General features: G+C 35.6%; 51 protein-coding genes and 4 pseudogenes (1 of these 55 running past the window's edge). 35 read left to right on the top strand and 20 right to left on the bottom strand.

From position 1 onward, the window contains the following. Nucleotides 1-833 carry the 5' portion of an NAD-dependent epimerase/dehydratase family protein gene (locus tag BOQ62_RS18185; RefSeq protein WP_129041731.1) on the bottom strand. Its footprint begins 52 nt before the window's first position, so the window shows 833 of its 885 coding nt (coding positions 1-833); its start codon is at nt 831-833; its stop codon lies beyond the left edge, outside the window. Continuing rightward, on the bottom strand, nt 830-1,447 hold the full coding sequence (locus BOQ62_RS18180) for an NAD(P)H-dependent oxidoreductase (protein ID WP_129041730.1): 618 nt from the start codon (nt 1,445-1,447) through the stop codon (nt 830-832). The genes BOQ62_RS18185 and BOQ62_RS18180 overlap by 4 nt, the downstream gene beginning before the upstream one ends. A 280-nt stretch (nt 1,448-1,727) precedes the next feature. Here BOQ62_RS18180 and BOQ62_RS18175 point away from each other — a divergent pair, with 280 nt between their 5' ends. Both BOQ62_RS18175 and BOQ62_RS18170 read left to right on the top strand, forming a co-directional pair. Then, nucleotides 1,728-2,474, top strand: coding sequence for a metallophosphoesterase family protein (locus BOQ62_RS18175; RefSeq protein WP_129041728.1), 747 nt, complete (start codon nt 1,728-1,730; stop codon nt 2,472-2,474). Nucleotides 2,475-2,514: 40 nt separating this feature from the next. Then, nucleotides 2,515-3,410 (top strand): annotated as a pseudogene (locus BOQ62_RS18170) (LysR family transcriptional regulator). Here BOQ62_RS18170 and BOQ62_RS18165 read toward each other — a convergent pair. Next, complete coding sequence (locus BOQ62_RS18165) at nt 3,387-3,854, bottom strand: GNAT family N-acetyltransferase (protein WP_129041726.1); 468 nt, start codon at nt 3,852-3,854, stop codon at nt 3,387-3,389. The pseudogene BOQ62_RS18170 and the gene BOQ62_RS18165 sit on opposite strands and share 24 nt — an antisense overlap. After that, nucleotides 3,855-4,289 (bottom strand): GNAT family N-acetyltransferase, encoded by a 435-nt coding sequence (locus BOQ62_RS18160; RefSeq protein WP_129041724.1) that lies wholly within the window; start codon nt 4,287-4,289, stop codon nt 3,855-3,857. Between the two features lie 299 nt (nt 4,290-4,588). Between BOQ62_RS18160 and BOQ62_RS18155 the strand changes: the two genes are divergently transcribed. The 5 genes from BOQ62_RS18155 to BOQ62_RS18140 all read left to right on the top strand — a co-directional run bounded on the left by BOQ62_RS18155 (nt 4,589) and on the right by BOQ62_RS18140 (nt 8,179). Next, nucleotides 4,589-5,464 carry an aldo/keto reductase gene (locus tag BOQ62_RS18155; protein ID WP_129041722.1) on the top strand — a complete coding sequence of 292 codons (876 nt, stop codon included), beginning with the start codon at nt 4,589-4,591 and terminating at the stop codon, nt 5,462-5,464. A 100-nt stretch (nt 5,465-5,564) separates the two neighbouring features. Further along, on the top strand, nt 5,565-5,897 hold the full coding sequence (locus BOQ62_RS23960) for a DNA alkylation repair protein (RefSeq protein WP_262708359.1): 333 nt from the start codon (nt 5,565-5,567) through the stop codon (nt 5,895-5,897). Beyond that, nucleotides 5,819-6,268, top strand: coding sequence for a DNA alkylation repair protein (locus BOQ62_RS23955; protein ID WP_262708358.1), 450 nt, complete (start codon nt 5,819-5,821; stop codon nt 6,266-6,268). Before BOQ62_RS23960 ends, BOQ62_RS23955 begins: the two co-directional genes overlap by 79 nt. A 102-nt stretch (nt 6,269-6,370) precedes the next feature. Further along, entirely contained in the window at nt 6,371-7,429 is a 1,059-nt protein-coding gene (locus tag BOQ62_RS18145) for an NAD(P)H-dependent flavin oxidoreductase (RefSeq protein WP_129041720.1), read from the top strand. 141 nt (nt 7,430-7,570) lie between these two features. Then, entirely contained in the window at nt 7,571-8,179 is a 609-nt protein-coding gene (locus BOQ62_RS18140) for a hypothetical protein (protein ID WP_129041718.1), read from the top strand. Between the two features lie 90 nt (nt 8,180-8,269). Here the strand turns inward: BOQ62_RS18140 and BOQ62_RS18135 are convergent, their stop codons facing one another. Next, nucleotides 8,270-8,707, bottom strand: a complete 438-nt coding sequence (locus BOQ62_RS18135; protein ID WP_164976788.1) for a helix-turn-helix domain-containing protein — start codon at nt 8,705-8,707, stop codon at nt 8,270-8,272. 959 nt (nt 8,708-9,666) lie between these two features. Between BOQ62_RS18135 and BOQ62_RS18130 the strand changes: the two genes are divergently transcribed. After that, a complete protein-coding gene (locus BOQ62_RS18130; protein ID WP_129041714.1) occupies nt 9,667-9,924 on the top strand; it encodes a hypothetical protein in 258 nt (85 codons plus the stop codon). A 96-nt stretch (nt 9,925-10,020) separates the two neighbouring features. Here the strand turns inward: BOQ62_RS18130 and BOQ62_RS18125 are convergent, their stop codons facing one another. From BOQ62_RS18125 to BOQ62_RS18100, 6 genes are all read right to left on the bottom strand, one after another. Beyond that, entirely contained in the window at nt 10,021-10,830 is an 810-nt protein-coding gene (locus tag BOQ62_RS18125; protein WP_129041712.1) for a C-type lectin domain-containing protein, read from the bottom strand. After that, the gene (locus BOQ62_RS18120; RefSeq protein ID WP_129041710.1) at nt 10,823-11,611 is read right to left on the bottom strand and encodes a C-type lectin domain-containing protein; all 789 of its coding nucleotides are present in this window, start codon (nt 11,609-11,611) and stop codon (nt 10,823-10,825) included. Before BOQ62_RS18120 ends, BOQ62_RS18125 begins: the two co-directional genes overlap by 8 nt. Nucleotides 11,612-11,909: 298 nt before the next feature. Continuing rightward, nucleotides 11,910-13,247, bottom strand: a complete 1,338-nt coding sequence (locus BOQ62_RS18115) for a UDP-N-acetylmuramate--L-alanine ligase (RefSeq protein WP_129041708.1) — start codon at nt 13,245-13,247, stop codon at nt 11,910-11,912. 6 nt (nt 13,248-13,253) lie between these two features. Continuing rightward, entirely contained in the window at nt 13,254-13,691 is a 438-nt protein-coding gene (locus BOQ62_RS18110; protein ID WP_129041707.1) for a hypothetical protein, read from the bottom strand. Between the two features lie 16 nt (nt 13,692-13,707). Next, the gene (locus tag BOQ62_RS18105; RefSeq protein ID WP_129041705.1) at nt 13,708-14,520 is read right to left on the bottom strand and encodes a lysophospholipid acyltransferase family protein; all 813 of its coding nucleotides are present in this window, start codon (nt 14,518-14,520) and stop codon (nt 13,708-13,710) included. A gap of 20 nt (nt 14,521-14,540) precedes the next feature. Further along, nucleotides 14,541-15,170 carry an NUDIX hydrolase gene (locus BOQ62_RS18100; protein WP_129041703.1) on the bottom strand — a complete coding sequence of 210 codons (630 nt, stop codon included), beginning with the start codon at nt 15,168-15,170 and terminating at the stop codon, nt 14,541-14,543. Between the two features lie 517 nt (nt 15,171-15,687). On the opposite strand from BOQ62_RS18100, the gene BOQ62_RS18095 reads away from it, so the two are divergent. From BOQ62_RS18095 to BOQ62_RS18070, 7 genes are all read left to right on the top strand, one after another. Further along, the gene (locus tag BOQ62_RS18095; RefSeq protein ID WP_129041701.1) at nt 15,688-16,506 is read left to right on the top strand and encodes a hypothetical protein; all 819 of its coding nucleotides are present in this window, start codon (nt 15,688-15,690) and stop codon (nt 16,504-16,506) included. Between the two features lie 116 nt (nt 16,507-16,622). Beyond that, a complete protein-coding gene (locus BOQ62_RS18090) occupies nt 16,623-17,021 on the top strand; it encodes a hypothetical protein (protein ID WP_129041700.1) in 399 nt (132 codons plus the stop codon). A gap of 30 nt (nt 17,022-17,051) precedes the next feature. Then, the gene (locus BOQ62_RS18085) at nt 17,052-17,762 is read left to right on the top strand and encodes a curli production assembly/transport protein CsgE (protein WP_228414303.1); all 711 of its coding nucleotides are present in this window, start codon (nt 17,052-17,054) and stop codon (nt 17,760-17,762) included. An 11-nt stretch (nt 17,763-17,773) separates the two neighbouring features. Next, the gene (locus BOQ62_RS24125; RefSeq protein ID WP_317127396.1) at nt 17,774-17,965 is read left to right on the top strand and encodes a curli assembly protein CsgF; all 192 of its coding nucleotides are present in this window, start codon (nt 17,774-17,776) and stop codon (nt 17,963-17,965) included. Next, complete coding sequence (locus BOQ62_RS24120; RefSeq protein ID WP_317127395.1) at nt 17,950-18,183, top strand: curli assembly protein CsgF; 234 nt, start codon at nt 17,950-17,952, stop codon at nt 18,181-18,183. Before BOQ62_RS24125 ends, BOQ62_RS24120 begins: the two co-directional genes overlap by 16 nt. 25 nt (nt 18,184-18,208) lie before the next feature. Next, entirely contained in the window at nt 18,209-19,573 is a 1,365-nt protein-coding gene (locus tag BOQ62_RS18075) for a CsgG/HfaB family protein (RefSeq protein WP_129041698.1), read from the top strand. Between the two features lie 11 nt (nt 19,574-19,584). Continuing rightward, complete coding sequence (locus BOQ62_RS18070) at nt 19,585-21,096, top strand: carboxypeptidase-like regulatory domain-containing protein (protein ID WP_129041696.1); 1,512 nt, start codon at nt 19,585-19,587, stop codon at nt 21,094-21,096. 368 nt (nt 21,097-21,464) lie between these two features. On the opposite strand, the gene BOQ62_RS18065 is transcribed toward BOQ62_RS18070, so the two are convergent. From BOQ62_RS18065 to BOQ62_RS18045, 5 genes and pseudogenes are all read right to left on the bottom strand, one after another. Continuing rightward, nucleotides 21,465-22,115 (bottom strand): response regulator transcription factor, encoded by a 651-nt coding sequence (locus BOQ62_RS18065; protein ID WP_228414302.1) that lies wholly within the window; start codon nt 22,113-22,115, stop codon nt 21,465-21,467. 213 nt (nt 22,116-22,328) lie between these two features. After that, nucleotides 22,329-22,796, bottom strand: a complete 468-nt coding sequence (locus BOQ62_RS18060; protein WP_129041695.1) for an OsmC family protein — start codon at nt 22,794-22,796, stop codon at nt 22,329-22,331. A gap of 202 nt (nt 22,797-22,998) precedes the next feature. Beyond that, nucleotides 22,999-24,557: pseudogene (locus tag BOQ62_RS18055) on the bottom strand (Rne/Rng family ribonuclease). Nucleotides 24,558-24,924: 367 nt separating this feature from the next. After that, nucleotides 24,925-25,215: an HU family DNA-binding protein gene (locus tag BOQ62_RS18050; protein WP_002984212.1), complete on the bottom strand. Its 291-nt coding sequence runs from the start codon at nt 25,213-25,215 to the stop codon at nt 24,925-24,927. A gap of 318 nt (nt 25,216-25,533) precedes the next feature. Then, nucleotides 25,534-26,205 carry a response regulator transcription factor gene (locus tag BOQ62_RS18045; protein WP_129041693.1) on the bottom strand — a complete coding sequence of 224 codons (672 nt, stop codon included), beginning with the start codon at nt 26,203-26,205 and terminating at the stop codon, nt 25,534-25,536. Between the two features lie 178 nt (nt 26,206-26,383). Here BOQ62_RS18045 and tssO point away from each other — a divergent pair, with 178 nt between their 5' ends. The 16 genes from tssO to polA all read left to right on the top strand — a co-directional run bounded on the left by tssO (nt 26,384) and on the right by polA (nt 46,524). Beyond that, nucleotides 26,384-26,920 carry a type VI secretion system TssO gene (tssO, locus tag BOQ62_RS18040; protein ID WP_129041691.1) on the top strand — a complete coding sequence of 179 codons (537 nt, stop codon included), beginning with the start codon at nt 26,384-26,386 and terminating at the stop codon, nt 26,918-26,920. A 74-nt stretch (nt 26,921-26,994) separates the two neighbouring features. Then, a complete protein-coding gene (locus tag BOQ62_RS18035) occupies nt 26,995-27,456 on the top strand; it encodes a type VI secretion system transmembrane protein TssO (RefSeq protein ID WP_262708357.1) in 462 nt (153 codons plus the stop codon). Between the two features lie 48 nt (nt 27,457-27,504). Continuing rightward, a complete protein-coding gene (locus BOQ62_RS18030) occupies nt 27,505-28,416 on the top strand; it encodes a PKD domain-containing protein (RefSeq protein ID WP_129041689.1) in 912 nt (303 codons plus the stop codon). Nucleotides 28,417-28,461: 45 nt separating this feature from the next. Next, the gene (gene tssR, locus BOQ62_RS18025; RefSeq protein ID WP_129041687.1) at nt 28,462-30,867 is read left to right on the top strand and encodes a type VI secretion system protein TssR domain-containing protein; all 2,406 of its coding nucleotides are present in this window, start codon (nt 28,462-28,464) and stop codon (nt 30,865-30,867) included. A gap of 365 nt (nt 30,868-31,232) precedes the next feature. Further along, entirely contained in the window at nt 31,233-31,640 is a 408-nt protein-coding gene (gene tssD / locus BOQ62_RS18020; protein WP_123945643.1) for a type VI secretion system tube protein TssD, read from the top strand. Nucleotides 31,641-31,813: 173 nt separating this feature from the next. Next, complete coding sequence (locus tag BOQ62_RS18015) at nt 31,814-33,748, top strand: type VI secretion system Vgr family protein (RefSeq protein WP_129041685.1); 1,935 nt, start codon at nt 31,814-31,816, stop codon at nt 33,746-33,748. 17 nt (nt 33,749-33,765) lie between these two features. Further along, on the top strand, nt 33,766-35,208 hold the full coding sequence (locus BOQ62_RS18010; RefSeq protein ID WP_129041683.1) for a hypothetical protein: 1,443 nt from the start codon (nt 33,766-33,768) through the stop codon (nt 35,206-35,208). 125 nt (nt 35,209-35,333) lie between these two features. Continuing rightward, nucleotides 35,334-35,933, top strand: a complete 600-nt coding sequence (locus BOQ62_RS18005) for a hypothetical protein (RefSeq protein ID WP_129041681.1) — start codon at nt 35,334-35,336, stop codon at nt 35,931-35,933. 53 nt (nt 35,934-35,986) lie between these two features. Beyond that, nucleotides 35,987-36,607 carry a hypothetical protein gene (locus BOQ62_RS18000; protein WP_228414300.1) on the top strand — a complete coding sequence of 207 codons (621 nt, stop codon included), beginning with the start codon at nt 35,987-35,989 and terminating at the stop codon, nt 36,605-36,607. A 146-nt stretch (nt 36,608-36,753) separates the two neighbouring features. Further along, nucleotides 36,754-37,434 carry a hypothetical protein gene (locus BOQ62_RS17995; protein ID WP_129041679.1) on the top strand — a complete coding sequence of 227 codons (681 nt, stop codon included), beginning with the start codon at nt 36,754-36,756 and terminating at the stop codon, nt 37,432-37,434. Between the two features lie 85 nt (nt 37,435-37,519). After that, complete coding sequence (locus BOQ62_RS17990; protein WP_129041677.1) at nt 37,520-38,191, top strand: hypothetical protein; 672 nt, start codon at nt 37,520-37,522, stop codon at nt 38,189-38,191. A 261-nt stretch (nt 38,192-38,452) separates the two neighbouring features. Next, the gene (locus tag BOQ62_RS17985; protein ID WP_129041675.1) at nt 38,453-40,951 is read left to right on the top strand and encodes an ATP-dependent Clp protease ATP-binding subunit; all 2,499 of its coding nucleotides are present in this window, start codon (nt 38,453-38,455) and stop codon (nt 40,949-40,951) included. A 58-nt stretch (nt 40,952-41,009) separates the two neighbouring features. Further along, a complete protein-coding gene (locus BOQ62_RS17980) occupies nt 41,010-41,879 on the top strand; it encodes a lytic transglycosylase domain-containing protein (RefSeq protein ID WP_129041673.1) in 870 nt (289 codons plus the stop codon). A 355-nt stretch (nt 41,880-42,234) separates the two neighbouring features. Continuing rightward, on the top strand, nt 42,235-42,648 hold the full coding sequence (tssD, locus tag BOQ62_RS17975; RefSeq protein WP_129041672.1) for a type VI secretion system tube protein TssD: 414 nt from the start codon (nt 42,235-42,237) through the stop codon (nt 42,646-42,648). 401 nt (nt 42,649-43,049) lie between these two features. After that, on the top strand, nt 43,050-43,463 hold the full coding sequence (gene tssD / locus BOQ62_RS17970; protein WP_129041670.1) for a type VI secretion system tube protein TssD: 414 nt from the start codon (nt 43,050-43,052) through the stop codon (nt 43,461-43,463). A 220-nt stretch (nt 43,464-43,683) separates the two neighbouring features. Continuing rightward, a complete protein-coding gene (gene polA, locus BOQ62_RS17965) occupies nt 43,684-46,524 on the top strand; it encodes a DNA polymerase I (RefSeq protein WP_129041668.1) in 2,841 nt (946 codons plus the stop codon). A gap of 74 nt (nt 46,525-46,598) precedes the next feature. On the opposite strand, the gene BOQ62_RS17960 is transcribed toward polA, so the two are convergent. Both BOQ62_RS17960 and BOQ62_RS17955 read right to left on the bottom strand, forming a co-directional pair. Further along, nucleotides 46,599-46,997 (bottom strand): immunity 22 family protein, encoded by a 399-nt coding sequence (locus tag BOQ62_RS17960; RefSeq protein WP_129041666.1) that lies wholly within the window; start codon nt 46,995-46,997, stop codon nt 46,599-46,601. Nucleotides 46,998-47,008: 11 nt separating this feature from the next. Continuing rightward, nucleotides 47,009-47,565 (bottom strand): annotated as a pseudogene (locus tag BOQ62_RS17955) (YdeI/OmpD-associated family protein). A 147-nt stretch (nt 47,566-47,712) separates the two neighbouring features. On the opposite strand from BOQ62_RS17955, the gene BOQ62_RS17950 reads away from it, so the two are divergent. Further along, complete coding sequence (locus BOQ62_RS17950) at nt 47,713-48,360, top strand: MgtC/SapB family protein (RefSeq protein ID WP_129041664.1); 648 nt, start codon at nt 47,713-47,715, stop codon at nt 48,358-48,360. Nucleotides 48,361-48,400: 40 nt separating this feature from the next. Here BOQ62_RS17950 and BOQ62_RS17945 read toward each other — a convergent pair whose 3' ends face one another. Continuing rightward, nucleotides 48,401-48,889 (bottom strand): copper resistance protein NlpE, encoded by a 489-nt coding sequence (locus BOQ62_RS17945; protein WP_228414298.1) that lies wholly within the window; start codon nt 48,887-48,889, stop codon nt 48,401-48,403. A 317-nt stretch (nt 48,890-49,206) separates the two neighbouring features. Between BOQ62_RS17945 and BOQ62_RS17940 the strand changes: the two genes are divergently transcribed. From BOQ62_RS17940 to BOQ62_RS17930, 3 genes are all read left to right on the top strand, one after another. Continuing rightward, entirely contained in the window at nt 49,207-51,345 is a 2,139-nt protein-coding gene (locus tag BOQ62_RS17940; protein ID WP_129041662.1) for a S46 family peptidase, read from the top strand. Between the two features lie 71 nt (nt 51,346-51,416). Then, nucleotides 51,417-52,418, top strand: a complete 1,002-nt coding sequence (locus tag BOQ62_RS17935) for a polysaccharide deacetylase family protein (RefSeq protein WP_129041660.1) — start codon at nt 51,417-51,419, stop codon at nt 52,416-52,418. Then, a complete protein-coding gene (locus BOQ62_RS17930; protein ID WP_129041658.1) occupies nt 52,415-53,491 on the top strand; it encodes a GNAT family N-acetyltransferase in 1,077 nt (358 codons plus the stop codon). The genes BOQ62_RS17935 and BOQ62_RS17930 overlap by 4 nt, the downstream gene beginning before the upstream one ends. A gap of 100 nt (nt 53,492-53,591) precedes the next feature. Here the strand turns inward: BOQ62_RS17930 and BOQ62_RS17925 are convergent. Beyond that, nucleotides 53,592-56,458: pseudogene (locus BOQ62_RS17925) on the bottom strand (M16 family metallopeptidase). Between the last annotated feature and the right edge of the window lie 1,213 nt (nt 56,459-57,671).

Raw genomic sequence — 57,671 nt, 5'->3', positions numbered from 1 at the left:
CTCGCTTTATCTGAACTGCATCTGCTGTTGGATGCAAATCCGAAATAGCCTCCCGCTGGACCGAATTGATTAACAGCTTCCTGTATACTTAATGACTTTGCTGGTTTTAAGCTGTATTTTTTACTGATGTTTTCTGCTATATTTTTCAAAGAAGATGAACCATTTTCTGCATAATAGATAAAACCTGCTTTTGCTTTTTCCAATGCAAGTACATACAGATCAGCAAGGTCTTCAATATGCAAATTAGACCAGATATTTTCCCCTTCGCCAAAATACACTCCATGTCCTTTTTCCTTAGAGAAGTTGATAAGAGCCGGGATCTGGATACTGTCTTTTTTTATTCCTAAACCTTCTCCGTAAACCATTGTAGGAACAATAACAATACTTTTTATGCCTTTGTTTGAAGATTGCAGCACATAATTGTTGATAAGCACTCTTGATGCCATTTCCAGTCTTGGCTGCAAAGGGAAATCTTCTCTGAAGATAAAGTCACTTTTTTGACCATTCTCTTTTCCTCCAAAAATAGCAGAACCTGAAGTAAATATAAACGTTTTATGACTTCCTTCCAGAGCTTTGATAAAGTGATCTGCTGCATAAGCATCATCCGCAGAATCAGCATTATGGATAACCGCATCTACACCGGAAACTGCTGTTCTGATAAGATCTTCATCATGAATATTTCCTACAATAGTTTTGATCCCTAATGACTCCAGCTCCTGAGCATAGGCTTCATTACGAACCAGACCTGTCACTTTATAATTCCTGTCAAGGAGTTTTTTTGCGATAGTTCCGCCAATATAGCCGGTAATTCCTGTGATCAGTACTTTTTTCATGATACTAATTCTGGTTTTAATTCTTTTTCAAATACGTTTCTTACATGCGCTCTGTACAATGTCATATCACGTTCTACATTGGCATTTTTCTCTACATCATGGAAGTGGAAGCTTTCCATTTTTTCTAATGAAACAAAGGCATTCATTCTGTGGAAACCAAATAATGGTCCTTCATCTACACTTTTTTCACTGAAAAATTCTCCAGGAAGAGTGAAAGCCGTTGCAGGAGCGTTCCAGCTGGTAGTCAGCATATATTTTCTTCCTCCAAGCATTCCTCCTGTTCCGTAGTTGATTTCGGGATTTTCGGCTTTTCTACCGTCGCTCATATAAATTCCTTTGGCATGTCCAGCTGTGAATACTTCATCAATATATTTTTTGAATCCGTTGGGCAATTGGAACCACCAGATTGGGGTATGGTAAACAATGTAATCTGCCCATACAAATTTTTCCACTTCTTCATTTTTATCGTAATTTTCGCTTACATTGGTTATTTTTACTTCTACATTATCAAATTCTTTAAGAGCTGCTAATGTATTTTCCGCGATCGTTTGATTATATTTTCCTCCGGAATGTCCGAAATTTTGCCCACCGTTGATGATTAGTACTTTTTTCATTTTTTTATGATTGTTTAAATTTTACTCTGCAAAGTTAGAATGGATACTTGTATAATAAAAATAATATAAATTATAGGTAATTATTATTTAAATGATAATTTTTTTTGATTCGAGTTGTGAATTTCGGGGTTATTTTAATCAGGAGTAATCATTCACCATTGACTTTGCGAAGCAAAAATTAACAATTGACGAATCTTCTTTTCATGGTGAAATGTCATACTGTCTGTTGCACCTGATCTCACAGCTCTCTTGTAAATTTGTTAAGATAAATAGAATGAATATGATACAGATTGCGGTCTTTAGTGATGTGCATGGAAATCTTCCGGTATTAGAGTCAGTGTTGAAGGATATAGAAGAAAGAGGAATTCATCAGAAATTCTGCCTTGGAGATCTTATAGATTTTGCACCCTGGGGAAATGAAGTAATAGAAAAGATAAAAAGCTTCAATATTCCTTGTCTAATGGGAAATCATGATGAAAGAATTGCCTTTGATATTCCTGTAGTTCCTTTGTCTAAACATTCTGAAGAAGAGACTGAAGCAAGATTTATTGCTATTGATCATTCTAAAAAACATATTACAGAAGAGAACAAAAATTTTTTATCAGAGCTGCCTTTTCATTTAAAATTAAACTATAAAGTAGGGAATAAGCACTGGAATATTCAGCTGGTTCATTCCAGTTTATCAAGCAATGATACCTATTTATATGAATCAGAAGAGGATGAGATGTTTACAAATATGCTCAAAGATTCTCAATCTGACATCATTGTGATGGGGCACACCCATTTATCTTTTAAAAAACAGTTTGAAAATAATACATGGGCTATTAATTGTGGTTCTGTAGGGCGTTCTAAAGAAGAAAATAGACTGGCTTCTTATTTAGTATTGACTTTAGACGAAGAAAAAATCACCCCTGAGATTGTACAGCTACCCTATCCGATTGATGAAACTGCCCGCAAGATACGGGAAAGCGGCATTCCGGATTACTATGCTTCATTTTTGAAGAATGAAAAAGTATCAATATTATAATTATTTTGTAATTTTACATTATAATATTAATAATTAAGTCATGGTTAATTTAGAATGGTATCGTACTTTTAAGGCGATCTATAAAACCGGGACATTGACGGGAGCCGCTGATGCTTTATTTATATCACAGCCGGGAGTAAGTTTGCATTTAAGTTCTCTGGAAGCTTATGTAGGGTATAAGCTGTTCGATAGAACTGGTAGAAAAATGATCCCGACAGAAAGAGGAAAAGTATTGTTTAATGCAGTTGCCGAACCTATTACCAAACTGGAAGATGTAGAAAAGAATTTTCAGAAATCAACAGAGAAACATACTCCAACCATCAGTGTGGGGATGTGTTTTGAAACTTTTCAGACAACACTGGAACAATATGTTTCTTCGTTGCCTTTTAATCTGATTATCAGTTTCGGAGAATATCCGGAAATGCTGGATCAGCTGGATAAAGGAATTCTCGATCTGATCATCACACCAAAAAAGGATCTTCACCCAATATCGAACATGAAGCATTTTCTTCCGAGCAAATCATTCTGGTAGGAGGGAAGGATGTGGATAAAACAGTATTCAACAAGGTATTGAAAACAAAAGATGCAGAGCAGATTGAAGAATGGCTGAAGAACGAAAAATGGTATGGAACCACCGGAGATATGGAACATCTTTTCCAGTACTGGATAGTAAATTTTGGGCATAAACCGAATTTCCGCCCCAATTATATCGTTCCCAATATGAATTCAATTATCCGCTGTCTGAAAGGAGGGACGGGACTAGCTGTTGTTCCTGATTTTTTATGCAGGAGGGATCTTGAAAACGGCGATATTCAGCTCATTTGGGAAGGAAAGAAAAAATTTGAAAATACATTGTATTTCGGATGTCGTAAGAAAACCAATTATCAAACCGAAATAGAGCATATTAAAGGTTTATTCCGTAAGGTGATGGCGTAATAGAACCATATCTCTCATCTGTAAACCGTTTTCATAAATGGGAGCAGGATAATTTTCAATAAAAAAATCTTTCAGAATTCCACTTTTGATGAAACCGTTTTTCTCATAAAATCTGATCTGTTGGAAACCGGTGTCCGATGTTCCGACAGTCAGTGTTTTATAATGATTTTCTTTCGCAATTTCTTTTGCTTTATCCATGAGGATGCTTCCGATTCCTTTGCTTCGGTAGCTGTCAATCACTGCAATATTTTTAATTTCCAGCTCCATAGTGCTTTTTTTGTACAATGCCATTACAGCAATATTTTCTGTACCGTCATGTAAAAGGTAAATGTCAGCATTGAAAATATATTGATTAATTGCCTCTTTGGTTTCATCAGCCAGCAGCAATAAATGATAAGGTATTTCCGAATCAGAATGTAATAGGCTGAAAGTGAAATTTTCCATTTACAGACTCATATGAATAAGTGGATAGTCTTTTCCTGAACCGTCTTTCTCGGACCTTCCGGTCTTTTTGAAACCCATTTTTTCATAAAATCCGATAGCTTGTGGATTTTGTTCATTCACATCTACTTTGGTTAGTCCGGTTTTCTCTTTCATAAACTGATAAAGTGTTTTTCCATAGCCTTTTCCACGCGTGTCATTATGAATGAAAAGCATTTCCAGATTGCCTTCTGCTACGGATGCAAACCCTTTAGGTTCATTATCTTCAGTAATTAAATACACTTCCAGATTAGGGAGATAGTCTCTTGGAATGGCTTCTTTGAAATAATTGAAATCCTCTTCGGCAAGAAAATCGTGCGTTGCTTTTACAGCTGATTCCCATATTTTCATAATTCTCGGATAATCTTCTGCTGTAGCCAATCTGATATGTTGTGACATGATTTTAATTTTAAACAAAAATAGGAAAAATGGAGGTGATGCGCTAGGAGAAGGGTGAATTTCGTGGCTGGAAGCTAGAAGTTAGAAGTAGAGATAGTAGGTTTTATCAACCCCTCATTCCCCTTCTCTGAAGGGGTGGATTTTTGTGAAGCAAAAAGACGGGGTAGTTTAAACCTCATCTTAAAAACCTTATTAAATAACAATTTTTTAAGAAGAACAGTAAAATTGGTAAGCCGAATTTTCAATTTTTTGTTGCAAATTTGTTTATCACTTTATAGTAATCAGTAAAATAAAGATTTATGCAAAATAAAACCTATACAGGGCAACCTGTGGTAACATTAAATAACGGAGTGGATATTCCGGCTTTGGGCTTTGGAGTATGGCAGATGGAAGATTTGAAAGAATGCGAAAACGCTGTAATCAAAGCTATTCATGCAGGATATAGAATGATTGATACGGCTGCCATTTATCAGAATGAAACAGCAGTAGGTGCTGGCGTAAAAAATAGCAGTGTAAACAGAGACGAATTGTTTATCACCTCAAAAGTATGGGTTCAGGATCATGGATATGAGAAAACGAAAAGTGCTTTTCAGAGAACCTTAGACAGATTGCAGATGGATTATCTGGATATGTATCTTGTTCACTGGCCTTACGGAGATTTCTTAGGTACATGGAAAGCTTTGGAAGAATTGTATCATGAAGGAAAAATCAAAGCTATTGGAGTGTGTAATTTTACCATTGAGAAGCTGGAAGAATTGAAAGCCAATTCAAGTGTTTTACCTGTGATTAATCAGATTGAACTGCATCCTGTTTTTCAGCAGAAAGAACTGCAGGTATACGACAGAGAAAATAATATTGTAACACAGCCATGGAGCCCTCTTGGAAACGGTAATGCCAGCCTTTTAAGCAATCCTGATCTGAAAGCGATTGCAGAAAAATATGGGAAAACTGTAGCACAGGTTATTCTTAGATGGCATCTGCAGGAAGGATTTGTAGTAATTCCAAAATCTGTAACACCATCAAGAATTGAAGAAAACTTTAATGTGTTTGATTTTGAACTGACAGAAGATGAAATGAATGTTGTCCGCTCTTTAGACACAGGTAAAAGATTGTTCTTTGATCCTAAAGACCCTGAGTGGGAGCAAAAAATGCTAAATTCCGTAGCAGATATTTAATTTAGAATTAAAAAATAAAATGCTTCCCGCAGTTTTCATGAATTTACAGACTTACAAATCTGAATTATTGTGAAATCTGCGGGATTTTAAATAATATCCCATGACAGCAAAAGAATTCATAGAAACACTCGCATTGTTTAAGAACGAAAAAGAGCTTAGTAAGGTTGAAAAGTTTTTCAAAGGAAACGATGGTATTACGAAGAGTTTCGGAGTGAAATTCGGAGATGTTTTTAATACAGCTAAAGAGTTTTCGATGATGTCTCTGGATGAGATCAATAAACTTCTTGATAGTGATTTTTATGAAGTAAGAATGGGAGCGGTGAGTATTATGGATTATCAGGCAAGAAGTAAAAAATGTCTGAAGAGCAAAAGAAAGCCCTTTTTGACCTGTACTTTAGCCGTCACGACCGTCTTAATAACTGGGATTTTGTAGACAAAGCAGCCAGAAGTATTATCGGGGAATATCTTATGGATAAACCAAGAGATATTTTATATCAACTTGCTTATTCTGACAGTCCATGGGAGAGAAGAACGGCCATTGTAAGTACTCATGCATTTATCCGAAAAAATGATGTAGAAGATACTTTTGCTATTGCGGAAATTCTTGTTTATGATCCGAACGAACTGGTGAATAAAGCCGTAGGAAGCTGGATCAGAGAAGCTGGTAAAAAAGATAAAAAGAAACTAAATGATTTTCTCAGTGCTCATGTGAAAACAATGCCGGCCGTTACATTTTCCTATGCAACAGAAAAACTGGATCCGGAATTAAAATTACACTATAAAGCACTCAGGAAGACAAAATAAACCTCAAAACTTTAAACCTTAAACCCACATTCTGAGCAATATCATATCCTGAAATAAAAAGTATTGCTTTGTTCTTCGTACATTTTAATAAAAATAATTCTTATGTTTTGGCCGGATACAATCAGTAAAAAGCTTGGGATAAAATACCCTGTTATTCAGGCTCCAATGTTTGGAGTAAGTACCGTAGAAATGGCTGTTGCAGCAACTAAAGCAGATTGTCTGGGATCCTTGGCTCTGGCTGATCTTTCTGCAGGACAGTCTGTTGAATTGATAAGGAAAATAAAAACATTGACTGATAAACCTTTTGCAGCCAATATTTTTGTACATCACATTCCGGAATTGACTGATTCTTTAAAGATAAAGTATGCTAAAACCAAACAGTTTATTGAGCAGCTGGCCAAAGAAAATGGTATCGAAGTGGCTCTTCCGGCTCTTGAAGAAATTAATGTAAACAGCTATCAAGAACAGATTGATGTTATCATTCAGGAAAACTGTAAAATTGTAAGTTTTACTTTCGGAAATCTGGATGATCAGAGTATTCAGAAATTAAAAGAAAACGGAGTTACTCTTGTCGGAACCTGTACTTCTGTGAAAGAGGCTTTGTTGCTTGAAAAGTCCGGTATTGATATCATCTGTGTTCAAGGGATAGAAGCTGGTGGTCACAGAGGGAGCTTTGAAGCAGAAAATATTCCGCAGATCGGAGGATTGTCTTTGCTGTCACAGATTTATGACCAGGTGAAAGCCCCTTTGATTTATGCAGGAGGAATCTATGACGCAAAGACATTACAGGCTGTCAAAGATCTTGGAGCGCAGGGTTTTCAGATGGGTAATCTTTTATTGGTATCTCAGGAAAGTGCTTTACAGCCTTTTGAAAAGGAAAGGCTTAAAAGAGTAAGGGAAGAAGATATTGTTTTAACAAAGAGTTTTTCCGGAAGGTATGCCAGAGGGGTGAAAAATCAATTTATAGAAATGGTTGAAAATTCAGAATATATCTTACCTTATCCTTATCAGAACAAACTCACCAACGCTTTGCGTAAAGCTGCGAAATCCTTGCAAAATCCTGAATTTGTCGAACTCTGGATAGGGCAGTCGATCCATCAATATAGTGAACTTTCTACAGAAGAAATTTTGAAGAAACTGATTGAAGCATGTGAAAAATAGATGAGTATGTTTTCAATGTGACAGTAATTTTATATTTTCGTGACTCAGTGTTATCTGATGTGCCGAAAGTTCTTTCTTACAGAATTCTTTCAGGGATATCAGTTTAATTAAATATAAAAACTAAAATCAACGAAAACATACATGAAATTTTCAGAAGGAATTCAAAGATCACTTCCGTTCGGCTATCTTTTTCTTGTGGTGATGGGAATATTAAAAGAGAGTGTCTTCTATTATCAGATAGGTATTAATATTCTGAAATATTCAACCATCATGGACATCCTGATCAGTCCAATTGCCACTTTAACGGCTCATCCGATTATATTATTTGCTCTCATTGGAGTCGTTGTTTTCTCATTTGCTTTTCCGTCATTTTTATCAAAACAGGCTAATAAAAAGAAGCGCTGGGCTCTGCAAATGGCATCCCTTAAGGAACATGAAAACATGAGTAAGGAAGCTATTGAAAATCATTTTACCAATATGTTTGTGAGATTCCTGGCTATGATGCTGCTGTCTTTCTTTGTAGGAATTGGATGGGGTGAAGGTTTGGGGCTTACCAGAAAAATAAGAGAAAATAAGCTTAAATATGATAATAAACTGAACTATGGGGATGAAAACTCTGAAGAGGTTCATCTGATAGGATCCAACAGTATGTATTATATTTATTTGGCTAAAGGGAGTAAAACGATAAAAATTTCACCGGTTGGATCCATCAAAAGTATTGAGCTGACTAATAACAAAAAATTAAAGTAAAACTAAAAAACTAAAGACAATCTTTAGTTTTTTATAGCTCATCCTGTAATTCACTCTGCCAATGAAATAGGGGATTGTTTTTTACTCTATCTATTGAATATCCTGAGAAGGAAAATTCTTTTGGATATATTCTGAAGGGGTAATATCTTCTATTTGTTTAAACACTCTATTGAAGGTTGTTTGATTTGAAAATCCAGCTTCAGTGTAGATATACATCAGAGTGATTTTCTGAAGATCAGTTTCTGACATAAGTTTTTTTACATAATTAATTCTATATTCATTCAGGTAAGCATTGAAATTCTGATATCCTTTATTTCGTATGATTTTGGAAAGATAATTATAATTAATATTTAATTGGATACTTAGCATTGAAATGTTGAGCTTTGGATCTTTGAATAGCCCTTTTGTACTCATAATATAGTTGAGTTTTTCAAATACCTCATTAACGGTTTTCTGATTTATCGTACTTTCTTTTCTTATTGATTTACTTGTATCTGAAAGTGGTGAATGCTCACTTACGGATTGCATATTGAGCACAAGTTCAGATTGGAGATCGGTAAAAGCTTTAATTTTATTAAGCTTGTCATGATAAATAAATAGCAAAACGATGACTGCAAAAGTATATATGAAGTTGAGAATATCTGAAAAAATGACCTGATTATGGGGGTATTTTGGAAAATGGATGTCAAAAAAAGTTATGGTGATGTAACATGCCAGAATATTCCCCAGCATATAGAGTAAATACCTTACCGCCCATTTTTTGAAAAGAATACATAAGCAGCAAGGGGAAGTGGAAACAGAGTTGCAAATAAACTGATTGAGTTATTCCAAAAGGTAAGCATAATATAAAAATGATATGCTGGCGCGATAATCATATATGCTCTTATGATCTGGTTAGCAGTATATCTGTTTTTTATCAGGAAATTACTGTAAATCAGAAAAATAAGCCCTCCTAAGAGGTAATTTGCCATCTTTGGGATATAGATGTAAAAATGAAAAACAGCAATCAGTATAATTAATATACAACAGGTAAGCATATTGTACTGCTGAATAAATCTTTTTTTAAGACTTTCAATATTTTCTAAATAAAAATTTTCCATTAAAAAGTGTTTTCCAAATAATTTTCAAAAATATTTTATTTAAATATCTTTTAAACAATATCTTATCTTTTATTCAGTTGATATTGAATTTTGACTGATTCTCTGTTTATCTGATCTATTCAAACCTTTAGTTTTGCAACAAATACAAACTAATTGCTTACTGAAGTTGTAATCAATTATAAATAAAGAATTATAAAATTTCTACGATTATTTGATGCTGTAAAATTAGTAAAAATACTGAAGCTGTATAAAATTAGTAAAAATATTCATCGGATATTTTTTAGTGGAATTCAAGTTTTCTTTTAAAGTATTCCAGTGTAGGGTAAAAATCCAAATGTAGATTTGCTACAATTGATCTCTTAATATTTTAATAATAATGTCAAAACAGTGAGTATTCCTCATTCTAATGTAAATACCGCAGGAACTGTTAATATTACTACCTCCACCAATAATGGGGTAAGTTTTACAACAACAGAAAATATTACAACAGCAAGTAATTTAATGATAATATTGGAACTTCTTCAAACAGCACAGATGACTATGGAGATGCAAGCTTCTGGAATAATGGCTAGGCAAGCTGGAGACCGCATAATTTTAACCTTAAATCAGGAAATTATGAGGGCCGTATTATCCAGAATTGGATAAAATAATATAACTAAAAACTAATAACCTGTTAAAACACAATTACATATATATTCACCAAAAAGCTTCGGATATATTCTGAAGCTTTTTGATTTATTTTTATTCGTTGTATTCAATAATGAGCTGATTCATTGCGGAGCCGGTAAAAGTGGTTGTTGATCCACTTAAGTCATTCCATCTTCTTTCTGTACTTCCGGCGGTATTATAGATATGAGTAGATCCTTCGGTTCCACCGGAATTATTAGGTTCCCCCGTAGCAAACCAGTTTTCTGTGGTGGCAGGATTGGTAGACCAGTTCATTCTGAACTCTTCTCCGGTAATCCATTGAAGCCTGTCCGGGTTACCAGGTCTCTGAATTTTATTAAAACCTATCCATATATTATTGGCTAAGTTGTAACCTGTTCCTGAAGCTACTATATTGGTTGCAACCCATATTCTTTCCGCATCATTGGGCATCGTTACCAGATACCCTCCCATTTGTTTCCCGAAGCTGTATGCATTGAACCAGTTGATTCCCTGTGAAAGCTGATAAGCACAATAAGTATGGTTATTTCCTGTCCATTTTTTGCAGCCAAGTTCCGTAGCGGTTCCTCCTCCTGGAACAGCTCCTGGTGGCTGGGGTCTTGTGGCTGCTGGTTTCGGATCATAACCCAATATGGAATTATTGAATCCAGATGATGTTCCGGCACTCAGGTCACTTCTGGCAATCTTTCTTACATTTCCACTGGCATCGGAAGAGAGTATATCATCAGCTGTAGCACCTTGTGGCAAAGTTCGGGTTCGTAATTCTCCATTGATGTCCAGTGTTTTTGTAGGAGCTGTTGTATTAATTCCAACTTGAGCACTTGCGAGACAAGGTAAAATAATGAATAATAAAATTGATTTTTCATAGGTGTTTTTATCATTCATTAAACTCAATAATAAGCTGGTTCATGGATATACTGGAATTTGCAGTTAATGTTCCATTCAAATCATTCCATTTTCTTTCAGCATTTACACTGCCTGCAAATATATGGGTGGCTCCCTCTACGCCTCCTGAATTGTTAGGTTCTCCGGGATTAAACCAGTTTTCTGTAGTAGCAGGGTTGGTAGACCAGTTGATTCTAAATTCTTCGCCTGTAATCCATTGAAGCTGATCCGGATTTCCTGGTCTCTGAATTTTATTAAAGCCGATCCAAACATTGTTAGCCAGGTTATAACCTGTTCCTGAAGCAACAATATTGGTATTAACCCATGTTCTCTCCGCATCATTAGGCATTGTTACCAGATATCCTCCCATTTGTTTTCCAAAACTGAATGCATTGAACCAGTTAATAGCTTGTGATAGCTGATAAGCACAATAGGTATGATTATTCCCAGACCATTTCTTGCAGCCTAGCTCAGTAGCAGTACCTCCTCCCGGAACTGAGCCTGGTGGTTGTGGTCTTGTAGCTACAGGTTTTGGGTCGTATCCCAATATGGTATTGTTGAATCCGGATGATGATCCGCTACTCAGTTCACTTCTGGAAACCTTTCTCACATTTCCATTGGCATCTGTAGAAAGTATATCATCGGCAGTTACCCCAACAGGTAAAGTACGGATTCGTAATTCTCCATTGATATCAAGAGTTTTTGCAGGTGTAGTTGTATTAATCCCAACCTGCGCACATGCGGCAAATGGTAAAATAATAAATAAGACAGTTTTTTTCATTTTTATGCTTTTTATTTCTCTCAAATATATAAAAATATTTCGCAAAAATAATTCACAATTTATTGATTGTCAATTAATTAAATGATTGTTTTAGAATCGTATTCGTATGTGTATGTGTTTATTGGTAGAAGGTTTTTATTAATAATCATTTTGGAATGAAATAAATAAAACATATTTTGATTATTTTGATGATTTATTTTATTGGAAAATAAAAACTCCTTTCAGATGAAAGGAGCTTTATTATGTTGAGGATTTTTTAGACTGATAAATTTTTATACCCACCTGTATCTGATAATCTTTATTTTGTTAAATCAAGACCACCGAAATTTCCGGAACTCATCATTAGATAAACACCGTTTGTTTTATCCAGTGTATTCCAGTAAGCGTGAAGATCTTCAGCATTCGTGAAAACCTTTAAGTTTTCATTTTTGAATTTTTCTTTGATAAACTCAGGAGATATAGGTTCCATTCTCTTGATCTTCAAAGCATCTTCGGAGTAGAAAACAATGGCTTCTTCAAGACCATCCATGGCGTGGTCATATTGCTCAAGGAAAGCCGGATTTAAGCTGGAGTAGGTATGAAGCTCAAGAAATCCGTATTTCTTATTGTTTTTAAACTGTTCTGCAAAAGCTTTTACAGCTGCCTTTACCTTACTTGGTGCGTGGGCAAAATCTTTATAAAGAGTTCCCTTATCTTCTCTTTCTACCTTTTCAAGACGTTTGGAAGCTCCTTTGAAGCTCATAATCGCTTCATAGAAATCTTCATCCATGATGCCAAGCTGCTGGCAAATATGTCTTGCTCCTTCCATATTTAACAGGTTGTGGGCTCCAAAAACAGAAAGTGGAACATCTCCCATTTCGGTTTTCAAATATACTTTACCATTATTGATTTCGTATTCAGGAGTTTTATAAGGGATTTTCCTGAAATAGTTCTCAGCGTTTTCCACTACTTTTACTACTTCAGCATCTTCTTCATTGAATACCAAAACGCCGCCTGCTGTAATACTTGCTACAAACTTTCTGAACTGATCAATATAATCATCAAAAGTTTTGAAAACATTAATATGATCCCATGCAATACCACTCATTAAAGCAATATTGGGCTGATACAGTAAAAACTTCGAACGAAGATCGATAGGGGAAGAAAGGTATTCATCACCTTCCAATACCATGAAGTCATTATCCTGAGTCAGTTTTACCATACAGTCGAAACCTTCAAGCTGAGCTCCTACCATGAAATCTACATCTTTCTGGTGAAAATTCAGTACATGAAGGATCATTGAAGTAATGGTTGTTTTACCATGTGACCCTGCAATGACAACTCTGGTTTTGTTTTTTGACTGTTCGTACAGAAATTCAGGATAAGAATATATTTTCAGACCCAGTTCTTTTGCTTTTGCAAGTTCAGGGTTATCCTGATGGGCGTGCATTCCAAGAATAACAGCATCAATATCCGGAGTGATCTTTTCCGGGAACCAGCCCATTTCCTGAGGTAGAATTCCTTTCTTTTCCAATCGGGATTTTGAAGGCTCAAAAATAGCATCATCAGAACCTGTAACCTGATATCCTTTGTCTTTTAATGCAATTGCAAGATTGTGCATGGCGCTTCCGCCAATGGCAATAAAGTGGGTTTTCAATTGTATTTACTGTTTTTTAACATTAGTATTTATGATCTGCTGGAAAGCTTCAAGAATATTGTTCCAATTGGTCTGATAATTTGAAATAATCAGACTGGCATCTGTTTTACTGCCTTCATTGGGACCTTTCTTGATGTTGATGGAAGTTGAAATATTGTCATACAATTTTTTACGGTCTTCCTGTATTCTTCTGAAATTATTTTGAGAAAGAACCTGATCCAGTTTCTTCAGATCTTCATCAGAAATTTTAAAGTCCTGTTTGTATTTTTTGCCCTGCCCTTCAAAAGAGTAGTGTACGTTATTACCTTTTATAAGCATGTTTTCATATACAGGAGCAAAGCCTCCACTTTTCGAATAGCTGATATCAAAATCCGAATATACTTTTTGGCTGTTGCATGAAACTAATACTATGATTGCGAATAAGATTCCAAGTATTTTGTTCATAATTTTTCTATTTACTTTAATTATTTGAGTCCTTTTGTTCTAATTTTTTAGCTTTAAGTTCTTCATCATAACTGTGTAATAGGTTGAAATCTTCTGTCTGCTCAATGGCGGTCATGATTTTCAATAAAATTTCCGGTGCTTTTTCATTATCATAATCAATATCCAAAGGAGCCTTGAATTCCATCGTAGGTTTTACACCGGTTACCTTTACGCGGAGTCCTTTTTTATCAAAAGCTCTTCTGAATCCGTTTATTTTGATTGGAATTACAATAGGACGCTGATTTTTCACCAATTTGGCAGTTCCTCTTCGTCCCTGTGCAAAAGCTGAAGTAGTTCCTTGAGGGAAAGTAGCCACCCAGCCATTGTCCAATGCTTTCATAATATTATCTACTTCGCTCATGTCTACCATTCTGTTGACATTTTTTCCTTCTGCTCTCCATGTTCTTTTTACTGTTACAGCCCCCGCAATTTTAAAGATTTTAGGAAGAATACCTTTATTCATGGTTTCTTCTGCTGCTACGTAGTAAAAATCAATCTTAGGGTTTAGCAGATAGATCGGGTTTTTTATCGTGTTTAAATATCCGTTGTTTACAGCACAGAAGGCGTGATACATTGCCGCCACATCTGCAAAATAGGTCTGATGGTTGGATACAAAAAGTACATTAGAATCCGGAAGATCCACGAGGTGTTCTGTACCGGTTATCTTTAACTTATTAAAGCCGTTGAATCTTCTGTATGATACAACTCCTAAAATAAAAATAATAAACCTTTTCAAAAAATAAGGGGTTCCGAATGCATCGGTAAAATATTTTTCTTCGCCATCTCTCAATTAAACACGGTAGTGCAAAGTTACATTTTTTTCAGCAACTGGCTGAATTCACTTAATATCATTGCTGTAGCACCCCAGATAATGTATCCGTTGAAATTGATAACAGGAACTTCATGTCCGCTTGCATTAGGCAAAGCCATGAGTTCGGGGGTATCAGACAGGTTTAGAAAGGAAGTAATAGGAAATTCTATTGTTTCCACAGCTTCTGTCTGCTGAAGAACGAAGGTAGGATCCTTTTTAGTATAAGAAATGTAGGGATATACATAAAAATTGCTTGGTGGGATATAAATAGGAGACATCTCTCTGATGATCCTTACATAATGTTTATCTATTCCTATTTCTTCAGAGGTCTCACGAACTGCAGTTTCAGCAAAATCTCTGTCCATTTCCTCACGCTTACCTCCAGGCAGTGATATCTGCCCGCTGTGTCTGTCATGTTCATTAATGGTTCTTTGGATCAATGGAAAATACCACTCGTTATCTTTTAAATAAAGAACAATGTTGACAGCTGCAAATTTGGGATTCTTTGCCAATACTTCATCATAGGTAAAAACGGGTCGGGAGGGAGGAGAGAATACTCCATGTGCATGTTCACCGGGAAGTTCCACACTTTTTATTTTTCGTAATAAATCTTTTCCAAAATTTTCCATACCTCAAATTTAACAATATATATTGAAGAAATAAATGCCTTAACATTAATTAACCTATGCGGAAATTAGGAGAAGAAGATGGTTGGTAGTGAATCGTACTTCAATAATAAATCATCATTACCAGCAAGGAAGAAAAATTTTAAATTTTAATCTTAAAAACTTCAATCTTTAATTTTAATCATCAGAATTACTTCCCCGGATAAACAAAAAATGAGTAGTGAAGGTAAAAAGTTTAAACCCCTCCATTGTGATGTTTTAATGCTATACTAAAAGTGAAATAATGAGTGTGGTGAGTATTTGTAAACTATTTAATATTCACTATTTACTGACTTACTGTTAGTTAATAATTCACTGCCGTATTTTCCCTTCACTGAAAACAATGACATCGGTACAACGGCAATTGGTGATCCCTCCAACTATAAACCGTGACTTTTGAAATTTACACTTTGATGGTGGTTTTTCACTTTGATGTAGAAGCTACCTTTGCCTTACTATTAACCAATTAATTTTTACTAAGATGAAAAATTTACTTACAGGTGTACTTACACTATTCGCCATGAGTTTCGGATTTGCACAATTCAATATTGATGTGACTACCCAAACAGGAAACTTAAATGTTGCTACTGTAGACCAAACTGGTCTTTTGAACATTAATTCTCTTACACAGACCGGGAATCGTAATACTGCAGATATTGATCAGGTTGGAATCTTAAACGTCAATAATGCACAAAGTATCGGAAACAGAAACTCTATAGATGTCGATCAGGTAGGTATCGGAAACTCAAATGAAGTGATGCAGATGGGTAACAGAAACTCTGCTTCAACATGGCAGCTTGGAGTACTTAACTCTACAGAACAAACTCAGATCGGAAGAAGAAATGATGCTTCTTCAGTACAGATCGGATTAGGTAACACAGTCGTTCAATATCAGGACGGAAGAAGAAATGATGCTTCGGCTCTTCAGATAGGTAGCGGTAACGAAGCGTATCAAATTCAGCTTGGAAGAAGAAATGATGCCACTGGAGTTCAGGTAGGTGCTAACAATATTCTTGTTCAATATCAGGATGGTAATGATAACAGTGCTACTCATGCACAAGCAGGAAACGGTAATATAGCAGCTTCTGTTCAAGTAGGTGATGACAACACTTCTGTAGGAGTACAGGCAGGTAACGCCAACCAACTTTATCAGTTCCAGGTAGGAGATTCTAACACAGCTATTGACCTTCAAATGGGTAACGGAAACTTTACCTGGGTAGCTCAAAGCGGTGATGGTCATATCCACGTAGGAACTCAGATGGGTAACGGAAACTCAATGATTGTGAATCAATCCAATTAAGCCCTATAACACATACTGTAAATCTTAGAAATTGTAAAGGAGAAACTACAGTGTTTCTCCTTTTTTACCTTCAATTTTCTCCGATTTGTATAGATGTAATTAAAACCAGATAGGCTATGTTTACTTTAAGATGGAGTGTCTTTGCTCTTTTCGCACTACTGCGAGTGCAGGCACAAGAGATAGACTGGGATAAGGTCAACAGTAATACAATCCTTAATCTTATAGCCAGGCAGCAGACTGATCAGAGTTCTTACGGTTCCAATATCATTCAGATGGGTGATTATAACAATGCAGAACTTTCTCTTAACGCCCGAACCAATATTGTAGTAAAACAGCTGGGAGATTTCAATACCCTATATTTTATCAATTCATTTACAGATAAAGAAACAAAAGCTGCCGTTACTGCACAGGGAAACAACAATATTATTGATGTTACAGGAAGCAACAGTATTTCGGACGGAATTCAGATCAATGTAAAAGGGGATAATAAAACAGTTTTTATGAGAAACTATTAAAACACAAATGATGAAACTTTTATATTCCCTTTGCCTGAGCACCTTTTTGCCTTCCTGTCTGTATGGGGTTATGGGCAGGAAGATAAAAAAGTAAATGCCAGGATAGAGAGCAGCCTCCTTGAAAATCAGATTATATTGAAAGCGATTGTTATGAATAATACTACCGTTTATAAGGAGTTGAATTACCTTTTGGTTTCTATTAAAAAAGGAAACGGGGGGAATCTTTCCAACAATCAGCAGAGTGGTAAATTTTCAGTCAACCCCAATGAAGTCAAAATATTATCAGAGATCAGTGTGAATCTTGAATCAAAAGATGCGTTGAAAGCTTTCCTTTATATCAGAGATGAAGAAACACAAAAGCTGGTAGCCAAAGATAGTCTGGAACTGAACAGTGATCTTTTTAAAAAGAAAACAGCCAAGATAGAAGAAGATGCTGCATACGAACTGAGGGGACTTACTATTGATGAGACGAAAACTAAGGTGGGAAAAGACTTTTATGATATGTTTTACATGCAGTACAGCCAGCTTCCGGATAAGAGCAGCAGCGCTGTTACTATTACAGAACTTCCTCTTCGTGGAACAAGTGGCCAGATTAATATTCAGATGGAAGATAAAATCATTTACAGTTTTATGACCAATCCGGCAGAAGATTATTTAAAAGAACAGCTGGTCTACAGCTTAAAATATATCAAGGAATTTAACGCTAAGAAAAACCTTATTAAAAATGAATTCATCTACTAAAAATGTCCGCCATGAAAACCTTTATCATTATTTTGACCTTTATCGCGGGTATTTTCTACGGAAAATCTCAGCAGCTCGTTTATAAACCGGTAAATCCGGCTTTCGGAGGAGATACATTTAATTATCAGTGGCTTTTAAGCTCTGCTAATGCACAGAATCAATTTGATGAAAAAATGATTACAGCAATTTGCTTGATCGTGTAAACTCTCTTGACAGTTTTACCCAGAGTCTTAACAGACAAATCCTTAGTGAACTTTCAAGAAAATTGTTTGATGAACAGTTTGGTGATGGAAATATAAAGCCCGGAAATTATCTTTTTGGATCGCTTTATTTACAGATCACCAATACTAATCAGGGACTTTTAATCAATATTTTGGATACCAGTAATGGCGATCAGTCCGAGATCGTAATTCCGAAATAAAGAAATAACTAAAAATAAACTTACCATGACAACCTACACTTACACCAGAATCTTTTTCTGTAGTTTCCTGCTATGTGTTCTGCAGGCTTGTAGTTCAATATTTGGTTTACCTTCGGATCCCGAAAAGCCAACGATGGGAGAGGTTACCTCTTCTACCGCAGAATTGAGAAATCTCCCACTTCCCAAAGAGAAGATTGTAATAGGAGTCTACAAATTCAGAGACCAGACCGGCCAGTACAAACCTTCCGAAAACGGAAATAACTGGAGTACGGCAGTTCCTCAAGGTACCACTACCATTCTCATCAAAGCATTGGAAGACAGCCATTGGTTTATCCCTATTGAAAGGGAGAATATTGCAAATCTTCTCAATGAAAGACAAATTATCCGCTCCACACGTCAGGAGTACATAAAGGATGCAGACAAAAATAGTCAGGCACTTCCCCCTCTTTTATACGCCGGAATTCTTCTTGAAGGCGGTGTCATTTCTTATGACAGCAATATTCTCACAGGAGGGCTTGGAGCCAGATATTTCGGTATCGGAGCTTCCACACAGTATCGTCAGGATAGAATTACTATTTACCTTCGTGCTGTTTCTACTCTCAATGGAGAGATTCTTAAAACGGTTTATACCTCCAAAACAATTCTTTCAACCAGCGTAAACGGAAGTTTTTTCAGATACATTGATACGGAAAGACTTCTTGAAGCTGAAGTAGGTCTTACTCAGAATGAGCCTGTACAGCTTGCTGTAACCGAAGCCATTGAAAAAGCGGTAAAATCACTTATTGTAGAAGGAATCAGGGATAAAATTTGGGGAAAAGCAGTAGATCCCAATGGACCCTACCAAACCTTGATTAATGATTATAACAAAGAACAGGAGCAAAATGATGGAAGAGTAGTAGGTGGCAAATATCCGGAAAACTACAGACAGAAATTTTCCATGTTCGCCAATGTTGAAGGGCAAAAAGTCAGAGATGATTATGTAGGTCCTAAAATGAACGTTGGAGGAAAAATAGGATTTAAATATTTCCTGACTCCCTATCTGAATGTAGAATTGAATGGTAATTATTTTACGCTTGAAAATTCAAATATTGTGAAAAGAAACTACTACGGTCCCGAAGTGAATCTGGAGTATATACTTTTCCCAAAATACAGATTCAGTCCCTACCTATATGGTGGAGCAGGAGCCATGTATTCAAAATATAAACCTCAATATAAAGCGCAATTCGGTGGAGGGCTGGAGTATATGATCAGCCGTAATGTTTCACTGAGAGCTTCCGCACAATATGACATGGGCTTCAAAGACAACTGGGAAGGCCTTGTAAACGGAAAAAGAAAAGATCAGGCTTTACGCTTTGGTATAGGAATCAATTTTTACTTCGGAAACAAATAAAAACACGAATTATGAAAACTTTAATTAAAATACTCAGCATATTCATCTTTGCTTTTTGTCTGTTTTCATGCAATGAAGACCTTGTAGAACAGGCTCAAACAGGAACTTTAAAAGGAAAAGTAGTAAAAAGAGGCAGTAATGTGCCGATTCCTAATGTGAAAATTTTCACTAATCCTACGACACAGACGGTATTCAGTGGCACAGACGGCTCATTTGAAATCGCAGCCATGCCGGTGGGAAATTATTCTGTGAAAGCAGAAATTTCAGGATATATCACAAGCTTTCAGTCCGTTAATATACAAAATCAAAATCAGGTGGTAACGGCAGTTTTTGAGATGGATGATGATACTTCATTAAACTCTCCTCCCGCTACACCACAGTTGCTAAGTCCGATAGATAACGCAGTAAATCAACCTTTGAGCGTCGAATTAACCTGGAGCGCAACAGATCCGGATACAGCGGATGTTTTAAAATACAGTTTGACAATTAAAAATAATCTTGACACTAATGTGATTCAGGTTAATGATTTGACAGCTAACCACTATACGCTTTCAAATCTGAAGTTTGGTGTAAGTTACTTCTGGCAGGTGTCTGTTTCGGACGGCATTCACCAGCCAGTTTTAAGCTCAATCAGTAAATTTACCACCAATACTGTTCCCGCCAACAGGTATCATTATACCCAAAAGCAAAATGGAAACTTCGTTATCGTCTCAAGTGATGATCAGGGAAATAACTTCCAGTTTACCAATTCCTCCTACAACAGCTGGCGGCCACGTAAAAATAATAATGCAGGTCTTATAGCATTTCTTCGTACAGAAGGAGGAAGTACCCATATTTATACCGCTAATCCTGATGGTTCCAATCCTTTTAAAGTAACAACAGTTCCCGTAGCAGGCTTTAATAACTATGAAATGGATTTTGCCTGGAGTACCAATGGTAAGGAGCTTATTTACTCTAACTTTAATAAACTGTACAGAATCAATAAAGACGGAAGTGGTCTGAGTCTGGTGTATACCACTCCGGATGGAAGCTTAATTTCCGAATGCGACTGGAGCTATGATGGAAGTAAGATCGCATTGAAAACCAATGATTATAATGGATATAACACCAAAATTTATGTAATCGATATGACTGGAAGTGTTCTGAAAACCATATTGTCCGGTTCTGCCGGAGCGAGCGGTGGCTTGAATTTCTCCGTAGACGGACAGCTTCTTCTCTTTACCCGTGATATTTCAGGATATCTGGATGGAAGTGGAAATTATCGCCAGCTGGATTCCCACATCTTTATCTATAATATGGTTACCGACGTTGTAAGTGATATTTCTGCTGAAAGCGAAAAAGTGATGGGAACCAATGATCTTGACCCAAGGTTCTCACCTAATAATGCTCAGATCATTTTTATGAATACTTCCAATGATAATATTTCGCAAAGAAATGTAATGGTAATTGACCTATCGAGTAGTCTGACAGATCTTACACGTACTACACTTTTCAGTAACGGAGAAATGCCGGATTATGAATAAGATTCAAGATTCAAAGTTTAATGTTTTTAGTTTAATGTTGTTTATAATTTTCATTGACATTTAATTTAATGATGGACTTTACCTGAGAAATGATGATTACTACTATAAAGTCCAGGTTTTAAGGTCAAAGTTCCAGTGGTGAACAGGAGATTGGGAATTCGGGTAGTATGCAAATGAAATAATAAGGTCTAAGCAATATAATTTTTTAGTTGCCCGGTTTTCAATCTCTTTTATTTCACTTCCAGCCTTAAAATAAAGTTTATTAATGAGTTGTCTGTACTATTCTGAGTCACAAGACCAAACGCAGACAAAAAAATTCCAAACTTTACAGTTTGGAATTTTTTGTCTGCGTTGTTCATGGAAGAATTTCAGTCGATGATATGATTCTCTATAGCATATTTTACAATTCCGACTGAGTTTTTTGCATTGAGTTTCAAAAGAATTCTTTTTCGATGTGTTTCTACCGTATTGATGCTTATAAAAAGTTTTTCAGAGATATCTTTACTACTGTTTCCGTCGCATATGAGTTTTAGGATTTCCATTTCGCGGCGGGTAAGAGGTTCCCTGATATGAGGATTGGGTTTTTCCTGTTCACTGCTGATAAAGCTGATCATTTTTTCTTTTGCATGATCACAGATGTAGATCTCATTAAGGAGTAAAATATTGATGGATTTCAGGAATTCATCATACGTACAGTTTTTGTCAAGATAACCTTTGATGCCTTTATTGAAGAGTTTCCGGATGTCAATCACATCATAAGAACTGCCTATGATAATGATTTTCATATTTTGATGTTCAGAAATAATATTTTCTGTAAGCTTGCAGAGTTCCGTCAGCATAAGCATATTGGAACTCATGATTAGCATTTCCGGAGGTTGATCTTTTAAACGTTTGGTGAGGGGTTCTAAAGAATTACAAATGTCAATGGTACTAAAAATATTACTTTGTGAAAGTAGTCTTGATAATCCCTCTGTATACAGCATGGGTTCATCAAAAATAGTCAATCTTGGTTTCATCATGGTCTGTTTTATTTATATAAAAATAGGAAAAAAACTTTACATTTTGAATAAAATTGATAAATATTTTCAAACTATTGTGTTTTTATTGATGGTAAATTGTTATTTTTATTGATTATTCATTAAATAATTCTCTTTTTGTGGAGTTTTTTGGAGTTATTGCTGTTAAAACGTAATGTTAATCACTGTTTTTGAAGTTTAATTTGAAATGTGGTATTATATAATTAACGTGGTAGGGATATGCTTTACCGGAAAATTAACTGAGTTGGCAATGAAACAAAATTCGTTGGCTTTATGATGAAGCTGTTCTGCTTTTTCCTTCATAGATTCCTCTGAAACAGTTACTGTAGGATGTAAAGTTACTTCTGTAAAATGTCCGCTTCCGTTGGTTGTCTCTGTCATAATGCCCGTTGCTTCATCCCTGTAATCCGTTACAATAATGCCTGCTTCGGAACAAAAATGCAGATACCAGAGCATATGACAAGAGGAAAGTGAAGATAATAGCATGTCTTCCGGATTGTACTTCGTTTTATCACCACGGAACGCCGGATCAGACGACCCTTCAATAACAGTTTTATTTTCTGCTGAAATAGTATGGTTTCTTTCGTATTCTCTATAACTACTTGTTCCGGTTCCCTGGTTTCCTGTCCATTGAACGGTGATTTTGTAATGGTGATTTTTCATATTTTAAAGATAAAAGATAAAAGATAAAAGATAAAAGATGTTTCCTTAAATGTCTAAATACAGTAAGAGTGGGTTTTGTTCATTTAACAAAAAAATATCCATCGGTTTTAGGTTTCAGTCAAAACTTAAATTGTAAATCATATTCTATAGTTATAAATGCAAATTAAAAAAACCTTCGGTTATACCGAAGGTTTTAAATTTTTTAATTAGAGAATTCTATCAATTCTTCTTTTTTGGCATTGTAGATTTTGTATTCTAAGTATTTAAAAGAATCTCTGGGAACAATGGTTACCCATTTTTTGTATTTGATAAACCATTTCATCTGGATACTTTTAATGCCTTTTGTAAGGTAGGCTTCCACAAATGGGTGTACATGCAGATAGATTTTTCCTTTTTCTTTCTGCAAGATGTTTCTTAAGGTTTCACCCATTCTTTCCACGATAACAATTGGAGCTACAATTTCTCCGTCTTTATTCGGGTTTTCTTCTTTGGTATCGATCTGTTTTTCCGGACGGTTTCTTTGTCTGGTGATCTGGATCAGACCAAATTTACTAGGAGGAAGGATTTTGTGGCGTGCTTTGTCGCGCTTCATTTCCTCTTTCAGATGCTCATAAAGATCTCTTCTGTGATCAGAATTCGGCATATCTATGAAATCGATAACAATGATACCTCCCATATCGCGGAGGCGAAGTTGTCTTGCAATTTCAGTAGCAGCCATTTTGTTCACTTTCAGTGCATGCTCTTTGTTGACAGCAGCTCCGGTAGTAATATTGTTACCAGAGTTCACGTCAACTACGTGAAGTGCTTCTGTGTGTTCAATAACAAGATAGGCTCCTTTGGAGCTTGGAATGTTAACGTGTTTTCCGAAGCTCTGTTTAAGCTGTTTTTCAACATTGTAATATTCCAGAAGTGGAATATGGGAATCATAAAACTGGACAATGTTTTTCTTTTCAGGGGCTATTACTTCCACGTAATTTGTCATTTCGTTGACCATTTGCTCATCATCGCAGATGATATTCACGAAATCCTGATTAAAATTGTCTCTTAAAATAGCTGAAGCTTTGTCTTCTTCGCTTAAAACTTTAGACGGAACTTTATTTCTCTGGATGTTCTTAAAAGTGCTTTCCCATTTTGAACCAGCTGGTTCATGTCATTATGAAGATCTGCTACTTTTTTTCCTTCGGCTACAGTTCTGATAATTACTCCGAAACCTTCAGGCTTAATGCTGTCGATAAGAGTTCTCAGTCTTTCTTTTTCCTCAGTACTTCTGATTTTTTTGGAAATAGAAACTTTATTGTCGAAAGGAATTAAAACCAGGAAACGCCCTGTTAATGAAATCTGGGTAGAAATTCTGGGGCCTTTTGTAGAAATTGGTTCTTTTGTAATTTGTAACAGAACCAGGTCATCTTTGGCGATTACTTTATCTACCGTTCCGTTTTTGTCTATTTCGGGTTGTATCTCGAAATTTTTTAAGCTCGAAGTGCTTTGTTTTTTAGAAATAGTATCCTTTAAAAACTTTCTGTACGTAAGATACTGGGGTCCCAGGTCCTGATAATGCAGAAAGGCATCCTTCTCGTATCCGATATTAACGAATGCAGCATTCAGATTGGGTGCAAGTTTTTTTACTTTTCCTATAAACAGATCTCCAACTATAAAATCGCTTTTGTCCTCTTGTTCATGAAGTTCACATAGTCTTCCGTCTTCCAGCAGTGCAATCTTTGTAAGATCATCTTCATGCGAAACTATTAGTTCTTTCTTCATTTTTTATTAAGATAAAATTGTTAAGATTATAGGAAGTGGATGTTTTTCTTGATTAATTCATCTATTAAATATAAGGATTTTGAATGAAAACCATTATATGTTTATTAAAATAATATTGGAAACCTTCCGCTTTCCGAGGAATCTTATAGTTGCAAACAAAAATATAGTTAGTGAACTTTAAGAATTTAAATCCACCAACTATATTATTATATTGTAAATCTCGAGAAAAAGAGATTATTTTTTCTTATGTCTGTTTGCTCTTCTTCTTTTCTTTCTTTTGTGAGTAGCAACCTTGTGTCTTTTTCTTTTCTTTCCGCTTGGCATAATTTTAATTTTTTAGTAACTAGTTAATATTCAGTTAATGTTCTTATTTTACTGCAACTTTAGTTTTTACTTTCTCTACAAAAGATTTTGAAGGTTTGAAAGCAGGAATGTTATGAGCAGGAATCTCAATTGCAGTGTTCTTAGAAATATTTCTTCCTGTTTTAGCAGCTCTTGTTTTAATGATAAAAGATCCAAAACCTCTTAGATAAACGTTATCCCCATTATACATAGAAGTTCTAATCTCCTGCATAAAAGCTTCTACAACTTTCTGTGTTTCATTCTTTTCTGTTCCCAACTTATTTGAGATGGTGTTTACCAATTCTGCCTTTGTCATTTCCTTATTTTAATTTTAAATTTTAGGTGTGCAAATTTAGTTAAAAAAATTGAATACTAGCAAATTAGTGGCAAAATATTTTTATTCAAATCGTTGAGCTTTTAATGTGTACGCTGTATTAAGGTACTCCTTTGATAATTTAACAATAAAATAATGTAACGGGATAAAGATACAAAAAAATAATGAACAAAATTTAATAAATGTCAATGGAAATGGGCTCTGGAGGGGTTTGTTACTTTGATTTAAAAAAAATAATAGTATCTAATTTATCCCCAGGGTCATCAAAAATGTAAGATGAAAAATAAAGAAATTAAAAGTTTATAAACTGGAATTGTAATATCCGTTTTCTACACAGAAACGGATCAGATGAAGTTTAGTTTTTAGCCCAAGCTTTTCTGTAAGCCTGTTGATATAAGTATCAATAGTTCTGGTGCTCAAGTTGAGTTTTTCTGCAATTTCTTTATTACTGAAACCTTCATAGCAGAATCTCATCAGCTGTATTTCAGCTGGTGAAAGCTCTTCCTGTCCTTTTTTCTGCCTGTCCATATATTCCTGTACAGCAAGTGGCTGCTGTTCCCATTCTTTAGAATAGGCATGATAATCAAAATCATCGGAGGCAATGCTTCCTTTAATAATATCTTTTATAATGGTGCTCTTCTTTTGACAGTAATAGATATTAGGAATTTTGGAAAGAATTTCTGCCATATCCTCCTGGTAGGTACCGGAATAAGTGATAATAGGCGTTTCTGCATTGTTTTTTCTGATGTATTTAATGGCTTCAATTCCGCTTAATACCGGCATAAAGAGTTCTATAATGAACACATCTTCCTGTCTTCTGTAGATTCTGTTAACAAGCTCGTGCCCGTTGTTACAGTCATTCAGAAGCATATAGAAAGGATTTTCCATCAGTGTTTTGATCATTATTTTTTTAAAATAAAAATCACTGTCAGCAATAGAAAAACGTACGGTATTAGATAATATTTTACTCATTCTTAATATCGATTTGGCGAATGATATTCAAAATTTAGAGGTCTAATTTATGAAAAACTTATCAAAGAGGAAATTAATATTAATTTAATCCGGGTTTCCCGAAACAGGCCTGGGGAAATTACGTATTGCGCATAAATTTTTTTTTTTATATTTTCACAGGCCAAACAAATCGCAAATTATGTCTTCTAACAGGGAAAAAAAATTAAACAAATCTGACGTCAGAATTGGCATTTGGAAGTTTATTCTGTCTTTTGTCGTTTTGTCGGTTGTATCTTTTTCGTGTTTATTTCTCTTCTTTAAGAGTTATGATATACAACGGGAAGGGATCAGCCGTGAAGCTGAAGCCTATAAAGAACTGATGCTTCGAAGTGACGTACTGAGAGATCACATTGATGATATTTATGACAAAATGAACCAGCTTAGTATCAATAAGGTGGAGAATGATGTATTCCTCAGAACCAGTATTATGGATAACGTGAGAGATGCTAAAAATATTATGGGTAAAGACAGTGCCCAAAGTTTTAAGCATTATGCTATACTGATGAAGCAGATTGTACCGATGATGACTTTAAAAGCCAAGATCATCGAAGTAGAATACCAGAAGAAAACCGTTTTAAGGGATCTGGATGAATGTATGGGTAAAATAAAAGTCACTAACAATGAGCTTAGAAAAGACCCTACGAGAAATTTCACAGGAAGTAAAAGAAGAAGATAAAAAAGAAAAGAAATGCAAGGACAAATCACACTATCTAAGAAAGAAAGGCATTATCAGTTTTTTATTTAATACTGATGCTTGTGACGGCAATGTTGTTTCTGGGAATCATCTTTTTAAAAGGATTTGTATCTCCTTTTTCTGATGAAGATGTAAGAGGAATTCAGAATCTGGAGCAGAAAGCTGAATTTGAACAGCATCAAAAAGTGGTGATACCTATCATGGACAGTACTTATGCCATGATCACCAAGCTTACCAATGATGGTCCACAGCCTTTTGTAGAAAATAATATTCAGTTGGGCGTTAATGACCTTAACAGCTATTTTAATGGGACTGATGTAGTAGACATCCGAAAAGATGCCTATCCTCAGATCGCCAAATTCTATAAAATGTATTTTGATGACAAAAAAGTAATTTCAACAACCTCAGAAGACATTAAAATTTTCCAGAAACAGGTAGATGAATGCAGAATCGGATTTAAAGATAAGCAGAATAAGCTTTATCAGCGTGAGCAGGATCTGAAAGCCAGAATGCAGTAAGCAAGAAATACTAGGAACTTTACATAAAACACATCACAATTACTAACTATGAATTATTTTCAAAAGAACAAAAAGAACATTATTATCGGTGTAGTAGCAACGCTGCTTATTGCGGCACTGGTTGCACTATGGCTGCAGAAAAAGGTAATTCATTCTGCGGATGATATTGTGGGGGTGGTTTATCCGTCTTCACTGGCGGTAGGAGACACGCTTTTATTCGAAGATAAGACCCAATTTGCAAAAACCAAAAGATGGAATTTCGGAGACGGTACAACTTCAGACAAAAACAGCGGGATTCACTTTTATAATAAACCGGGATACTATCAGGTAAGTTTGATCGTTGACAATAAGTACACGAAATCTTTCCCTGTAATGGTAAGCGCAAGAAGCGTTCAGAAAGCAAAAGATACAGCAAAAGCTACCACTACTATTGAGGCGGCTTCTCAGGCAATGCAAAATGAAAATGTACCTTTCCGTGCCGTTTCTGAAGCAAAACAGTTTGCATGGAAATTCGGAGAAACTGGAAATACAGATTCTAAAGATAAGTTTACATTCTATTCTTATAAAAAACCTGGAGATTATATAGTAACTCTATATACTGAAGAAACACAGGAGCCTATCTACCACCGCATCAAAATTCTTCCTGCCTATGATGCTCTTGCAGAAGAGGAAGTATCGGTAGAAGATTCTTATGCAAAAGTAGATAACGATTTCAAATATCACCTGCAGCAGATTGCTAACGGAAACAGTTTCAATATGCATTACAATTATCTGTTGAAAACCTATCTGTGTAACAATGAAAATACGGTTGTAAAGGTGAATGACAGCAAAGTGAATAACTTCTACATGTACTGTGCCGGTCTGCAGTTTGACAAAAATACAGTGATTCAGACAGTAAAAGTAAATTTGGATGATACGCAGAATTGTGTTACCAAAGTAGAAATCAATCAAAGCAAATAATATCATCCGGTTTACGGATGCGCCAATCATTAAAGATAAAATAGGATGAAAAATAAATTTCCTCTAGCAGCATATTATATAGGGTTATCAGTATTATTGACGAGTTGCCAGGTAAAACTGCCGTCAAAGAAAACCCCGGAGCCTTCACAATACGGTCAGGTGGATGCTTCCCCTGTCGTAAACGGTTATCCTAAAAAGTCAGTTCCATGGATTGTTATTTCAGACAGATCCAGAAATACGGCTTATTTGGATAAAGATGATGAGAAATCTTATAAAGAAGTGAAGTTTCTTGAACCTTTAATGGTTTTAAAGCATAGAGACGGAATGGTAAAGGTAGCAGAATATGTACCTGATGCTTTAATGAAAAAAGTTTCGTCAAAATCTATCAAAACATATGGATGGATTCAGGAATCGGACCTTCTTCTTTGGAACAATGCCCTGAGAAGCGAAAAGACAGGATATCCTGTAAGAGTAGCCGTAGTACCTAACAACAGTGAAGTAATCAGAAGCGCTGAAAGATACTACAAAAATGACTCTATTATGGTGTTCAACTCACCAAGTCTTATTGAAGCTGCCAATGTAAAAATTCCAAACGGACAAATTGTTTATGTCTATAAACAGGCAGAAAATAACAAACGATTTTTAGTAGGTAAAAAACCTTCCATTGATATAGACAGCATTGGTAAAGGACTGTACGGATGGGTAAGTTCCAACGTAATTTCCAGCTGGGGAGAACGTTCGGCTATCAAATTAAAAAATACCACAGGAATCAATGATTCTGCTCTGGGAATCCATGAAGGACATCCGGGTGGTTCTGCTTCAGATGCAGAAAATAAAACAGCCATTCTTCTTACTGATGTTAACAAAAGAACACCGCTGGAGAATATCTTCCCGGTAAACCTTCCATTAGAAGAAGCACCTACTCTGGATACCAAGACAAAATATTTTACCAACATTTTAGATTACAGCAAAAACTTTGTATCTAATGTTTTGGGTGAACCTATTTATTTTGACCGTTACAGAGAAATTACAGAAAAAGATAAAAATATCAATATCGTTTTTGCATTAGACGTAAGTGCAGCCAATGCGCCTTATGCACCTATCGTAAAATCATTATTGCAGGATCTTCAGCTTAGATTTGAGAAGCCATCTTATTTCAGCAATGTTAAATACGGAGTGGTTTTATACAAAAACAACTCTTGCGGGAACAATGTTTCTGTATCGAACCTAAGTTCAGATTACAGCAAGATCACAATGTTTATTGATCAGAAGACGAATGAAATGAACTGCGCAAGCAATAATGGTTATCAACCGGTAGGAGAGGCTCTTACTGCTGCCGGAAACCTTCTTTCCAACGTTGCAGATGAAACCAATATTGTGGTTACAGTAGGTACCTCTGCTAATCAAAGTGGCAATATGTACAGTGTAATCAGTTCATTAACGCAGGCTCAGGCGAGACTGATCATGTTCCAAACCAGTGCAAGATCATCAGATAACTACAATGATTATGTATTGATGGCAGAAAATATTGTGACCAATACAGCCAAAAATATTGCAGAACTTAAAAAACAAAAGATCATCAATCAAAATGATGTTTTGACCAAGAATAATTTCAGTTTGGTAGAAGGTGATGAAGGGTTTTTCTCATTAGCTTACCCTAAGCAGAGTATGTCTCAGGGATTCGTTATTTTCCCTAAAAAAGGGGATATTACTACTCCGGGATTCCTGAAAAAATCTGTAGACAGTCTTATTTCCCAGGTTACATTAGATAATCAGACTATTGATAGATCACTGAATGAATATTTCCATTCCTCGGTAGGAGCAGGAAGAACTGATGTGGATTTAAAATATAAATATCTGTATCCGGGACTTACCAATCCGGTTTCTGCAGGAATTGCTGCACAGCTGATCAATTACGGAAGTCCGTTCCTTGTAAAAGGATACATTCCAAAAGATCTGAAAGATTTCACACCAGGAATAGAAAAAGGAATTCTTATTTCTGAATCGGAATATGATAACCTGAAAGCTTTCTACACCGAGGTATACAAAAATACTCAGGCAGATCGCCCGGATTTTAATCAGGCAAGAGCTGTAAAAGAATATGTGAAACTCCTGAAGAAATACAATCCAACCATAAAATTCTTAGATAAAGGAGCGCTTTACGAGTTACCAATGTCTTACGCTATTGGTATGAGTACAGGATTTGATCTTTCCGAGGAAGAATTAATGGCTAAATATAAACTGAAAGGCTGGAAAAAATCTAAAATCGTTCCTAATGAGACGGTAAAAAATTATTTCCACCACTATAAAAATTTAGCAGACAGATTACTGGCCAACAGAAATAACCCTGCAGTAAAGATTCAGCAGAACGGGCAGACTTTCTACTGGCTTAATGAATACTTTACACCATCAAGAATTCCGACAGAACAACCGGAATATACCAAACATTAAGAAATTCATTTTTATAATATCAAAAAGCAGAAGTACACACTTCTGCTTTTTTTGTAATATCCCAAACCCCTCAATCCCCAAAAGCAAACCCTCTAACTTTTACCTCTGAATCTTTTCATTATTTCTCATCATAGTGTAAAAATATTTTTTGTCTTAAAAAAGGGATTTAATTTAAATTGCTGTATTGATGGGTGTTGTGATTCGGTGTGTAAATCTACTGTCGTAGAATTACGACATGAAATCGTAGAACTACTACAATTTCTCAGATTTGTATTGAAAAGTTTTTTTTAGCGGAAAAGAGCCTCTATATTTGTTCTACAATCACCGAATCACAAAATATTACTAACGATTAAAATTTATTAATCATGGCCGAAAGAAATTCAAGAGGAATCTTAAAATTCAACAATGGCGAAGGACAAAAGCTGTTAAAAATGAACTACAGCGTATCCAGATCTACAGACGTTTCAGGACGTGTAGCATCAGACCCTTCTAACGCACTCATCAAGGTTACAGTAGAAGCTACTGAAAAATCTGATATCCTGGAAAGCTTGTTAAATGGTAAATACAAGCCAACAGTAGGAGAAATTACATTCAATAAGTCACACGAAGAAGGAACACTGATTACTTTGAACTGGCAGAACGGATATGTAATTCAGCATCAGGTAGATTTTGATGCAATAGACAGCAACAGTATGCTGATCAGTTTCGTCATAAGTGCTGAAACAATTGGTTACGGTACTTCTGAGTATGCGGGACTTTGGCCAACAAGCTAATATTTATACACATTATCAACATTCATAAGAAAAAGACTGTCCCTATTGAAGGCGGTCTTTTTTTGCCTGAATGAAAAACTAATACAAGAGAATTTTATTGTATAGCCTGTTTATATAATGACTGTTATATAAAATAGTGTTATCTTTCAATACCAAACACAAACACAAATCATATGAAAACCGAATCAAAGACAAAAGGATCTTCCTTCCGTCCATCACAGAATGCAGACGGAATATCCGAGAATCATCATGCAGGGATCAACCGGCTGGTAAAATTGTCACTGGTTGTGGAGGGAAAAATTATTAAATACTATAAACATTTCACTCTTAAACAAAAAGCAAGTCATCATCATGAATTCAGTCTTACTCTTGCCCATGATGCCTTGGGTGACAGACAAAGTCATACCCTTGAAGAAGCCAATAAATTTTTAGGAAAACGTCTCACTGCCGTTATTTCTTACAAGGATATTGAGAAAAGTCCTGAAAGAAATTTTGTAGGAATCATTACCAAAGTAGGGTTCAGTCAGGAAAAAATGAGTCTTGGAAATATCGTACTTTCCGGATACAGTCCCACAATTTTGCTGGATGGTGCTCCTCATATCCAGAGCTTTGGAGGGGGACAGCCTGTTAATATGGGAATTATTGCTGAAGAAGTAATCAAACAAGGAATTGATAAAGAAAGGTTCGATATAAGAGTAGATACAAATGATTATTCACAAATCATTTACAGCAGTCAATATAACGAAACCCATTACAATTATCTGGCGAGAATGGCAGAAGCATATGGCGAACAATTTTATTATGATGGTGAAGTATTGCATTTCGGGAAGCTTCCGCCACAGAATAAGCCTATAAAACTGTTTTATGGAAGCAATGCCGATCATGTAAGGGTAGAACTGAAAGCTGTACATACCAAACCTCAATATTATGGCTACAACAGCAGTAAAAATGAAAAACTGACTTCAGGAGAAACTCCGGTAAATCATTTAAGTGATCTTGCCCATACGGCATATAGTCATAACGATAAAATATATAAAACTCCGGCACTTCAGATGGCCCCGATTAAAGCCACCACTCATCTGGATATAGAGCATTCGCAAAGAAGTACATCAGGAAGTGAAGCTGTCAGTGTGTTTTCAGTTTCCGGATCTACAAGCGTTCCTTTTCTGCATCCGGGATGTATTGTTGATATTCATATGAGAAAACCGGATAGCAATGAAACGTCATACTTTACAAAGGTAATGGTAACAGAAACTGTCCATGAAATTGATACCATCGGACACTATACAGGAACTTTTGAATCTATTGCAGCAGACACTGGTTTTCTTCCAAAACCTGAATTTACAGTACCGGCTGCACAGCCCCAGATTGCAACTGTAATTTCTAATACAGATCCGGAAGGTCAGGGAAGAGTTCAGGTAAGATTCGACTGGCAGATGAATGATACCACGCATTTTGTAAGAGTAATGAGCCCTGATGCCGGGGGAACAGATCAGATTACCCAAAACCGAGGGTATGTAGCCATTCCTGAAATAGGAGATCAGGTAATGGTTAATTTCGTACACAGTCATCCGGACAGACCTTTCGTGATGGGAGGAATGTTTCATGGTGGAATAGGGCTTGGTGGAGGAGCGGACAACCGTGTGAAATCTATTCAAACAAGAAGCGGCCACAGAATCGTTTTCACAGAAGATGAAAGCATTATTATTACAGATAAGAGCGGTAATGAAATTCATCTGGATACCACAGGAAGTAATATTAATATCACAGCACCGGAAACAATGACCCTGAACTGTAAGAATATGAATATCAATGTGGGGGAGAATATGACGACGACGGTGGGAATGAATAAGTCTGATAGTATAGGACTAAATAACACAGAATCTGTTGGAGCGATGAAATTGACATCAGTAATTGGAAATGCAAGTACTTTTATTACAGGAAAATTAACAGAGATTATTGAAGGAGATGTACATAGTGAAACAAAAAAAGGGAAAACAGTGATTAATAGTGAGGAAGGGATTGAAACAAGTACCAATGCTTCTATCAATAAACATGCAAAAAGTAATATTGATAATAGGAGTGGTGAAAAAGGAAAAGCTCATTAATTATATAAACAATTAAGATGAGTAGGATAAGAATTGTAAAAGGAAAAATATATGAGGCTGTTGAAGGAAATCTTAGTTATTATTCTGAAACAGATATTATAGAAAACGCAAGTATCATATATAGTGAAAATAGTGATACCGAAATTCTTTATGGAGGGAATCCTGAAAAACCTCCTATGGCTGAAATCAATATTGTGGCAGATGCAGTAGTACATTTTCGCCCCATGAGAAATTGGAAGGGAAAAGAATATGGATTTGATTGGATGCGTATAAAGGATACAGGTTTATTTGGTGATGACTTATATTCAGATTTAGTAGGAACATATGATAAATATCCATCAGCCGACCCTTCTGCAAGATTTACTACCTCATCTACTTTATTTACAGATCTTAAAAGAGAGTATAGCAATCCTGTTTATAGCATACCCTGGCTATTGAAGGATAGAAAACCCACTAATTATTATCCTTCTTGGGTATGTGTTGAAAAAAATAAAAAAATCAAGCTATCTTTAAAAGTACATATAAAAGATAAGGAGAAACTTCCGACAGAATTGGTAATTGCTTACGATAAAACATTATGTGAGATTACGACAAGTTTGGGGCAGGGTATTGAAAATGAAAAAAGCGATCCAACAAAAAATACACATTATGCAAAAATTGTAATCAAAAAAAATGAGAATTATAAATTAGAAGATGAAATAGAATTGAAAGTAATAAAAGATATTACCACTTCTGAAATTTTAAAAGTTTTTTGTGATGGGAAGGAGGCTGGTTATTTAAAGTTATATAATAACAAAGTGAAAAAGCTAAATGTAGTGTGTGTTAAAGTCACTACAGATAATGGAACGGGAAGTATTAAAGGAAAATTTGAGCTGGAAAATTATTTGAAGCAATCATTAATTAAAATCAATATTGTAGAAAAGGATTTAGATATTACTAAAAATAGTGATGGTTCTTCAAATACAGATTTATCACTTCCATCGATTAGTAATGGAAGTGGAGTTAATGTTGCTGGAAATATTAGAGGTAAATCACTATATGATTATCTAGATGAAAAACTGAAAGTAGGCTATCCACATTTGGGAAGTGATGGTAAAGCAGATGGAACAGGTATATATGATAAGTTTCTAAGGCTTTATTTTTTTTCTGAAACAGCCTACTTGATTCATAATGGAACAACAATAGGAGTAGGTGGAATTGGAACTCCTATAGGTGCTGGACGAGGAACTATGTTTTCAGGAATAACAGACGCTGATGTAGCTCATGAGGCGATGCATGCTATTGCATTAGGTCATTCATTTGGGACACAAGAGAGCATATCTGCAATAACACCTTACCTTTTTAAATATAAAAAGACAGAAAACGTTATGGATTATGCTCATTTAGATAGTAAAGATAAATATTCCACCTGGAAGTGGCAGTGGGATAAATTGAGAAATTTTAATTTATTAACAGAATGAAAAGACTACATTTTTTTCTGATATTATGGTTTAGTTTTAGTCAGTGTCAATCACAATCTAATCTTAGTAAAAATGAAATTATGAATTTAATAGATTCTTCCAATGAGAAGTTTGACCTGAACCTTTTGAAAAAATCAGATCAAAAATATGATAAACCAGAATATTTTAGTTATGAATCTCTTAAAATGATTAAAACTGATGGGACAGAAGAGCTTATTTCAGGAAATTATTTGGGAATTAAAAAGAAAATTATACCAACAAAAGGATGGTTTAATATTCAAAAAGAATACTATCCAAATGGTAATATAAAGCTAAAAAGAATTTATAATAAAACCTCCAAAGGAGATTATGGGCTAATGTATGAGTTTGATGAATATGGGAAGCTAACTAAAACAACTAATTTTGATGAAGGCTGGAAGACTTCTTTTGAAGCTGTTACAGAAATTGCAAAAGAATATATTCAAAAATATAATTATAAAATTGATGTCTCAGCAAATGCTGTAATTAATACTGATCCACAGTGGAACAAACAATATGTGAAAATATGGAGAAAAGAAAATGATGGAAAAAAATATTGGCAGATTGGCCTGAATAAAGGTCATGATGATAATCCTGATGATAAAAAATGTGAACGTGTTGTAATTCTGATGGATGACAGTTCTGGAAAAGTTTTAAAAAACGAACATTATTTTGACTGGTATAATCGCTTTTTTAAGGAATTATAAATAAAGTTGAGATTTTGATTGAAGTGAACTTAAAAAAATATAATCCATTTATTATGAGTAGTGTAAATATAGAAAAACTATTTGTAGTATTCTTTTTGGGTCTTTTTCTACAGTGCCAATCTCAGGAATTAAAAGAGACAATGATTCCAAAAATTAGTAATGAATTTGAGAAGATTACTATACAGAACTTTAAGAAAAAAAAAGATGACAGATGTATTGAGACTCCAGAAGCAATAAAAGAAACTTTTTCTGCTTCTAAAACTGGATATAGAGTAAGCATTTATCATGGAGATACTTTTTATAAATTAGACAAATCCTATTATAAAAATGGTTACATAAAAAATAAATCACTCTCATTTAACATGGGGTCATCGGTAGGTATATTATATCATTTTGATAAATCTGGTAGGCTCATAAAAGAAGAAAACACTGATGAAGGCTATAATTTCAAACCTGAAAATATTATTACATACTGTGAAAAAAATAAAATTGATTTGCCCAAAGGTTACCATGATTCAGGTTATCAGACCAGAGTCTTAAAACAGGATTTTGAAGGCAAAAAAGTATGGAGGATTTCTCATCAGATTGCGGGTGATAAAATAGAAGAAATCATTCTGGATGGTAAAACCGGAAAAGAGCTTCAAAAGAAAACAGTACCTTTTTATAACCCATAATTCTATTGAAAATAAAAAAGAAGAATAATGAGATATTTTAAAATAAATATTTTGTTAAATCAGGAATAATGAGAATATACACCCAATTAATATACTGTTTCTTTCTATGCTTTATATCCTATCAATGCGATGCACAAAAAGAAACCTTGAATAAAAATAAATATGCTATACCTATAGACTCAATAGCTGAAGCATTAAACATTCATAACCCCAGATTGTTAGAGACTAAAAAAGCACAAGGTCTTGCTGAACCATATTCTTCTAGGTTTGATGTTGATATGACTGAAGTACTAGGTGATGGTAGTACACAAACAACTATCGGAACCGTAGGATTGAGTTATAGTCAAAGAACATTATTATTGAAAGGGTGGTTTGACTTTTATAAAGAATACTATCCAAATGGTAATATAAAGCTAAAAAGAATTTATAATAAAACCTTCAAAGGAGATTATGGGCTAATGTATGAGTTTGATGAACATGGGAAGCTAACTAAAACAACTAATTTTGATGAAGGTTGGAAGACTTCTTTTGAAGCCGTTACAGAAATTGCAAAAAAATATATTCAAAAATATAATTATAAAATTGATGTTTCAGCAAATGCTGTAATTAATACTGATCAACAGTGGAGCAAACAATATGTGAAAATATGGAGAAAAGAAAATGATGGAAAAAAATATTGGCAGATTGGCCTGAATAAAGGTCATGATGATAATCCTGATGATAAAAAATGTGAACGAGTTGTAATTCTCGTAGATGACAGTTCTGGAAAAGTTTTAAAAAATGAACATTATTTTGACTGGTATAATCGCTTTTTTAAGGAATTATAAATGAATTGTAGAAAAAAACTGTTGTAACCCATAATCATATTGAATATAGATAAAGAAAAATAAACTAAGTAACCTCGAAACATTCATGAACAAAATCACTGATCATCTGAAATACCTTTCCAAACTGTCTGCAGTCTTCATCATCAATATATTGAAAATCTATGCTATTGGAGCCATTTCTACCATTATTGTACTCATCCTGGGAATCTATATTTTATCAGAAAAGCTGGGACCGTCTTTAGGACACAGTGGTGCTGGAGGATTTTTGATAACTACTATTACTGCTAAACCTCTTTCAGCAAGCCTTTTCTATCTGCTGATTATTATTGCTCCGTTTTTTACATTTGTTTTTGCCACAAAATATGCGATGTCTGTAGTCATTAATAAACTGCTGCAGGATCATTCAAAAACCATTGTAGTTCCTTTTATTGATAAAGTGATATCAGTATTTAAAGCGAAGCAGCCAACAGTAATCCGGACGAGTGCAGATTTTGCAATAGCTAAAGTAAAACTCCTGAATGAGTTTAAAAACAGTTCAGAAAACAAAATACTCAAAAAAATAATAGGATATGCCCTCAGTAAAATAAAATTTGATGAACTGAATCTTGGAGATGAAAACGTAGACTTCTCCGAAATTATTAAAAAGACCTTGATTGAGAAATTATACGAATTGGCAGAACCTTCAGCCATGTTATTCTATATCTACATAGGACTTCAATGGTTCAGTTTAATTTTATTGTATTTTTTGAATATTTAATGTAAAATAGAGGGTAGAGCAACAATTTGGGCGCAAATGAATGCTTTGAAATCATGCTTAAAAGTAAAAAAAAGCGGTTGCTACTTCTCTAATTGAAGAATTAACTATCTTTATATCATTTAGAATAAAATAGTTAATTTTAGCTACACGAAAAAAATAAGTTTTGATTCCCTGATAAAAGGATAAAAAACGGAAATTAAAATCATCAAATCTGAAGACACTAAAACAGAACGCAAATATATTAATATAAGAAAATTATAAATGGGAGTACTAGTAACCAACGAAACCGTAAAGCAGCTATTTCATATTGCTCAGTCGATAGCGAAAGAAAACTATAATGGAACTTATGGAGGGCCGCACATTCTGCAGGCTCTTATGCATAAAGATATCGGACTCAATGAATTCCTGAAAAGTATAGATAAAGATCCCGGATATTTCTACGAATGGGCAGACGTCCGTATTGAAGAATACCCAAAAACAAACCACCTTCCCGATGAGGTAGGGCAGGATGATGCCATAGATACCCTAATCGAAGAAGCTGATGATATCCGTTTAAAATTAGGATTGGATGAGATTACTCCTATCTGTATCCTTACAGCTATTGTAAAACCACAGGTGGTATTCTCACTTCAACAGTTGAAGTCACTTCCGTTGAGAGAGCATGAAATATTCAACCTGTACAGAAAAGATACACCCTTTACCGTTTCTGAAGATGGTGATTTTTCATCCTTATTTTCAAATAACGGTTCAGACTATTCAGACAATTCATTTCCTTCCATTAAAAGCTATTGTGTAGACAGAACGGCACAGGCAAGAAAGGGCGAAATTGAAAATATTATTGGTAGAGATAAAGAACTGAGAATGCTCGTAGAAATTCTTTGCCGAAGAAGCAAACCGAATGTTATCATCATCGGAGAGCCAGGAGTTGGAAAAACAGCTTTGGTAGAAGGATTTGCTACAGAAATCATCAAAGGAAATGTCCCTGAAATGCTTAAAAACGGGACCCTTTTAGAACTGGATACCGGAGCACTATTAGCAGGAACCTCTTATAAAGGGGAAATTGAAGACCGCCTGAAAAAAGTAATCAATGAATGCAAGAAAATTGAAAAAGCCATTCTTTTCATTGACGAAATTCATACCCTTTTAGACCCGAAAGGAAGCATCGGAAACGTTGCTAATCTTTTGAAACCTGAGCTTGCCAGAGGTGAAATTACCGTAATCGGAGCTACAACTCAGGAAGAATACAGAAAAATTATAGAACCGGAACAGGCTTTCAACCGTCGTTTTGAAGTTTTGACTGTCCTTGAACCGGATGAAAAGACGTGCGTGAAAATGATAGATGTACTCCTTGAAGGCTACAAAAAACACCACGGTATCGAAGTAGAAAAAACGGCTCTTCCGGAATGTGTACGTTTAGCAAAAAGATATGCAAAAGGTAAAAAATTACCGGATGCTGCCATTGATTTACTAGACAGAACAATGGCCGCCATCAAAATGCTTGATGAGTTATCAGAAAAAGAATTAAATAGCTGGAAAGAAAGCTACGATGCAATCTTAACCGAAGAATTTGCGGACAGCAAAGATAAAGCTGATGAACTGATCTGGACTTACAACTTGTTAAGAGACAAAATAAGCCCGATCCTATGGGGTTCATTAAGTGAGCAGCCTGCGATTGACAATTCTATGCCGGTAGATCAGATTCAGAAAATCATTGAAGATACTTACGAAGAACTTTTACAGCATGCCGCAAAGAAAAGAGAAAAAGTAGACAGATTGGAACTGGCAGCCGTAATGGCCGCTAAAACCAATATCCCAATCGGGAAAATCCAGGCTCAGGAAAAAGAAAAACTTCTGAATATGGAATCTCTTCTACTAAATAGAGTTGTAGGACAGGATCACGCATTAAAAATCCTTTCCGATGCTATTGTTGAAAACCGAAGCGGATTGAATAAACCCGGACAGCCCATCGGATCTTTCTTCCTTCTGGGACCTACCGGAACCGGTAAAACAGAGTTGGCAAAATCAATGGCAGAATTACTTTTCAACGATGAAAAAGCGATGGTACGCTTTGATATGTCAGAATTCAAAGAAGAACATTCTGCAGCATTGCTATACGGAGCGCCTCCGGGATATGTAGGATACGAAGAAGGAGGTATGCTTGTTAATAAAATCAGACAACAGCCTTATACCGTTGTTTTATTTGACGAAATTGAAAAAGCCCATCATTCTGTCTTTGACGTATTCCTTCAGATTATGGACGAAGGAAAAGTACATGATAAACTAGGTAAAGAGGGAGACTTCAGCAATGCATTGATCCTGTTTACCTCCAACATTGGAAGTGAGGAAATTGTAAAACAGTTTGAAGAAGGAAAAATTCCGGAATCATCTTCACTGATGCAGATTATGTCAAATTCCGGACGATTCAGACCCGAATTCTTAGCGAGAATTACAGAGATTATTCCTTTTGCCCCGATTACAGAATCCATTGCAGAAAGAATCTTTAATATTCAATTGAAATCCCTTCATACTTCATTAACCAGATTAGGAATTGCCCTTAAAATAAGTGATGATGCAGTAAGAAATCTGGCATTAGGTGGATTCAGCAGTAAGTATGGAGCAAGACAGATCTCAGGAGTAATTCGTGCACAGCTTGCAAGGCCTATTTCCAAAATGATCGTTAGAGAAGAAGTAAAATCCGGCCAGACCATTCATGTAGATTGGAATAAAGAAGAAGATAAAATTAGCTGGAAAGTAGATTAATGATGAAGCAAAAGGGCAGATCTGTAAATTTGTCTTTTTCCTCACAAATAAAATTATAATGAAAATAATTGTCAGAAATATCTTTACAGGTTTTCTATTATTAGGATCCGTTATCTTGGTAAACGGGCAGTTTCTTGCTGCTTCCGACACCTCGGAAAGCAGCGTGAAAAAGTATAAAGGTATCATTAATGCCAATAAAGATCTGGTAGAATTTATCGAACAGCTGCTTCTTCAGAAAGGGCTTCCCAAGCATTTGAGAAACCTGGCACTCATAGAATCCCATTTTGATAGAAATATTACTTCAGGAGCTGGCGCAGTGGGAGTCTGGCAGTTTATGACGGCGCATGCCAACCAGTACGGACTTACAGAACAGGGACGTACCGATCTTTATAAAAGCACAAAAACAGCTGCTATTTCTTTAAGTAATCTGTATAAAAAATATAATAACTGGGTAACAGTAGTAGCTGCTTATAACTGTGGTGAAGGAAATATTGCCAAAGCGATGCAGGCTTCAGGTTCGTCTCAATACCACGAATTTTCCAAATACCTTCCCTTAGAAACCATTAATCATGTAAAGAAATACCTGAATGCATGCTATGCTACAGGAGAACTTCAGAGTGTATTAAATAACTACAATTCATCAAGAATCAATAAAGTTTTCTTTGAAGGAGACCGAAAAACAACTCAGGCCGCTCTTTCCGAAACAGAGATCAATGCCGGTTTCAGCTTAAAAGTTGTAGCAGATGAGCTGAATATAGACGTAGATAAAATCCTTGTCTGGAATCCCGGAATTGTAGAAGAACTGCAGAAAAAAGGGGAAAGCTCTTTCTATCTGCCTGTTGATCTCATGCCTGATTTTCTGCTTAGAAAAAACAAGATATTGGTTCGTTCTATAAAAGAAGGAGCAAATACCCAGACTCAACAGTAACATAATCTCAGATTAAAAATAAAAATGGCAATCAGGTTTTAGCTGGTTGCCATTTTATTTTTATGAAAATGTATCTGTTAAATAAAGCCAATTTTATATTAAAAAAATCTTAATATTTCTCATTCGTGTGGGAAATTATTATTTTTCTTATTCTTTTTCAGAAAGTTGAAATCCTTTATCAATCATGTTTTCAATAAGTTTGTTAAATCCATTGTCGTAGAATTACGACAAGAAATCGTAGAACTACTACAATTTTTCAGATTTCCATCCAAAAGCTTTTTTTAGCGAAAAAGAGCCTCTATCTTTGTTCTACAATCACCGAATCACAAAATATTAACGATCAAAATTTACAATCATGGCAGAAAGAAATTCAAGAGGAATCTTAAAATTCAATAATGGCGAAGGACAGAAACTGTTAAAAATGAACTACAGTGTATCCAGATCTACAGACGTATCAGGACGTGTAGCATCAGATCCTTCCAATGCATTGATCAAAGTAACAGTAGAAGCTACTGAAAAATCAGACATCCTTGAAAGCTTGTTAAATGGTAAATACAAGCCAACAGTAGGAGAAATCACGTTCAACAAATCTCATGAAGAAGGAACATTGATTACTTTAAAATGGGAGAACGGATATGTGATTCAGCATGAAGTAGACTTCGATGCAATTGACAGCAACAGTATGCTGATCAGCTTCGTAATAAGTGCTGAAACTATCGATTACGGTACTTCTCAGTTCGCTGGGCTATGGCCTTCAGCAGGTAAATAAGCCTATTCATCATCTTAGTAAAAATAAAATTGGTACAGAACAGTACACTCATCCGAGTATACTGTTCTGTTTTTTATATATAATCTCAACCTGTGCAATTGAATCATGAAAAATTGGTAATTTTTTGCTTTCTTTTTATAATGATTTTTACTATGTTATTTCTCTTTTTGGTGTAATAAATGGGTGGTTTTTATGAATTAGCATAAGTATTTAAAATATTTATTTATAATATGTTATGCTATATTTTAAATCTTTTGTCGTAGAATTACGACATGAAATCGTAGAACTACTACACTTTTTCAGATTTCCATTCAAATGCTTTTTTTCAAAAACAAGGGGGGTATCTTTGTTATATAATTATTGAAATAACAATTTATTACTAACGATTAAAATTTACAATCATGGCAGAAAGAAACTCAAGAGGAATCTTAAAATTCAACAACGGTGAAGGACAGAAACTGTTAAAAATGAACTACAGTGTATCCAGATCTACAGACGTATCAGGACGTGTAGCATCAGATCCTTCCAACGCATTAATCAAGGTTACAGTAGAAGCTACTGAAAAGTCAGACATTCTTGAAAGCTTACTAAACGGTAAATATAAGCCAACGGTAGGTGAAATCACATTCAACAAATCTCACGAAGAAGGAACATTGATCACTTTGAAATGGGAAAACGGATATGTAATCCAGCATGAAGTAGACTTCGATGCAGTAGACAGCAACAGTATGCTGATCAGCTTCGTAGTAAGTGCAGAGACTATCGACTACGGTACTTCTCAGTTCGCTGGACTATGGCCTTCAGCAGGTAAATAATCCAATACAACTTAAATAAAAAAAGAAACAGTATGCCTTTTGGTATACTGTTTTGTTTTTATAAAAAACTAGCCGCTAAGAAGCAATCTCCTTATCTCTCAACCCCGCATCCCGAAACCGCGCAACTCATATCCCAAATCCCACAATTCGATATCCGAATCCCTTCTCTAAACTGCCAACTTTTACTCCTATTTTCATATATTTGTTCATTATTCAAAATATGGACGCAACAAAAGATAAAAGGCTGTTTCTCATCGATGCCTATGCGATGATTTTCAGAGGATACTATGCATTAATCAGGAATCCTAGACTTACCAGCAAAGGATTGGATACTTCTGCCATTTTTGGTTTTACCAATTCTTTGATCGAGTTGATCAGAAGAGAAAAACCGTCCCATTTGGCAGTCGTTTTTGATGTAGGGCAGGCGAGTGTAAGAACTGATGATTATTCAGAATACAAAGCCAATAGAAGTGAAACTCCTGAAGCGATCAAAATTGCTGTTCCATACATTCATAAAATTCTGGAAGCAATGCACATTCCACGCTTGGGAGTAGAAGGATATGAAGCTGATGATGTTATTGGGACTATTGCATGCAAAGCAGAGAAAGAAGGCTATACCACTTTCATGGTAACTCCGGATAAAGATTTTGCACAGCTGGTTACTGATAAAATTAAAATTTATAAGCCAGGATTAAAAGGTGGGGATATCGAGATTCTTGGAGTAGATGAGGTAAAGGCAAAATACGAGATTGAAGACCCGAAACAGGTTATTGATTTCCTTGCCATGATGGGAGATGCTGTAGATAATATCCCTGGGTTGGAAGGAGTAGGAGAGAAAACTGCTATGAAGTTCCTGAAAGAATTTGGGAACATCGAAACGTTATTGGCCAATACCGATAAGCTGAAAGGAAAGCTGAAGGAAAAAGTAGAAGCTTCTGCAGAACGTGGTATTTTATCTAAAAAACTAGCAACTATTATCTGTGATGCTCCTGTAGAATTTCATCAGGAACAATATGATCTTGAAACTCCGGATTTTGAAAAAGTAAAAGAAGTTTTTGATGAAATAGAATTCAGAAGACTGTACGAAAATCTTTACAGAGCTTTTGCTCCTGCCAGTGCGGAATCAATAGTGGTAAACGAGGTAGAAGTAAAAGAAAAGCAGGCCTCTGCAGCTGGAGAAGTGAAAGGGCAGGTAATGCAGCTTGATCTTTTTGCCAATTTCGAAGAATTGGAACAGGCTACTTCTACAAAATCTACCATTGAGAATAACGATCATCTTTATCAGTATATAGATAATCCAAAGGCTCAGAAAAAACTGGTTGATAACTTATTACAACAAAAAGTGGTTTGCTTTGATACAGAAACAACTTCATTAAATGAACTGGAAGCAGAATTGGTAGGAATGAGTTTCTCTTACAAAAAAGGACTTGCCTATTACATTCCACTTTCTGAAAATAGAGAAGAAGTGTTGCAGACCCTGGAGATTTTCAGACCGTTTTTCGAAAAAGAAGACCTGCTGAAAATTGCCCATAACCTTAAATACGATTATAAAGTTTTAAAACAATACAACATCACCGTAAAAGGTGCTATGTTTGATACCATGATCGCCCATTACCTTCTGAATCCGGACGGAAGACACGGAATGGACTACCTTTCAGAAGTATACCTGAACTACAAACCTGTATCTATTGAAACCATTATTGGGAAAAAAGGTAAAAAACAGGGCAGTTTCAGAGATGCAGATGTAAGAACACAGACAGATTATGCTGCAGAAGATGCAGACGTAACGTTCCAGTTGTATGAACTTTTTGCACCACAGCTGAAAAAAGAAAATCTGGAAGAACTTTTCTTTACCATTGAAATGCCTCTGATGGAAGTGCTTGCAAAAATGGAATTGGCAGGGATTTCTCTGGATGAAAAATGGCTGGCACAGGAAAGTGTTGACCTTGAAAATGATCTGAAACAGTTGGAAACAAAGATTTTTGAACTTTCAGAAGAAGAATTCAATATGAACTCCCCAAAACAGCTGGGAGAGATTCTCTTTGAAAAATTGCAGCTGGATCCAAAAGCCAAGAAAACAAAAACAGGACAGTATGCAACCTCAGAAGATGTTCTTCAGAAATTATCATCAAAACATGAGATCATCAAGCATATTCTGGAATACAGAACCTATCAGAAATTAAAGTCAACCTATGTAGACGCTTTGCCTTCACAGATTGAGAAAAAAGATAACAGAGTACATACCAATTTCTCACAGACTACAGCTGCTACAGGCCGTTTGGCGAGTGTAAACCCGAACCTGCAGAATATTCCAATCCGTACCGTGAGAGGACAGCAGATTCGTGGAGCGTTTGTTTCCGGAGAAGGAAAGAAGATTATTTCAGCCGATTATTCTCAAATTGAACTCCGTTTGATTGCTGAAATTTCAGGAGAGGATAACATGATCAAAGCTTTCCAGGATGGAGAAGACATCCACGCTTCCACAGCCGCGAAACTCTTTAAAATTCCTTTGGATGAAGTTTCCAAAACCCAGAGAAGCCAGGCTAAAACAGTCAACTTCGGGATTATCTATGGACAGGGAGCTTTTGCTTTGGCAGAACAAACCGGATTGTCCCGTACAGAAGCCAAGCAGATGATTGAAGCCTATTTTGAGACCTATCCAAAGCTGAAGGAATATATGGCAGAACAGGTGAGCAAAGCACGCCAGTTAGGGTATGTGGAAACTATTTTAGGTAGAAAGCGTCATTTGAAAGATATCAATTCCAATAATTTCGTGGTGAGAGGTCATGCGGAAAGAAATGCTGTGAATGCTCCTGTTCAGGGAAGTGCCGCAGATGTTGTAAAGCTTGCCATGATCAAAATAGACAGAGAGCTTGAAGAACAACAGCTTAAAACAAAAATGCTGCTTCAGGTACATGACGAATTGATATTCGAATCTCCGGTAGACGAGATTGAAGCCGCTTCAAAACTGATCAAAACTGAAATGGAAAGTGCCTTAAAAACACAGGTTCCGTTATTGGTAGAAATTGGAGTAGGAGATAACTGGTTAGAAGCGCATTAATAAATACGATTTATTCTTAACGATAAAAAACTTCCGTCTTTTGGGCGGAAGTTTTTTGTTGGGTTTATTTCTTATTAAATATCATATTCTATTTCCCCCACATAATGCAGCGAATAATCGTCAGTTTCTACAGAAACCGGATTAGGAATCACAAATCTTGTTGCGAAAATGATAGCATTCACAGGAGTGTCCAGACTTAATTCATTCAGTTTTCTTTCCAGGGTTGGAAGCCATTGGTCAGCATAAGAATATTCTGCAAACTTGTCATAAATGCTAAGACTTTCATCCTCGAAACCAAATTCTATAAAATCATCGTCAAACCACTTGATGTTCTGAGATTCTGCAAACTTAGAAACATACTGATCATCAGTTTCTTCCTCTATATAATAATTTTCATCTTCTTCTATGAAACTGTAAAAATCTTCTTCATTTTTGAAATATCCTAACCAGAAGTGTGAAATTTCTTTATCCATAATACTATTTTTTATTCTAATCTTTTTGATTGTTTACTTATATCAATGACTTTTTCCAATCGGGAAAGTCTTGTTTTTTCCTGTTTGGCACTCGTGATCCAGTGGATAATAACTTTTTTGTAGGATGGAGCCTGACATTCAAAAAATCCCAGGCTGCCGGATGATCCATAAATTGTTTCTGATAAACCATATCAAGTGAAACTTCCGCTTTTTCATGAGAATAAATTCCTGATTTGTCCTCTTTTCTGAGATTAAATGCCTTTTGACCTGCGGAAGTCATCAGTCCAGCTTTCGTAAGCTCCTCAATCTTTTTTATATTGATGTTACTCCAGATGCTGGATGGTTTTCTTGGTGTAAAGCGTATAGAATAACTTTCGTGATCTATTGACTTTCTTACTCCATCTATCCATCCAAAGCACAGAGCCTGATCCACAGATTCAGACCAGCTCATAGAAGGTTTTTCACTGGCTGTTTTGTAGAACCCTGTTAAAAGTTCTTTCTCAGTTTCGTGGTGCTTCTCAAGCCACTTTCTGAATTCTTCTTTTGTCGAAAAAAATGTAGGTTTCATAACTTCTGTACTTGCCTTTTCCATTTAATCTGTAATATTACGAAAGTTTTCATTCAAATAAAATCTTATTGGCCTAAACAAAGTTCTGCAATCGCTTTACAGATAATTTTTTTGTTGTAATTTTATTCTAAGCTTAAATTTTAAAAAATGGATTTTCTTCAGGACCATTACGCTGTTAAAAATGAATTACTGCTTATCCTTATTTCTGTTATTTTAGGACTGTTCATTGGTGCTGAACGAGAATACCGTAATAAATCTGCGGGGCTCAGAACCTTTATCCTGGTTTGTTTCGGAGCCTGTCTTTTTACCATACTTTCCATCAAAATAGGAGTTGCTAATCCGGATCGTTTGGCTGCCAATATCATTACAGGAATCGGATTTCTGGGTGCAGGCGTTATTTTTAAAGGAGATAATAAAATTGAAGGAATTACCACTGCAACTACCATTTGGGCTACAGCTTCCATAGGAATGGCAGTAGGTTCAGGATATGTTTATATTGCCATGCTGGGAACTGCTTTGGTATTGATTATTTTGAGTGCTTTAACCTATTTGCAGAATTTTATTGACAATTATAATAAAATCAGAGAATATAGAATAGCAGTCAACAGCTCAGGAGATATTCAATATTGTGAAAATATCTTTAAAGAAAACCATTTGGCTTATCTCATGATCAGACAGCAGTATTCTCAGGAAGGTTTTACAGTGATCTGGAGGATTATAGGTAAAAACAGCCATCATGAAGGATTAACCAGGCGTTTGGTAGATGACCCGAAAATCAAGGCCTATCAGTTTTAGATGAGATATAAGCAAAAAATAAAGGCCGAAGCCTTTATTTTTATTTTTTCTTGAATACATAAAGATCCTTGTTAGGGCCGTCAATTTCTTTTCCTTCCATATCCAGCTGGATCAGCATATTTTCACCCACTTTATATTTATAGTTGGCAGATTTTCCTTTTAAAGTAATCATACTTCCTGTTGTATCCCACGCAAAAGATCCTTTATCCTGATTTTTTGAATTTCTGTCAAGATACTCTTCACTAATGCTGAATGTTTTGTCATTGTTCAATGTTAAAGAAGTCTTGATTCCCGGGCAGTCAGCACAAGGAACTGTTGCTTCATAAGTCCCTGCCAAGTCTAAGGCATTTTCAGAAGTGTCACCTGCTGCGGTAGGAGTTGCTTTAATGATACTGTCTGTGGCAGCAGGTTGTACAGCTGTCACAGAATCCGTTGCAGTAGCAGTTGTTTCGGTACTTTCTTTTTTAGTGCATGAAGTAAGAAATAGAGTCGATACCATTCCCAACATGAGCATTTTGCTTTTCATCATAATAAGTTAATTAAAGAATTTTTTAGTAATAATGTGACTTCCAAGGAACAAAAATTAAGCCAGAGGGGGAGAGAATAGGATGAATGATGAATGGTCAATTCGCTTTGCTTGTTAATTTTTATTTTTGATATCAATTTTTAATAAGTTTACATTCAATGAGAAGTTCCACCTGATCATAAAAATTCACCATTCACTTGCGAAGCAAAAATTGACTATTGACTCTCCATCTTTTCAAAAACGACCTTATAATAACTTTTCCACATGTTTTATAAAGCCTATTCCTATTTTTCTTTGTAAATTGGGGCAAAATTTTGATTATGACAAAAAAGATACTTTTATCTGTATTTCTTTTGCCGGCTGCAATGGCATTTGCACAACAATATGGCGGAATGTGGATTCCTACGGAGCTGAATGAAAAGGAAATGAAGGATTTGGGAATGAAGATTTCTGCAAAAGATATTTTCAATCCTCAGAAACCAAGCATTAAAGATGCGGTAGTACAGTTTAACGGCGGATGTACTGCAGAAATTATTTCACCTAAAGGACTGCTTTTAACGAATCACCACTGTGGTTTCGGTCAGATTCAGGCACATTCTACCGTTCAGAATGATCTTCTTTCTAACGGATTCTGGGCAAAAAATACAGAAGGTGAACTTCCAAACCCGGGAGTAAAAGTAGATTTTATTGTAGATATAAAAGAAGCTACTGATCAGATTTTAGAAGGTACAGACAATCTTACAGAACCTGAACTTACTAAGAAGATCAACAACAATATTGAGGTTTATAAAAACGCCCAGAAAATTGAATCTTACCAGTCGATCATGGTAAAGCCTATGTATTATGGAAACAAATATTATGCTTACACCATCGAAACATATAAAGATATTCGTCTTGTAGGAGCTCCGCCTCAAAGCATCGGGAAATTCGGAAGTGATACGGACAACTGGGTTTGGCCTAGACATACCGGAGATTTCTCTATGTTCAGAATCTATGCAGATAAGAACAACAGACCTGCAGAATATTCAAAAGACAACGTACCTTACGTTCCAAAACACTATTTACCGGTTTCTATCAAAGATAAAAACGAAAACGATTTTACTTTCGTATTCGGATTCCCGGGAAGAACTACCGAGTACCTTCCTGCAATTGGTGTAGAAAAGATCATGAAAGATATTGATCCTGCAAGAATTGCGGTGCGTGATGTTGCTTTAAAAACATTGGACGAAAAAATGCGTGTTGATAATGAAACACGTATCAAATATGCTTCAAAATATGCTTCTGTAGCTAATTACTGGAAAAAATGGATTGGTGAAGTAGAAGGATTGAAAAAATCCAATGCTGTAGAAAAGAAAATAATGTATGAAGGTTCTTTGGTCGCTAAAAATCCTGAGATCAAAACTACGTTGGACCAGTTGAATAAACTGTACAATGATCAGGCTCCTTACGCATTAAACAATGCTTACTACACAGAAGTAGTAAGAAATGCAGAGACTTTGAAACTTGCCGGTGATTATTATGATTTCGTAGCTTCTGTAGAAGCAGGAAGAATGGATGAGAAGGAACTTTCAAAGTTGAAAACAAAATTAACTTCTTTCTACAAAGATTACAGCGCTGAGCTTGATGCTAGAGTAACAGCAAAACTGTTGGCTTTATACGTTAATAAAACGGCACCACAGTTTTTACCGGCAGGATTCAGCAAATATAAAGATGAGAATGCCAATATTCCTGTGATCGAAGATATGTCTAAAAACTCTGTTATCACAGGAAGAACTGCTGTGAATGGAGGAACATTGACTACAGATATTGACAAAGCTTTTTCTAATCAGGATAAATTAATCAAAACGTTGAAGAAAGATCCGATTTACCAGCTGTATGTTTCTATGAAGGAAACGTATGTGAAAACTGCAGATCCTCAGTATACTTCAATGCAGGCAAAAATTGATGCTTTACAGAAAAAGTTCATGGCTCAGCAGATGCAGACGGATAAAGACAGAAAATTCTTCCCGGATGCGAACTCCACCCTTCGTGTAACGTATGGTAAAGTAAAAGGTTCTACTCCTAGAGATGCGGTCTCTTATGGATATCAGACTCACCTTGCCGGAGTTATGGAAAAATATGTTCCTGGAGATTATGAATTCGATGTTCCAAAGAAACTGATTGATCTTTACAACAAAAAAGATTTCGGAATCTATAAAGATAAAACTGGTGATGTTCCTGTAGGATTCACTGCTACCAACCACACAACGGGAGGAAACTCAGGAAGCCCGGCGCTTGATGCGAATGGAAACCTTGTGGGATTGAACTTCGACAGACAGTGGGAGGGAACAATGAGTGATATCAACTATGACCCGCGTTTCAGCAGAAACATCATGGTAGATACAAAATATATCCTTTTCATCATCGAGAAGTTTGCAGACTCAAAGTGGCTTGTTGATGAAATGAAGATTATAAAATAATTTTAAAAGTTATACCTTTAAGAATCTATTTGAACTGAGTTTTAAATAGATTCTTTTTTATTTATAATAGGATGAAAGACAGGATTATCAATGTTTTGGCAGCTTTCGAATCTGATCATATCGGGAAATCTTTCCCGCTGGATTACTGTTTACCGCTTTATCATAGTGTTTCCGATAAAGAACTTCCTCATTTAAAACATATCATCCGTTACAAGAATATCAGGCAGTTTGAAGAAGATCTTGATCATATTGCAACGAATTTTCAGTTTGTAGATTGGCAGGAGTTCAAAGATTATTGGTCCGGGCATTTTAAACCTAAGAAAAAGATTGCCCTTCTTACTTTTGATGATGGTTTCAGAGAATTTTATGATGTGGTGGCGCCTATTTTGGAACGAAAAGGAATATATGCCTGCAATTTTGTCAATCCAGCCTTCATAGACAATGAAGAGATGATGTTCAGGTGTAAATCAAGTCTGCTCGCCGACGCCGTTGATAAAAAGAAAACCATAGATCCGGAAGTTTATCGTATATTTTCTCTCGACAGTCATGTTGAGAAAGGTATTGTACAAAAGAAAATTTTATCAGTTAATTACCAGGGAAATGATATTTTGGACAAGCTTGCAGTAAAACTTGAGGTAGATTTTAAAGCATATTCAAAGGAATTTAAGCCTTATTTAAGCACAGAGGAATTAAAAGAGCTTACCCGAAAAGGTTTTGGAATCTCTTCGCACAGTTGGGATCATCCAAAATATGGAGACTTATCTTTGAAAGAACAGATGGAAACTACAGGTAAGACTTTTGCTTATTTAAAAGAAAACGGCTTCCTGTACGAAACTTTTGCATTTCCTTTTACCGATTTTGAAGTGAAGAAAGATTTTTTTGATGAACTTTTTAAAAATGAAGAAATCTACTGCAGTTTCGGATGCGCAGGAATAAAGCTGGATAGTGTGAAAAGAAATTTCCAAAGAATACCAATGGAAATGGGAGAGAGCGGAGCAAAGATCCTGAAAAAGGAAATAGCCTATTTCAGACTGAAAAAACTGATCAATAAAAATACGATTATTAGAGAATGATAGTGCTGAAAAGATTCAACAGAAGAGAACTGGAAGATTTTATATCCTCCGGAGCTTTCCAGCAGTATGATTTTCTTCCGATTACCAAGCATCGTGCTTTATCCCACATCAAGAATCCTAAGGCAACAGATGAAGATACCCTTCTTATTCTTGCTTTTGATGAAGAAAAACTAATTGGTTATGTAGGATGTTTTCCGGACTGTTTTGTTATTGACGGTAAAGAAATCCGTTATGCATGGCTGAGCACTTTATATGTAAACCCTGATTACAGAAAAAAAAGACCGGCAAAAGCTCTGTTGAAAAAGGTTTTTGAAGAATACGAAGGCAGAATTGCCATTACAGAATTTACCAAAGAAGCAGAAGCGTTATATAATATTATGGGTGTTTTTGAATATGTCTTTCCTAAAGAAGGGAAAAGATATTATTTCAAAACCGATGCAGCCAAAATGATTCCTGAAAAAAAACCGGAAACCCAACCATTAAAACCCATTTTTCAGACATTGGATGCCGCAGCTAATTTATTAATATCACTAAAGAACCTGCCTATAAAGAAACCAGATTTCAAATATGAAGTTTTCCATCGTATTGATCAAGAAAGTGCTGATTTTATCAATGCGTTTCCAGGAGTACGCAACGCAGACGAAATCAATACTTTTATAGATTATCCTTGGGTTTTGGAAGGCAATAAAGAGGGAAAATATTTATTTTCAAGCTTTGCAGGTACTTTTAAATATTTCTGGATCAAGATTTTTGACCAAAATAATACACTCAAAGCCTGCCTGCTTTTACAGCTTCGTGACGGATATCTTAAAATTCCCTACCTTTTTCCGAAAGCTGATTTAGATGAGGTTGTCCGGTTTCTCAATTATTTCATTGTGACTAATAAGGTAAAAGGTTTTACGAGCTATCAAACCCAACTGAACAAGACCATACAGCAATCAAAAGCATTTTCTCATATCTATGAACGGGATTTCAACAGAGAATATCTATTTCATAAAGATTTATTGGAACTGCTTCCGAAGGATTTTAATCCCGATTACCAGGATGGTGACGGAGATTGTATGATGACGTAAAGTAATGATGAATTATAAATGATGAGTGATGAATGATCATTCATCACTCATCATTATAAAAAACAAACCGCCCGATAATGTTATCGGGCGGTTTGTTTTTTTAATGTCCAAATATGTCTTTAAGACTTACTTCTTTAAATGTTCCCATTTTATTGACAGCTTCCATATCCAGATTTTCTTTTTTACCAAGAATGGCGGTGTTGAAATGAACAGATTTGATTCTTGTTTGATAAAATTCAACTAGATCTTCAAATTTCAAATCTTGTATCTGCTCATAGATATCTTTTCTGAAATCGTGATAGATATTCAGTTTCTTCAGATTCAATGTATTGAAAAACACATTTTCACGGCTTACTCTTGTAGAGGCAATCTGCTTAAGGGCGGCATTTCTTGCATTTTCAAACTGAATAGGTACTTCAGGAAGCTCTTCCATAAGTTCATTAAGGGTATCAACAGCAATCATCAGTTTATCCGGCTGTGTTCCGATATAAGTGGTAATATAATCAGGATGTTTCAATTCTGAATTGGCAGCATAGGAGACATAGGCAGAATAAGCAAGACTTTTACTCTCACGCATTTCCTGGAAACGATGGAAGATAAGCCTCTTCCAAAATATTCATTAAATACATTCACTTTACCAAAGTATTGTGGATCTACTTCATTTCCTTTTCCTATCTTACTCATTTCCACTTGAACCATATCATAATTAATGAAATAGACATTCCTACCCGTATCAGGCTCAGGATATTGTTTCGCTTCAGGAATTATAATGCTTTCCGTTCCAATATATTTAGCAATGTATCCATTGAAATGTTCAAAGTTTTTTCCATAAAAGAAGATTTGATAAGGAGATTTAAACAGGTTTTTCATTCTGTCTGTAAATACTTCAGCAGTACTGCTTTCTAGCTCTTCTTTAGAAATAATATTGGTGAAACGGGAAGTGCTGCCCAGCTTGGTATAGTTGGTAAGTGCCGTCATAATACGGTTTTTATCCTTCTTAACAGCCTGGCGGTTTTCTATGACACTTTTTACAAACTGGCTGTAGATATCCTGGTCAGGTTTTACATTGGTCATCCAGTGCTGAAGCAGAGCAATTCCTTTTTCTATATTCTCTTCCAGCCCGCTTAAGGTGATGGTCAGCTGATCATGAGTTGTTTTAAAGTCATTAGTTACCCCGATTTTGAAGAATTCCTTCTTTAAATCTTCAGGAGAAAATTGATCTGTTCCTAAATACTGCAGCAACTGAGTTGAAATGGCCAGATCTCTGTCATTATCACTTCCAAAAGGAAAAATAAAATGGGCCTGAGCGATATCGTTATACTTATTTTTAACAAAGCTCAGTTTCTTTCCTTTCACATCAGCAGTAGTAATTTCTTTTTTATAGTCGATGAATACAGGTTGTATATCCTCCGTTTTATCTGCTAAAATTTCTGTTAAAAACTCAGACTGACTATCACGATTGATTTTAATAGGAGTAATTCCGGGGTTTTCAACTCTGATCAACCTGTCGTTGACCCCTTTTTCCTTATCAATGATAACATAGTTTTCTTTGAAGAAATCATTCGCAAAGTTCACAATATCTTCTTTTGTAAAAGAAGCATATTCATCCATTTCATTCAGTTCCTGTTCCCAGGTTCTTCCTTTTATGTACGTGTCATAAAGATTGGTTGCCAGCCCTTCCGTTGTTTCAAGAGCTTTCATTCTTTGAAGTTTGAAATCATTAATGATAGCGGGTAACATCCAGTTTGGGAAATCTCCTTTTTTGATCAGTTCAATCTCTTCCAATACAAAGTTCTTGGCTTCTTCCAGTGTTTGAGTTTCTTTGGGAACCGCAACGATGGAGAAATAACCATATTGTTTCAATCCCACAGAAAAAGCCTGTGCCCAAAGCATTTTTTGAGTCTGATTGATGTGAAGATCCAATAATCCGGCTTCACCTCTGTTACTAAGGATATTAGCTGTGATATCAGCCAGCATGGCTTCGCGGGTTCCGTAGTTGTCGGTTCTCCATGCCAGCTGGGTGCGTGGAGTAGTAGGGCTTTTTACCGTTCTTTTTATAATTTCTGTGATAGGTTTCTCAATAATAGGAGTCTTCTTAGGAAGTTCCTTATAAGGTAAAGCTCCAAAGTAAGTATCAATTAACTGAATGGTTTTTTCAAAATCAAGATCTCCAACCAATACCAAAGCATAATTATTAGGAACATAATATTCATCAAAGTATTTGTGGATAGCCTTCATAGAAGGGTTCTTCAAATGTTCAGGTTTTCCTAGTGTGGTTTGCTGGCCGTTGGGATGAGTAGGAAAGAGTGCATCCATCAATTCGTAATTGACAAGTCGTGAATCATTATCCTGTGCTCTGTTGAACTCCTCATACACAGATTCCAGTTCAGTATGGAAAAGACGAAGTACAATTTCAGAAAACCTTTCCTTTTCTATCTTTAGCCATTTCTCAAGCTCATTATTAGGAATATTGTTTTTGTATACCGTTTCATCAAACCAGGTATGGGCATTTGTTCCACTGGCTCCCAGAGACGAAATAGCTTTGTCGTATTCATTCGCAATAGCATATTGACTGGCTTCCTGAGAAACTTCGTCTATCTTTTTATAGATCTCTTTTTTCTTTTCAGGATTCTGCTCAGCTTTGTGTTCTTCATACAATTCCGAAATCTGATCAAGAAACAGCTTTTCCTTTTCCCAATTTTGGGTTCCTATTTTTGAGGTTCCCTTGAACATCATATGTTCGAGGTAGTGAGCCAGTCCGGTATTATCGGACGGATCATTATTGCTTCCTGTTCTTACCGGAATAAAAGTCTGTATCCTTGGAGAAATAAAATTCTGGGCAAGAAAAACCTTTAATCCATTTTTCAGAGTATAGATTCTGACGTTATTTTCGTCGTGGGTTACCGTAATATATTTGTAATTGCTTTTATCAGTATGTACCGTTTCCTTATATTTTCTGTCTGTCATATAAAACTCATTTCACTCCTTAGAATCCGGAATGCACTACAAATGTAAGGAATCAAAAAAGATGTAGGCCGGTTTTTCTGACTATTACATCTATTCTTATAGTTGAAAACTTGAATCATAAAAAGAAAAACCACTGCAGGAAGCACATTAGATAGAACGTTGTAATTTTTCTCCATACTATATAATATAGATAGAACCTTTTCTATTCCTACTCTCTAAATCTCTCCAACCATTCTCCTCTCAAAAAAACTCCCACCCACAACCTCTTCCTCTCAAACCCTCTCACTCTCGAACTCTCAGACTCTCCAACATTCTCAGGAGCTTTATCCTGCTATCCATTCATACTCCTCGTACCAGCGCGCTCCCGTACCCAAACCCTCTCACACTCCCACCCATACTGCGGGGTAACCATTTCTATCAGGGCTAAGGAAGGGGAATTAATGATGAATGATGAGTTCCTGGTTGAGGTTATATAGTTGCGAGTTTCTGGTTTTAAAGTTATGAGTTTCTGGTTGTGGAGTTTGAATAATCAGTCCGAAGTTTTTACATCTATAATTCTTATGCAATAATTAGTGTACAGCTATACCATTATTCCCATTATGTTATTCCGTAGGAATCCAAACTTATTCACAAGAGTTTTAAAGGATGTAAAACGACAGTATAATGGGTAAGTTTTTTTAGCAGTTAGTATTATCAGTGTCATGCTGAGCTTAGTCGAAGCATTTTAATGATGATAAATTATATTTCTGCTATTGTAATTTTACGGAATAGCTTTATCCAGCCTCCTAGGTAGTGACAATGCTGTCTGGACTATAGAATAGGTGTATTCTGTACTATCAACTTTTCTCTCTTATATATAGTATCCATTATCCTCTGTGCAAATCTGTGCGATCTGCGGTTAATTGTACCTGGCTATTCAATAGAAGCGGTGTATCATCCTGAGTTTAGAGGAATGGAGCCCGTTTAATTAAAAACCTTGTTGGCTCCCCAGCTTAGAAAACGAATCTTTCTGGAAAGAGATCTCCTCTTATATATAGGTATACCTTTCATTACTCATGAATTCCCCTCTCACCCCCAAACTCTCCAACTCTCAAAACCCAATCTCCCAAACAAATGTTTAAAATTTTTCTCCTTGCTATCCAGCGATTTAGGGTTTAATATTACAAAATAGTAACATTTATGTTAAATAAAGTTGTTTTGCTTAGTAATAAGT

It is taken from the genome of Chryseobacterium sp. CH21 (genome assembly GCF_004119445.1).
Lineage (GTDB): Bacteria > Bacteroidota > Bacteroidia > Flavobacteriales > Weeksellaceae > Chryseobacterium.
Note: the sequence above shows the minus strand (reverse complement) of the source record. Positions and strands in the feature narration are given on the sequence as shown.

Coding starts and splice junctions, on each gene's coding strand:
- BOQ62_RS23955 (WP_262708358.1), top strand. CDS start 5,819: ATGTCTGAAGAGCAAAAGAAAGCCCTTTTTGACCTGTACTTTAGCCGT.
- BOQ62_RS18035 (WP_262708357.1), top strand. CDS start 26,995: ATGCTTGTGACGGCAATGTTGTTTCTGGGAATCATCTTTTTAAAAGGA.
- BOQ62_RS18165 (WP_129041726.1), bottom strand. CDS start 3,854: ATGGAAAATTTCACTTTCAGCCTATTACATTCTGATTCGGAAATACCT.
- tssD (WP_129041670.1), top strand. CDS start 43,050: ATGGCAGAAAGAAACTCAAGAGGAATCTTAAAATTCAACAACGGTGAA.
- BOQ62_RS17960 (WP_129041666.1), bottom strand. CDS start 46,997: ATGGATAAAGAAATTTCACACTTCTGGTTAGGATATTTCAAAAATGAA.
- BOQ62_RS18010 (WP_129041683.1), top strand. CDS start 33,766: ATGAGTAGGATAAGAATTGTAAAAGGAAAAATATATGAGGCTGTTGAA.
- BOQ62_RS18015 (WP_129041685.1), top strand. CDS start 31,814: ATGAAAACCGAATCAAAGACAAAAGGATCTTCCTTCCGTCCATCACAG.
- BOQ62_RS17945 (WP_228414298.1), bottom strand. CDS start 48,889: ATGATGAAAAGCAAAATGCTCATGTTGGGAATGGTATCGACTCTATTT.
- BOQ62_RS18175 (WP_129041728.1), top strand. CDS start 1,728: ATGATACAGATTGCGGTCTTTAGTGATGTGCATGGAAATCTTCCGGTA.
- BOQ62_RS18145 (WP_129041720.1), top strand. CDS start 6,371: ATGTTTTGGCCGGATACAATCAGTAAAAAGCTTGGGATAAAATACCCT.
- BOQ62_RS18065 (WP_228414302.1), bottom strand. CDS start 22,115: ATGATGAAACCAAGATTGACTATTTTTGATGAACCCATGCTGTATACA.
- BOQ62_RS23960 (WP_262708359.1), top strand. CDS start 5,565: ATGACAGCAAAAGAATTCATAGAAACACTCGCATTGTTTAAGAACGAA.
- BOQ62_RS18090 (WP_129041700.1), top strand. CDS start 16,623: ATGTTTACTTTAAGATGGAGTGTCTTTGCTCTTTTCGCACTACTGCGA.
- tssD (WP_129041672.1), top strand. CDS start 42,235: ATGGCAGAAAGAAATTCAAGAGGAATCTTAAAATTCAATAATGGCGAA.
- BOQ62_RS17930 (WP_129041658.1), top strand. CDS start 52,415: ATGATAGTGCTGAAAAGATTCAACAGAAGAGAACTGGAAGATTTTATA.
- BOQ62_RS18155 (WP_129041722.1), top strand. CDS start 4,589: ATGCAAAATAAAACCTATACAGGGCAACCTGTGGTAACATTAAATAAC.
- BOQ62_RS18135 (WP_164976788.1), bottom strand. CDS start 8,707: ATGCAATCCGTAAGTGAGCATTCACCACTTTCAGATACAAGTAAATCA.
- BOQ62_RS18100 (WP_129041703.1), bottom strand. CDS start 15,170: ATGGAAAATTTTGGAAAAGATTTATTACGAAAAATAAAAAGTGTGGAA.
- BOQ62_RS18075 (WP_129041698.1), top strand. CDS start 18,209: ATGACAACCTACACTTACACCAGAATCTTTTTCTGTAGTTTCCTGCTA.
- BOQ62_RS18125 (WP_129041712.1), bottom strand. CDS start 10,830: ATGAATGATAAAAACACCTATGAAAAATCAATTTTATTATTCATTATT.
- BOQ62_RS24125 (WP_317127396.1), top strand. CDS start 17,774: ATGAAAACCTTTATCATTATTTTGACCTTTATCGCGGGTATTTTCTAC.
- BOQ62_RS18140 (WP_129041718.1), top strand. CDS start 7,571: ATGAAATTTTCAGAAGGAATTCAAAGATCACTTCCGTTCGGCTATCTT.
- polA (WP_129041668.1), top strand. CDS start 43,684: ATGGACGCAACAAAAGATAAAAGGCTGTTTCTCATCGATGCCTATGCG.
- BOQ62_RS17985 (WP_129041675.1), top strand. CDS start 38,453: ATGGGAGTACTAGTAACCAACGAAACCGTAAAGCAGCTATTTCATATT.
- BOQ62_RS18160 (WP_129041724.1), bottom strand. CDS start 4,289: ATGTCACAACATATCAGATTGGCTACAGCAGAAGATTATCCGAGAATT.
- BOQ62_RS18120 (WP_129041710.1), bottom strand. CDS start 11,611: ATGAAAAAAACTGTCTTATTTATTATTTTACCATTTGCCGCATGTGCG.
- BOQ62_RS17940 (WP_129041662.1), top strand. CDS start 49,207: ATGACAAAAAAGATACTTTTATCTGTATTTCTTTTGCCGGCTGCAATG.
- BOQ62_RS18045 (WP_129041693.1), bottom strand. CDS start 26,205: ATGAGTAAAATATTATCTAATACCGTACGTTTTTCTATTGCTGACAGT.
- BOQ62_RS18030 (WP_129041689.1), top strand. CDS start 27,505: ATGAATTATTTTCAAAAGAACAAAAAGAACATTATTATCGGTGTAGTA.
- tssO (WP_129041691.1), top strand. CDS start 26,384: ATGTCTTCTAACAGGGAAAAAAAATTAAACAAATCTGACGTCAGAATT.
- BOQ62_RS17990 (WP_129041677.1), top strand. CDS start 37,520: ATGAACAAAATCACTGATCATCTGAAATACCTTTCCAAACTGTCTGCA.
- BOQ62_RS18095 (WP_129041701.1), top strand. CDS start 15,688: ATGAAAAATTTACTTACAGGTGTACTTACACTATTCGCCATGAGTTTC.
- BOQ62_RS18180 (WP_129041730.1), bottom strand. CDS start 1,447: ATGAAAAAAGTACTAATCATCAACGGTGGGCAAAATTTCGGACATTCC.
- tssD (WP_123945643.1), top strand. CDS start 31,233: ATGGCCGAAAGAAATTCAAGAGGAATCTTAAAATTCAACAATGGCGAA.
- BOQ62_RS18050 (WP_002984212.1), bottom strand. CDS start 25,215: ATGACAAAGGCAGAATTGGTAAACACCATCTCAAATAAGTTGGGAACA.
- BOQ62_RS18060 (WP_129041695.1), bottom strand. CDS start 22,796: ATGAAAAATCACCATTACAAAATCACCGTTCAATGGACAGGAAACCAG.
- BOQ62_RS18110 (WP_129041707.1), bottom strand. CDS start 13,691: ATGAACAAAATACTTGGAATCTTATTCGCAATCATAGTATTAGTTTCA.
- BOQ62_RS17950 (WP_129041664.1), top strand. CDS start 47,713: ATGGATTTTCTTCAGGACCATTACGCTGTTAAAAATGAATTACTGCTT.
- BOQ62_RS17980 (WP_129041673.1), top strand. CDS start 41,010: ATGAAAATAATTGTCAGAAATATCTTTACAGGTTTTCTATTATTAGGA.
- tssR (WP_129041687.1), top strand. CDS start 28,462: ATGAAAAATAAATTTCCTCTAGCAGCATATTATATAGGGTTATCAGTA.
- BOQ62_RS18070 (WP_129041696.1), top strand. CDS start 19,585: ATGAAAACTTTAATTAAAATACTCAGCATATTCATCTTTGCTTTTTGT.
- BOQ62_RS17935 (WP_129041660.1), top strand. CDS start 51,417: ATGAAAGACAGGATTATCAATGTTTTGGCAGCTTTCGAATCTGATCAT.
- BOQ62_RS18000 (WP_228414300.1), top strand. CDS start 35,987: ATGAGTAGTGTAAATATAGAAAAACTATTTGTAGTATTCTTTTTGGGT.